Genomic DNA, 56960 nt, shown 5'->3' on the forward strand with positions numbered 1-56960 from the left:
TGCCACGAGCAAGGCCAAGGTGGAGACTGCGAGTGCCCTGTCATCCAAACCGGCCGGCCCCCATGCCGAGCCACCTGCACCATCGACTCCCATGAAAAAAACGGCTGCCGCCTCTTCCTCCGCCACGGCGACACCTGCTGCAACCGCCACGACGACCACGCCTGCACCCGCACGCGGCGGACGCGTGTCGCGGCTGTCGCAGTTGACCGTGCCCTCCATGCCGCAATCGGTGGCTTCCACCGCGGCCAAATCGAGCTTCGTGCAGATCACCTCGAACGCCCTGGTGCCTCCGCCGCCGGTCGCGGTCAAGAAAGACCCGAAGCTCGCCAACAACTGGAAGGCCAAATCGGCCGAAGAGCTCACCGACGCCGAAGTCATCGCGATGCCGGATTCGGAGTACATGAACGACAAGCAGATGGCGTTCTTCCGCCTGAAGCTGCAGGAACTCAAGCGCGGCATCCTCGAGAACGCCGGCGAGACGACCGAGCACCTGCGTGAAGACACCGTGGTCGTGCCGGACCCGGCCGATCGCGCCACCATCGAGGAAGAGCACGCACTCGAACTGCGCACGCGCGACCGCGAACGCAAGCTCTTGAAGAAGATCGAGCAGTCGATCCAGCGCATCGATGCGGGCGACTACGGCTATTGCGACGAAACCGGCGAACCCATCGGCGTCGGCCGCCTTCTGGCCCGCCCGACGGCCACGCTGTCGCTGGAGGCCCAGCAGCGACGCGAACTCAAGCAGAAGATGTTCGGAGATTGATCCTGACATCGACACGGGCCGAACGGAGACACTGAGCATGGCCAAGGAAGAACCCGGGCGCTTGCTGTCCAAAGTGGCGAAGTTCGTGCGCAATCCGCTCAAGGATTGGTCCGAGCTCGACGCCGACGAGTCATCGACGCTCGAAAACGGCTACAGCCGTGAAATGCTCAAGGAGATGATCGAGCGGCGCCAGCGCAACGACTTTGTTCGGCGCCGCGAATTCGACATGCTGCGCAAGTTGCGACAGCGCGAGGCCGCCGGCGGGCGCGATCCCGCCGCGACGCCGTCCTCCTTCAACGTCAGCAGCACCTCCGGCAAGACCGAGGGGCGAGCGCTCACGCTCAAGAAGATCGACGAGATCGAAGAGCAGATGTCGCAGCAGTGGTGGAAGGCCCGCGGTCCCCGCGACGAGTCGGCCGCCGAGGGCGCACCCGCCGAGGGTGGGCAGATGGCCGCGCAGCATGCACGCGCCTATGCCGACACCGTGCCCGGCGTGCCGCAGGCCGGGGCCCAGGTCCAACTGCCGGCCCATGACGGCTGCGTCGAGGAAGCCTCGATCCGTTTCGCCCACGGCGACGACGCCGGCGCCGAGGCCATCCTGCTCCAGGCGCTCGCGCCGGACAGCCCGATCAACGACAACGACGACACGTGGCGCACCCTGCTCGACCTGTACCGCGCGATGGGCGACGCTGAAAAGTTCGTCGCCACCAGCACGCGCTATGCGCAGCGCATGAAGCGGACTGCGCCCGAGTGGATTTCCTTCCGGGCGCTCGCCAACACAGTCCGTACGTCGGCCGCGGCCCATGCCGTGCCCGTCGCGACTCCCGCGGCAGGCGACGCCGACTGGTCGAGCGGCCCACGTCTGACCCGCGAGGGGCTGATCGGCCTCACCCGCGCGCTCGGCGCCGCCGGACCTTCATGGAAGCTCGACTGGAGCGCCCTCCAGTCCATCGAAGGCGATGCCGCGGGCCCGCTGCGTGCCCTGTTCACGCACTGGGCGGATTCGACGGTCCAGTTGCGTTTCTCGGCGGCGGACCAGTTGTTGCTCGTGCTGGCCGAAGCCACGCCGGCCAACGACCGGAGCGTCGATGCCGTCTGGTGGCAACTGCACATGGCGGCCCTGCGCGTGATGCACCGTGCCGACGAGTTCGAACTGCTGGCGCTCAACTACTGCATCACCTACGAGGTCTCGCCGCCCCCATGGGAAGACCCCAAGGGCGACTACGGCGCACTCGACACGCTCAAGGCCACCAAGCCGGCCGCCCCCAGCTTTTCGATCGCGGCTGGCCATGACGACGATCGCGACCCCGAACCCACCGTCGGCCAAGCTGCGCTCGCCGGCGACTTGGTGGGTGAATCGGTCTCGACCTGGCAACGCCTCGACGAGGAACTGGCCGACGCATCGGCACCGATCATCTCCTGCTCGGCCCTCGTCCGCATCGATTTCGCCGCCGCTGGAACGCTCCTGAACTGGGTCTCCGGCCACCACGCACGCGGCCACGGCGTGCAATTCATCGACGCCCACCGCCTGATCGCCGCCTTCTTCAACGTCATCGGCATCGCCGACCACGCGACAGTAAAAACCCGGGGCTAGAGCTCGCCCCCAGGCTCGCGCACTTCGTGTCGCTCTCCACCCCCTGCCGGGGGCAATACCACCGGCCCGGCAAAGCCGGTTCCGGGGTATTTCTGAAATGGGAGCGCCGCTTTCCATTGAACTGCAGCGCGCATGCGCCGCGGTCGGGGGCTGCCGCGGAACCGGCTCTGCCGGGCCGCAGGGCAGCGCCCCCGGTAGGGGGTGGAGAGCGACACGAAGTGCGCGAGCCTGGGGGCGAGATAATGCCCCATGGAACAATTTCACGGAACCACCATCGTCAGCGTACGTCGCAAGACCGCTTCTGGCGCTGACCAAGTGGCCATCGGCGGCGACGGACAGGTCACGCTGGGCAACATCGTCATCAAGGGCACTGCGCGCAAGGTGCGTCGCCTCTACCACGGCAAGGTGCTCGCCGGTTTTGCCGGTGCGACGGCCGATGCTTTCACGCTGTTCGAGCGCTTCGAGGCCAAGCTCGAGAAGCACCAGGGCCATCTGGCGCGCGCCGCCATCGAGCTCACCAAGGACTGGCGAACCGACCGCGTGCTGCGCCGCCTCGAAGCGATGCTGGCCGTGGCCGACGCGACCACTTCGCTGATCATCACCGGCAACGGCGACGTGCTGGAGCCCGAGAACGGCATCATCGCGATCGGCTCCGGCGGTGCGTATGCGCAGGCCGCGGCCAAGGCGCTGATCGACCACACGGAGATGCCCGCCGACCAGATCGTCAAGAAGTCGCTGGAAATCGCAGGTGAGCTCTGCATCTACACCAACATGCACCACACGGTTGAAACCCTCTGAGATGGATCGAGTGACCCCATGTCCATGACCCCCCAGGAAATCGTCTCCGAACTCGACCGCCACATCGTCGGCCAGCCGGACGCCAAGCGTGCCGTCGCCATCGCGCTGCGCAATCGCTGGCGCCGCCAGCAGGTCGAGGAAAAGCTCCGCTCCGAGATCACGCCCAAGAACATCCTCATGATCGGCCCCACGGGCGTGGGCAAGACCGAGATCGCGCGCCGGCTGGCGCGACTGGCCGACGCGCCCTTCATCAAGGTCGAGGCAACCAAGTTCACCGAGGTGGGCTACGTCGGCAAGGACGTCGATTCGATCGTCCGCGACCTGGCCGAGATCGCCGTCAAGCAGACGCGCGAGACCGAAAGCGCCAAGGTCCGCATGCGGGCCGAGGACGGTGCCGAGGAACGCATCCTCGACGTCCTGCTGCCGCCGGCCCGCACCTCGGATGGAACGGCCACCGACAGCAGCAACTCGACCCGGCAGGCTTTCCGCAAGAAGCTGCGCCAGCACGAACTCGACGACAAGGAAATCGAGATCGATCTCGCCGACACCCGCACGCCCCTCGAAATCATGGGCCCGGCCGGCATGGAGGAAATGACCGAGCAACTGCGCGGCATGTTCGGCCAGCTCGGGCAGGGCAAGCGCAAGACGCGCAAGCTCAAGATCGCCGAGGCGATGCGTCTCCTGGTCGACGAGGAGGCCGCCAAGCTGGTCAACGAGGACGAGATCCGCGCGCAGGCGATCCACAACGCCGAGCAGAACGGCATTGTCTTCATCGACGAGATCGACAAGGTCGCCACGCGCAGCGAGACCCAGGGCGCCGACGTGTCGCGCCAGGGCGTCCAGCGGGATTTGCTGCCGCTGGTCGAAGGCACGACTGTGAGCACGAAGTACGGCGTGGTCCGCACGGATCACATCCTCTTCATCGCGAGTGGCGCGTTCCACCTGAGCAAGCCGAGCGACCTGATCCCCGAACTCCAGGGACGCTTCCCGATCCGGGTCGAACTGCAATCGCTGTCGGTGGCGGATTTCGAGAGCATCCTCACCCAGACCCAGGCGTCGCTGGTCAAGCAGTACCAGGCGTTGCTGGCGACCGAGGGCGTCACGCTGGAATTCACCCCCGAAGGCATCACACGACTCGCGAGCATCGCCTTCGACGTGAACGAGCGCACCGAGAACATCGGCGCACGCCGGTTGTCGACGGTCATGGAGCGCCTGCTCGACGAAGTGAGCTTCGGCGCGACCAAGCTGGGCGGGCAGGCCGTGCGCATCGATGCGGCGTATGTCGATTCGCGGCTGGCGGCACTAAGTCACGACGAAGACCTTTCCCGGTTCATCCTCTGAACGGTCTGTCGTTCGCCATTGGTTCACGCAACACATTCATTGCGTGAGCTAAGTGCTTCATTTGCAACGGGATTCGGTATTTCGGCAGTTGCAAAAACACCGCTAAGTCGTTGATTCCATTACAAAAAATTCCCGTAACGCACCGTTGCGCAGTAGGCGTTTCCTGCTACAGTGCAAAAAAGTGCAGTTAAGTGGGAAAAAGTGTCGAGCGATGCCTGATTCGGGTGCGCGACGCCTCCCACCACCGGGGTCTCGTGGTCGTGTTTCAAGGCGCTTCATCGCTCAGTCTGGATGCAAAGGGTCGGCTTTCCGTGCCGACCCGGCATCGTGACGTCCTGAGCGCGACCGCGTCCGGCCAGCTCACGATCACCAAGCATCCCCACGGCTGCCTGATGGTGTTCCCGCGCCCCGAGTGGGAAAAGTTCCGCGAGCGCATCGCGGCGCTCCCGATGTCCGCGCAGTGGTGGAAGCGCGTCTTCCTCGGCAATGCGATGGACGTCGAGATGGACGGCACCGGCCGCGTTCTGGTGTCGCCCGAACTGCGCACCGCTGCCGGCATCAGCCGCGACGCACTGTTGCTCGGCATGGGCAACCACTTCGAGCTCTGGGACAAGGCCACCTACGACGCCAAGGAAGCCGAAGCCACCCAGGGCCAGATGCCTGACGTATTCCAGGACTTCTCGTTCTGAGGCCCGACGTGGAGCAGCCATGGACCCATACGACCGTCTTGTTGAACGAAGCGGTGGACGCCCTCTTTCCGGAAGGATCGGATGTCACCGGCACCTATGTGGACGCGACCTTCGGACGCGGGGGCCACAGCCGCGCGATCCTGGAAAGGCTGGGCCCGTCGGGCCGGCTGATTGCGTTCGACAAGGACGCGGAAGCGGTGGCCGAAGCAGCGCGCATCGAGGATGCGCGTTTTTCCATCCGTCACCAGGGCTTCAGGGACCTCGGGGAGTTACCGCCGGCGAGTGTGTCAGGTCTGTTGATGGACCTCGGTGTCAGCTCTCCCCAGATCGACAACCCCGCACGGGGTTTTTCTTTTCGTTTCGACGGCCCGCTCGACATGCGCATGGACACCACGCGCGGCGAGAGCGTGGCGGAGTGGCTGGCGACGGCCGAAACACAGCAGATTGCGGAGGTGATTCGTGACTATGGCGAGGAACGGTTTGCTGTTCAGATTGCAAAGGCGATTGTTGCTCGCCGACAAGAACGGGGCCCAGTTTCAACCACCACCGAGCTGGCCGAGCTCGTGGCTGGCACGGTCAAAACCCGCGAGCCGGGCCAGAACCCTGCAACGCGCACATTTCAGGCTCTTCGGATTTTCATCAACGCCGAGCTTGAAGAGCTGCAACAGGCGCTAGAAGCGAGTCTTGCCGTGTTGCAACCCCAAGGCCGGCTCGCGGTGATCAGCTTCCACTCGCTGGAAGATCGCATCGTGAAGCAGTTCATCGCCACGCATTCGCGCGAGGTCTACGACCGCCGCGCGCCCTTTGCCGTGCCGAAGGCGATGAAGCTGCGGGCCCAGGGGCGCATCAAGCCATCGCAGGCCGAGGTGAACGGCAACCCGCGCGCGCGCAGCGCGATCCTGCGCGTGGCCGAACGTACGCCCGAGGCCAACTGAAATGGCGCGCCTCAACCTGCTCCTGCTGATCGCCGTGCTCGGCTCGGCGATCTACCTCGTCCATTCGCAGTACATGTCGCGGCAGCTCTATACGGAGTTTCACCGTGTCGAGCTGGAGGCCCGTCGCCTCGAACTGGACCAGGACCGGCTGCAGGTCGAGAAGCGCGCCCAAGCCACGCCCCTGCGCGTCGAGAAGCTGGCCAAGGAGCAGCTCAAGATGCGCACGACCACGCCAGCCATCACGCAGTACGTGCGGCAGGACGGCACCGTCATCCCGGCTGTCGCCGCGCCGGCACCGACTGCGCCGGCTCCGCGCACGGCAGCTTCAACGCGAGGGGCGCACTGATGACCCGTCGCAGCCGCAGCGTGCAATACACGACCAGCCCCTTGCTTGCCAGCAAGACCCCGGTCTGGCGCAGCAAGTTCATCGTCGGCGGCATCGCGCTCGGCTTCGGGGTGCTGGCTGCCCGCGCCGCTTATGTGCAGGTGATCGGCAACGACTTCTTCCAGCGCCAGGGCGAGGTGCGCTTCACCCGCACGCTAGAGCTGCCGGCCAATCGCGGCCGCATCCTCGACCGCAACGGGCTGCTGCTGGCGTCGAGCGTCGTCGCGCCCAGCATCTGGGCGATCCCTGAAGACATCGAGCGCGACGACCCCGAGGTCAAGACCAAGCTCCGGCAGGTCGCCAAGCTGCTGGCGATGCCGCAGAAGGACTTTGACAAGAAGCTCGAAGACGAGGACAAGACCTTCGTCTGGATCAAGCGCCAGGTCGACGAGCCCATCGCCAAGCAGATCGCCGCGCTCAACATCAAGGGCATCTACCAGCGCAAGGAATACAAGCGCCAGTACCCCGAGGGCGAGGCCGCCGCCCACGTGGTGGGCTTCACCAACGTCGAGGACAACGGCCAGGAAGGCATCGAGCTCGCCTTCAACAAGGACTTGGCCGGCAAGGCCGGCTCGCGCCGCGTGATCAAGGACCGCCTCGGCCGCGTCGTCGAAGGGGTGGGCGAGCAGGTGCCGCCGCTCGATGGCAAGGACATCCAGCTCAGCGTGGACAGCAAGGTGCAATTCTTCGCCTACCAGAAGCTGCGCGACGCGGTGACGATGCACAAGGCCAAGGCCGGCAGCGTGGTCGTGCTCGACGCCATCACCGGCGAGATTCTGGCGCTGGCCAACTACCCGAGCTACGTGCCGGACAAGCGCCAGAACCTCACGGGCGAGCAGCTTCGCAACCGCGCGATGACCGACGTCTTCGAGCCCGGCTCGACGATGAAGCCGATCACCATCGGCATGGCGCTCGAAGCCGGCCGGATCAAGCCGCAGACCATCATCGACACCTCGCCTGGCCGCTACAGCCTGGGCGGCTTCACCATCAGCGACACCCACAACTACGGTTCCCTGACGGTCGAGGGCGTGATCCAGAAGTCGAGCAACATCGGCGCGCTGAAGATCGCCCAGAAGATGACGCCGCACGAGATGTGGGACACCTACACGGCCCTGGGCTACGGGCAGAAGCCGCAGATCCAGTTCCCGGGTGCGGTCACGGGGCGCCTGCGTCCCTGGAAGTCGTGGAAGCCGGTCGAGCAAGCAACGATGGCCTACGGCTACGGCCTGTCGGCGTCGCTGTTCCAGATGGCGCATTCGTACACGGCCTTCGCGCACGACGGCGACGTCATCCCGGCGACCATCCTCAAGAGCAGCGAGCCGGCGGTCGGGGTGAAGATTTTCTCCGCGCAGAACGCACTCGCGGTGCGCAAGATGCTGCAGATGGCCGCCGGCCCGGGCGGCACCGGTCCGCTCGCGCAGACCATCGGCTACTCGGTCGGCGGCAAGTCCGGCACGGCCCACAAGCAGGTCGGCAGGGGCTATGCCAGCAAGCAATACCGCTCCTGGTTCACGGGCATGGCGCCCATCGAGAAGCCGCGCATCATCGTCGCGGTCATGATCGACGAACCGAGCAACGGCCAGTATTTCGGCGGCATCGTGGCCGCGCCCGTCTTCAGCGAAGTCGTGCAGCAGACCCTGCGCATGATGAACGTGGCGCCGGATCTCGCGGTCAAACCCCTGGTCGTGACCAAGGGTGTGGAAGAAAGCTTCTGATGACGACGACGCTTCGCAGCCCCGACGAAGCCGCACGCTGGCTCAAGTCCCGCGTGCGCGGCGCGCTGCATGCCGACAGCCGCGCGGTGGGCGCGGGCGATGGCTTCATCGCCTGGCCCGGCGCCGCGACCGACGGGCGACGCTACGTTCCGTCCGCGCTGGCGCAAGGCGCCGTGGCTTGCCTGGTCGAGGAAGAGGGCAGTGGCGCATTCGGGTTCGAAGGCGAGGCGATTGCGACCTATGCCGGGCTGAAGGCCGCGACAGGGCCGATTGCCGCGGCCTACTACGACACGCCGTCGACGCAACTCGACGTGCTCGCCGTCACCGGCACCAATGGCAAGACCTCTACTGCATGGTGGCTGGCGCAGGCGCTGTCGTCGAAGGCGGGGCAGTCGGCCGATTCGCCTTGCGCGGTCGTGGGCACGCTGGGTGTCGGCGTGCCGCCCGAACTCACCTACACAGGCCTGACCACGCCGGACCCGGTGCTGCTGCAGCGCGAACTGCGTGGTTTTGCCGACCGTGGCTTCCGCGCCTGCGCGATCGAGGCATCGTCGATCGGCATCGTGGAGCGCAGGCTCGACGGCACGCGCATCGCCGTCGCGGTGTTCACCAATTTCACGCAGGACCACCTGGACTATCACGTCAGCATGGATGCCTACTGGCAAGCCAAGGCCGAGCTTTTCCGCTGGCCGGGCCTGCGTGCGGCGGTCGTCAACATCGACGACGTGCATGGTGCTTCACTCGTCGGCAACCTGATCGAAACCGGCGTCGGCGCACTCGACATCTGGACTGTCTCGGCCGAAGGCAGCCCGGCGCGGCTTCGTGCCGACGACATCGGCTATGACGCGCAAGGCCTGAACTTCTCAGTGGTGGAGCAGGGCGCGACGACGCAGCACCTGTCGACGCAGCTGATTGGCCAGTACAACGTCGCGAACCTGCTGGGCGTGATCGGCACGCTGCGCGCGCTCGGTCTGTCGCTCGAAGAAGCGGTGCAGGCGTGCACGGGCCTCGACAGTGTCCCCGGTCGCATGGAGCGCCTGAGCGTGCCCGGCCATCCGCTGGCGGTCGTCGACTATGCGCACACGCCGGATGCGCTCGACAAGGCCCTGGCCGGCCTGCGACCACTGGCGCAACAGCGCGGCGGCGCTCTCTGGTGCGTATTCGGCTGCGGCGGCGACCGCGACAACGCCAAGCGCCCGATGATGGCCGCGGTGGCGGAGACGCAGGCCGATCGCGTGGTCGTGACCAGCGACAACCCGCGCAGCGAAAAGCCGCGGGCGATCATCAGCCAGATCCTGTTGGGGCTGGCACGGCCCGAGGCCGCACAGGTCGAGCCCGATCGCGCGAAGGCGATCGCCGAGACGCTGGCGCAGGCGCGACCCGAAGACGTGGTGTTGATCGCGGGACGCGGCCACGAGGCGTGGCAGGAGATCGCGGGCGAGCGCATCGCTTTCTCGGATCGTGCGCACGCCATCGATGCACTGACACGGAGGAGTGAAGCATGACCGATGCGCTCGCACCCGTGCCCATGATGACGCTCGGCCAGGCCCAGGCCTGGATCCCCGGCTCACGCCTGGTCGGCGATGCCGCCACGCCGATTCTTCGCGTGCACACCGACACGCGCACCCTCGCGGCGGGTGACTTTTTCGTCGCGTTGAAGGGCGAGCGTTTCGATGCCAACGACTTCCTCGCCGATGCGCGTTCGCGCGGCGCGGTGGCTGCGATTGCCCATCGAGGACTCGAAGCCGCCGGCCTCGCCGGGCTCGAAGTGCCGGACACCCTGACCGCCCTCGGCGCACTGGCCTCGGGCTGGCGCTCGCAATTCGCATTGCCGCTGATCGCAGTCACCGGCAGCAACGGCAAGACCACCGTGACGCAGATGATCGCCTCGATCCTGCGCACGGCTTGCGGCGACGGTGCGCTGGCGACGGCCGGCAACTTCAACAACGAGATAGGCGTGCCGCTCACGCTGCTGCGCCTGCGTGCGCGGCATCAGCGCTCGGTGGTCGAACTGGGCATGAACCATCCGGGCGAGATCGCGCGACTGGCGGCGATCGCCCTGCCCACCATCGCGCTGGTCAACAACGCGCAGCGCGAGCACCAGGAGTTCATGGCCACGGTCGAAGCCGTCGCGCGCGAGAACGCCTCCGTCTTCACCGCGCTGCCGGCCGACGGGACCGCCGTGTTCCCCTATGGCGATGAATTCACCCCGCTGTGGAACGAGATCGCACACGAAGGCGCCTCGCGCCGCTGTCTGACGTTCGGCGAGCACGTGGATGCGGACATCGCACTGGTTGCCGCCGAATGGCAGAACGGTGCATGGCAGTTCGAAGCACGCACGCCCCTGGGAGACCTGCGCAGCACGCTGCGCATCGCCGGTCGCCACAACGTGGTCAACGCGCTGGCGGCGATCGCCTGCTCGCTCGCGAGCGGTGTCTCGCTCGACAAGATCGCCGAGGGGCTCTCCGCGTTCGAGCCGGTCAAGGGCCGTTCGAAGGCCAGCGAGGTGACATTCGCCGGCCAGCGCACGATCACGCTGGTCGACGACACCTACAACGCGAACCCCGATTCCGTGCGTGCCGCGATCGACGTGCTCGCCAGCCTGCCCGGACCGCGCATGCTCGTGCTCGGCGACATGGGTGAAGTCGGCGACCAGGGCCCGCAGTTCCACGCCGAAGTCGGCGCCTGGGCGCGCGAGCGCGGCATCGAGACCGTCTTTGCGCTCGGCAAGGAATCGGTTCACAGCATTGCCGCCTTCGCGGGCACCACTGGCGTCGACGCCCGGCACTTCGACGACATCGACGCGCTCCATGCGGCCGTGCTCGCGCAATTGCCGAGCGCTGCCAGCGTGCTGGTCAAGGGGTCGCGCTTCATGCAGATGGAGCGCGTGGTCCAGGCCATTGCCGCTGCCTCACAACAACAAGACAAGGGGGCCGGTCATGCCGCATGAGCCGCGCCCGTTCACATCATGCTGATGACCCTCGCCCAATGGCTGCAGACGGTCTCGCCGGAGTTCGGTTTCCTGCGTGTCTTCCAATACCTCACCTTCCGCGCGCTGATGGCGTCGCTGACCGCGCTGCTGCTCGGCCTGGCCGCGGGGCCCTACGTGATCCGTCGGCTCAGCGCGCTCAAGATCGGGCAGCAGGTGCGCAGCTACGGCATGGAGACGCACCTTACCAAGAGCGGAACGCCGACCATGGGCGGCGTGCTGGTGCTGTTCTCCATCGCCTTCTCGACCCTGCTGTGGTTCGACCTGTCGAATCGCTTCGTGTGGATCGTGCTGTGGGTCACACTGGGTTTCGGTGCGATCGGCTGGGTCGATGACTGGCGCAAGGTCGTGCGCAAGGACCCGGAAGGCATGCGCTCGCGCGAGAAGTACTTCTGGCAATCGGTGGTCGGGCTCGTGGCGGGTTTCTACCTGCTCTTCAGCATTTCGGAGAGCTCCAACTGGCGCGTGCTCGAGCTGTTCTTCACCTGGGTTCGCTCGGGCTTCGACCTGGACTTCCCGCCGAAGATCAACCTGCTGGTCCCTTTCTTCAAGGAAGTGAGCTATCCGCTGGGCGGCATCGGCTTCGTGATCCTGACCTACCTGGTGATCGTCGGTGCCAGCAACGCGGTGAACCTCACCGACGGCCTCGACGGCCTGGCGATCATGCCGGTCGTGATGGTCGGTTCCGCGCTGGGCGTGTTCGCATACGTCACGGGCAGCGCGGTGTATTCGCGCTACCTGCTCTTTCCCCACATTCCGGGGTCGGGTGAGCTGCTGGTGTTCTGCTCCGCCATGGCGGGCGCGGGCCTCGCGTTCCTGTGGTTCAACACCCATCCGGCGCAGGTCTTCATGGGCGACGTGGGCGCGCTCGCGCTCGGCGGCGCGCTGGGCACCATCGCCGTCATCGTGCGGCAGGAGATCGTGTTCTTCGTGATGGGCGGCATCTTCGTGGTCGAGGCGATCTCGGTGATGGCGCAGGTCACGTACTTCAAATACACCAAGAAGCGCTTCGGCGAAGGGCGGCGCGTGCTCAAGATGGCACCGCTGCACCATCATTTCGAGAAGAGCGGCTGGCGCGAGACGCAGGTCGTCGTGCGCTTCTGGATCATCACGATGCTACTGTGTCTCGTGGGTCTTTCCACCTTGAAGCTGCGCTGAGACGATGCGGCATCTCAAAGACCTCCACGTACTCGTCCTGGGCCTCGGTGCGTCCGGCCTGGCGATGGCGCGCTGGTGCGCGCGCCACGGCGCCAGCGTGACCGTGGCCGACACGCGCGAAGCGCCACCGCAATTGGCAACGCTGCGCGATGAGCTGCCCGATGCCGTGTTCGTCGGTGGCCCGTTCACGGCAGCATTGGTCGAAGGCACGCCGGTGCGTGCCGTGTACCGATCGCCCGGACTGTCTCCCGAATCCGTGGCCGCCGTGGTCAATGCGGCGCGGGCCACGGGATTGCCCGTGGGAGGCGAACTGGACCTGTTCGCACGGGCGCTGGCGGACTTGCGCACTGTCGAAGTGGCGGCGGCGCCCGAGGCGGACGAAGTTGTCGAAGCACCTGCTACACCGCCGACGCCCGAACCTGTCGAACCTCCGTCCATCGAACCTTCCGAGACCGAAGTCCAGGAAGCCGCCGAAGCCGCTTCGCCCGACGAAGACGACGACTCCTTCGCGCCGGCGCCCGAAGTCATCATCCCGCCCCCGGAGCCCAAGGGCTACACCCCGGCCGTGCTGGCAATCACGGGCACCAACGGCAAGACGACGGTCACCGCACTGACCGGCCAACTGGTGGAACGGGCCGGCAAGACGGTCGCGGTCGCCGGCAACATCGGCCCCACCTTGCTCGACACGCTGTCGGCCCGCATGGACGCCGAGAGCCTGCCGGACGTCTGGGTGCTGGAGCTGTCCAGCTTCCAGCTCGACGGCGTCGAGGGCTTCGAGCCGACGGCCGCCACCGTGCTGAACCTTTCGCAGGACCATCTCGACTGGCACGGCGACATGGCGGCCTATGCGGCAGCCAAGGCCCGCGTCTTCGGCAAGAAGGGCACGATGGTCCTCAATCGCGACGACGAGGCGGTCTTGGCCATGCGGCCGGCACCGGTCAAGCTGCCCAAGGGGCAGGTCGCGCGCACGCTCATCACCTTCGGCGCCGACATGCCGAAGCGTCCGGGCGACTACGGCATCGAGCGGCTCAATGGCATGGCCTGGCTGGTCCGCGCGCTGGAAGCCGACGAGACGCAAAAGCGCAAGCGCGGCGCCGCTGTCGAAGAGGAAGAGATTCACATCCAGCGCCTGATGCCTGCCGATGCGCTGCGCATCCGCGGCCGGCACAACGCGCTCAACGCGCTGGCGGCATTGGCGCTTGCGACGGCGGCTGGCTGCCAGCTCGCGCCGATGCTGTATGGCCTGCGCGAGTACCGCGGCGAGCCACATCGCGTGGAGCCGGTCGCCATCGTGAACGAGGTCGAGTACTTCGACGACAGCAAGGGCACCAACGTCGGCGCGACGGTCGCGGCGCTGATCGGCCTTGGCGAAGAGCGCCGGGTCGTCGTGATTCTCGGCGGCGAGGGCAAGGGGCAGGACTTCGCGCCGCTGGCTGCGCCGGTCGGCCAGTACGCGCGCGCCGTCGTGCTCATCGGGCGGGATGGTCCGCTGATCGAGGCTGCGCTCACGTCGACCGGCGTTTCGATGCAGTCCGCAGCCTCGTTGCCCGAAGCCGTGACGCTTGCCGCCGGTCGCGCGCAGCCCGGCGATGCCGTGCTGCTCTCGCCGGCCTGCGCGAGCTTCGACATGTTCAAGGACTACGCGCACCGCGCAGCCGTGTTCTGCGAGGCCGTGGAGGCGCTCGTCGACGCATCGCCCGGTGATGACGCGGAGAGGGCTGCATGACCGCGACCACCTCCGCCACTCCCAATAGCAAGGGCGGCCGCTTCGGCGGTTTCTTCAGCCGCGCGAAGAGCGGCATCGACGCATTGCCCATGCACTTGCCGGTGCGCCTCGGCAACGCCGGCATGACCCAGACGAAGGCGGCACCGGTCCGCGTGCTCGGTTTCGACCAGGCGCTGGTCTGGGTCACGGTCGCGCTGCTGGCCTGGGGCCTGGTGATGGTGTATTCGGCATCCATCGCCCTGCCCGACAACCCGCGCTTCGCGCGCGCAGGCTACAGCCCGACCTTCTTCCTCACACGTCACGCCGCTTCGCTCGGGGTCGCCTTTGTCGCGGCCCTCCTGGCCTTCCAGGTGCCGATGAAGACGTGGGAACGCGCCGCGCCCTGGCTCTTCATTGTTTCGCTGCTGCTGCTGATGGCGGTGCTCATCCCGCACGTCGGCATCAACGTCAATGGCGCGCGCCGCTGGCTGCCGCTGGGCTTCATGCGCTTCCAGCCGTCGGAGCTGGCCAAGCTAGCGATGATCCTCTATGCCGCCAGCTACATGGTGCGCAAGATGGAGATCAAGGAGCGCTTCTTCCGCGCCGTGCTTCCGATGGGCGTGGCCGTCGTGGTGGTCGGCATGCTGGTCATGGCCGAGCCCGACATGGGTGCGTTCATGGTGATCGCGGTCATCGCGATGGGCATTCTCTTCCTGGGCGGCGTGAACGCCCGCATGTTCTTCGTGATCGCCACGCTGGTCGTGATCGCCTTCGGCACCATCGTGGCGACGAGCCCGTGGCGGCGCGAGCGGATCTTTGCCTACCTCGATCCATGGAGTGAAGAGCATGCGCTCGGCAAGGGCTACCAGCTCTCGCATTCGCTGATCGCGATCGGCCGAGGCGAAGTCTTCGGCGTCGGCCTCGGCGGCAGCGTCGAGAAGCTGCACTGGCTGCCAGAGGCGCACACCGACTTCCTGCTCGCGGTGATCGGCGAGGAGTTCGGCCTCGTCGGCGTGCTGCTCGCCATCACCCTGTTCCTGTGGCTCACGCGGCGCGTCATGCACATCGGACGCCAGGCGATCGCGCTCGATCGGGTGTTCTCCGGCCTGGTGGCACAGGGCGTGGGTATCTGGATCGGTTTCCAGACCTTCATCAACATGGGCGTGAACCTCGGCGCGTTGCCGACCAAGGGGCTGACGCTGCCGCTGATGAGTTTCGGCGGCTCGGCGATTCTCATGAATGTGGTCGCGCTGGCTGTCGTGCTGCGCATCGACTACGAGAACCGCGTACTGATGCGCGGAGGTCGCGTATGACTCTCCCCCAGGCTTCGCACTTCGTGTCTTCGCCAACCCCCTTCCGGGGGCGGGCCGGCCGCTTCGGGCGGCCGTGCGCGGCGGCCCCCGCGAAATCGGGTCGGATCGACGAGGGTGTGGCATGAGTAGGACCGCACTCGTCATGGCTGGCGGCACCGGGGGGCACATCTTCCCGGGCCTCGCTGTGGCCGAGGCCCTGCGCGAGCGCGGATGGCGCGTGCACTGGCTCGGCGCGCCCGGCAGCATGGAGCATCAGCTCGTGCCGCCACGCGGCTTCGCCTTCGAGCCGGTGCAGTTCGGCGGCGTGCGCGGCAAGGGACCGATCACGCTGGCGCTGCTGCCCATGCGCCTGCTGCGCGCCTTCTGGCAGAGCATCGGCGTCGTGCGTCGCGTGCGTCCCGACGTGGTGGTCGGCCTGGGCGGCTACATCACCTTTCCGGGCGGCATGATGAGCGTGCTGCTCGGCAAGCCGCTGGTGCTGCATGAGCAGAACTCGGTGGCGGGTCTCGCGAACAAGGTGCTCGCGAGCGTGGCCGATCGCGTCTTCACGGCCTTCCCCAACGTGCTCAAGAAGGCGCAATGGGTGGGCAATCCGTTGCGCGCGGCCTTCACCTCGCAGCCCGATCCGGCGGCGCGCTTCGCGAATCGCACCGGCCCGCTGCAATTGCTGGTGGTGGGTGGCAGCCTTGGTGCCAAGGCGCTCAACGCGGTGGTGCCCAAGGCGTTGTCGCTCATCGCGCCGGCGCAACGTCCCCGGGTCACGCACCAGAGCGGCGCCAAGCAGATCGACGAGCTTCGCGCCAACTACGCGGCCGCCGGCGTGGAGGGCGAGTTGACGCCCTTCATCGAAGACACCGCACAGGCCTACGCCGAAGCCGACCTGATCGTCGCGCGCGCAGGCGCCAGCACCGTCACCGAAATCGCGGCCGTCGGCGCAGCAGCGCTGTTTGTGCCTTTTCCTTCCGCCGTTGACGACCACCAGACGACCAACGCCCGCTTCCTTGTCGACGCGGGCGGCGGCTGGCTCGTTCAACAAACTGAACTCACACCTGAATTGTTGGCTGACTTGCTACAGAAAACCGGGCGCCCCGCGCTCATGGAACGGGCCTTGAAGGCCAAGACGATGCAAAAGACCGAAGCGGTAGACGCTGTGGTCCGCGCATGCGAAGAACTCAGCCATGGAGGTCGCTCATGAAGCATGCGATCCATCACATCCATTTCGTCGGGATCGGCGGGTCGGGCATGAGCGGCATCGCCGAAGTGCTGCTCAACCTCGGCTACACGATCTCGGGCTCGGACCTGGCCGACAGCGCGACGCTGCGGCGGCTGGCCGGCCTCGGCATCGCGACCTTCGTGGGACACGACGCGGCGAACATTGCCGGCGCGGACGCGGTCGTCACGTCGACTGCCGTGCAGGCCGACAACCCCGAGGTCGTCGCGGCACGCGAGAAGCGCATTCCGGTCGTGCCGCGCGCGTTGATGCTCGCGGAACTGATGCGACTCAAGCAGGGCATCGCCATCGCCGGAACGCACGGCAAGACCACGACGACGAGTCTGGTCGCGAGCGTGCTCGCCGCCGCCGGGCTCGACCCGACCTTCGTGATCGGCGGGCGTCTCAACAGCGCGGGCGCCAATGCGCAACTCGGCAGCGGTGACTACATCGTGGTGGAGGCCGACGAGTCGGACGCCTCGTTCCTGAACCTGCTGCCCGTGATGGCCGTGGTCACGAACATCGACGCCGACCACATGGAGACCTACGGCCACGACTTCGCGCGGCTCAAGAAGGCCTTCGTCGACTTCCTGCATCGCATGCCCTTCTATGGCGTTGCGATCCTGTGCACCGATGACCCGGCCGTGCGCGAGATCGTGACCGAAGTGTCGTGCCCCGTGACCAGCTATGGCTTCGGCGAGGACGCACAGGTGCGTGCGGTCAACGTGCGGGCTATCGGATCGCAGATGCACTTCACCGCGCAGCGCCGCAACGGGGTCACCCTGCCGGATCTCGACATCGTGCTGAACCTGCCCGGCGAGCACAATGTGCGCAACGCGCTGTCGGTGATCGCGGTGGCGGTCGAGCTCGGCGTGCCCGACGAGGCCGTTCAACGCGGCCTTGCGGATTTCAAGGGCGTGGGCCGGCGCTTCCAGGGTTATGGCGAAGTCCGGTCGCAAGGCGCGGGCAGCTTCACGCTGATCGACGACTATGGGCACCACCCGGTCGAGATGGCGGCCACCATCGCGGCCGCGCGTGGCGCCTTCCCGGGCCGGCGTCTGGTGCTTGCGTTCCAGCCGCACCGCTTCACTCGGACGCGGGATTGCTTCGAGGATTTCGTCAAGGTCATCGGGCAGGCCGATGCGGTGCTGCTGGGCGAGGTCTATGCCGCCGGGGAAGCGCCCATCGTGGCGGCGGACGGGCGCTCCCTGGCGCGCGCCCTGCGCGTGGCGGGCAAGGTGGAACCGGTCTTCGTCGACGAGATCACCGCGATGCCGGAGGCGATCCTGGACAACGCGCGCGAAGGCGATGTCGTGATCTGCATGGGGGCAGGCTCGATTGGCGCCGTGCCCGCGAAAGTGGTTGAACTCGGTGGCGCGATGCCGCCGAAATCAGAGCGCCTGACGCGCGAAGGGAGGGCGTTGTGAGCCCCATCGATCCCAAGGCCTTCGGCAAGGTCGCCGTCCTGTTCGGCGGCAGTTCGGCCGAGCGGGAAATCTCCATCATGTCCGGCACGGGCGTGCTCGAGGCTCTGCGTTCGCGCGGTGTCGACGCCCATGCCTTCGACCCGGCCGAGCGCGAGTTGAGCGATCTCAAGCGCGAAGGCTTCGCGCGCTGCTTCGTCGTGCTGCACGGCCGCCACGGCGAGGACGGCACGGTGCAGGGCGCGCTCGAACTGCTCGGCATCCCCTACACCGGCTCGGGCGTGATGGCGTCCAGCGTGGCGATGGACAAGGTCATGACCAAGCGCATCTGGCATGCCGACGGCCTGCCGACGCCGCGCTACGTGCGCCTGGCCTTCGACCAGCAAAGCCGCGAGCAGATCAACGCCGTGCCCGACGTGCTGGGCCTCCCCGTCATCGTCAAGCCGCCGCGCGAGGGCTCGTCCATCGGCGTGACCAAGGTGATGGGGTATTCGCAGATGCAGGACGCCGTCGCGCTCGCGATCCGCTACGACGCCGATGTGCTCTGCGAGGAATTCATCGAGGGCGAGGAAGTCACCTGCGCCGTGCTCGGCAGCGGCCTCGACGCCGTGGCCCTGCCGGTGGTGCGCATCGCCGCACCCGAAGGCGCCTACGACTACCAGAACAAGTATTTCACCGACGACGTGAAGTACCACTGCCCGAGCGGCCTGTCGGCCGAGGAGGAGCAGGAGATCCGCCGCATCACGCTGGCCGCCTACCACCAGCTCGGCTGCCGCGGCTGGGGCCGCGCCGACCTGATGATCCGGGCCAGCGATCGCAAGCCTTTCCTGCTGGAGATGAACACCTCGCCGGGCATGACCTCGCATTCGCTGGTGCCCATGTCGGCGCGGGCCGCGGGCATCGGCTACGAGGACCTCTGCCTGCGCGTGCTCGCCACCGCGACGCTGGATTCCGGTTCGGCACCGAAAGAGGCCAGCCCATGAGCGACAGCATCCCCGTGCCCTTCGACGTCAAGCTGATGAACGTGACCGCGACCCTCGTGTTCGTGCTGTTCACGGCCACGCTGCTGGCGGCGGGTGCATGGTGGGTGCTGCGCCAACCCTTCTTCCCGCTCGCCGGCATCAAGGTCGACGGCGAGGTCACGCACAACAATGCGGTCACGCTGCGCGCCAATGTCGCGCCGCAGCTCGCGGGCAACTTCTTCACGGTCGATCTGGCGCGTGCGCGCACGGCCTTCGAGTCGGTGCCGTGGGTGCGCAAGGCGGTCGTCCGGCGCGAGTTCCCGAACAAGCTGCGCGCCACGCTGACGGAGCACGTGCCCGTCGCGCATTGGGGCGACGAAGCCGGCTCGAAGCTCATCAACGGTTTCGGCGAAGTCTTCGAGGCCAATGTCGCCGAGGTGGACGATCGTCTGCCGCGACTCGACGGGCCGCCCGAACAGGCCAGCCAGGTGCTGGGGATGTACCGGGTGCTGGCACCGATCTTCCAGGGCTATGACCTGCCGATCGAAGAGCTCAGCTTGTCGAGCCGCGGAAGCTGGAGGGTGATCGTCGAAAGCGGTGCCGACATCGAATTGGGGCGTGGGCAGGTCGATGAGGTCACGGCCCGCACGCAGCGTTTCCTGAAGACCGTGACGCCGGTGGCAAGCCAGTACGGGCGCACGGTCGCATCGGTCGAGGGTGCCGACTTGCGGCACAACGAGGGCTACGCGCTGCGGCTGCGCGGCGTCACCACGGTCGTTCCCGACCCCAAGAAGAAATAGCGATTAGAGGAAGCTTCATGTCCAAAGAGTACAAAGATCTCGTTGTCGGCCTCGACATCGGCACCGCCAAGGTGATGGCGGTGGTGGCCGAGGTGCTGCCCAACGGCGAGCTCAAGTTGGCCGGGCTCGGCATCGCGCCCAGCAACGGGCTCAAGCGCGGCGTGGTGGTGAACATCGACGCCACGGTGCAGAGCATCCAGCAGGCCCTCAAGGAGGCCGAGCTGATGGCGGACTGCAAGATCAGCCGCGTCTACACCGGCATCACGGGCAGCCACATCCGCGGCATCAATTCGAGCGGGATGGTGGCGGTGAAGGACAAGGAAGTCACGCCCGCCGATGTCGCCCGCGTGGTCGAAACGGCGCGTGCCATCAACATCTCCAGCGACCAGCGCCTGCTGCTGGTGGAGCCGCAGGAATTCGTGATCGACGGCCAGGACGTGAAGGAGCCGATCGGCATGAGCGGCATGCGCCTCGAAGCGAAGGTGCACATCGTCACCGGCGCGCAGAGTGCGGCGGAGAACATCATCAAGTGCGTGCGGCGCTGCGGGCTCGAGGTCGACCAGCTGATGCTCAATCCGCTGGCATCGAGCCAGGCGGTGCTGACCGAGGACGAGCGAGAACTCGGCGTCGTGCTGGTCGACATCGGCGCGGGCACCACGGACGTGGCGATCTTCACCAATGGCGCCATCCGGCACACGGCAGTGATCCCGATCGCCGGCGACCTGATCACCAGCGACATCGCGATGGCGCTGCGCACGCCGACGAAAGACGCCGAAGACATCAAGGTCGAGAACGGCTATGCGAAGCAGCTGCTGGCCGACCCGGACACGCAAGTCGAAGTGCCGGGACTCGGCGACCGCGGCCCGCGCATGCTGAGCAAGCAGGCGCTGGCCGGCGTGATCGAGCCGCGCATCGAGGAGATCTTCTCGCTCGTTCAGCAGGTGATCCGCGAGTCGGGCTACGAAGAGGTACTGTCTTCGGGCGTGGTGCTCACCGGCGGCAGCGCAGTGATGCCCGGGATGGTCGAGCTTGGCGAGGACATCTTCCTGAAGCCGGTGCGGCGCGGCATTCCGAAGTATTCGAGTGCGTTGTCCGACATGGTCGCGCAGCCGCGTGCTGCGACGGTCATGGGTCTGCTCGAGGAAGCGCGCTACGCACGACTGCGCGGCTTCAAGGTGGCCCAGAAAAACGGTTCCGTGAAGACGGCTTTTGGCCGCTTCAAGGACTTCATTGTGGGGAATTTTTGATGACCCCCAGGCTTGCCCACTGCGTGTGGCCTCCTACCCCCTTGCAGGGGGCAACCCCGGCGGACCGGCGGAGCCGGATCCGCGGCGTTCCTGGTGGGGGGGCGAAGCTGTGAAACCTTTTCCTCTTTGGCTAGCCGGTGCGGGGCCGCCGCGTCATTTCAACGAGCGATGGCGACGGACGGGTCCACCGCCATAAGCACTCTCGGTTCCAACAATAAATTCATTCGCAAATAAGTGGCAACTGCAAATTCAAGGAGTCAGAAAATGGCTATCGAAATGATCGAGATCGAAGAGTTCAACCAAGGCACGCAGATCAAGGTGATCGGTGTCGGCGGTGGCGGCGGCAACGCGGTCGCCCACATGATGGACCGTGGCGTGCAGGGCGTGCAGTTCGTCTGCGCGAACACCGACGCGCAGGCCTTGTCGCGCAGCAATGCGCACAAGACCATCCAGCTCGGCACCAACGGGCTGGGCGCAGGCAGCAAGCCCGAGAAGGGTCGCGACGCGGCAGAGGCGGCGATCGACGACATCCGAGAGGCGATCGCCGGCGCGCACATGCTGTTCATCACGGCGGGCATGGGCGGTGGCACGGGTACCGGTGCTGCGCCGGTGATCGCGCGCGTCGCGAAGGAAATGGGCATCCTCACGGTGGGCGTGGTGACCAAGCCCTTCGACTGGGAAGGCGGTCGCCGCATGACCAACGCCGACGTCGGCCTGGCCGAGCTCGAAGCCAATGTCGACTCGCTGATCGTCGTGCTCAACGAGAAGCTGCTCGACGTGCTCGGCGAGGACGTCACGCAGGACGAAGCCTTCGCGCACGCCAACGACGTACTCAAGAATGCTGTGGGCGGCATCTCGGAAATCATCAACGAGTACGGCGGCGTGAACGTCGACTTCGAAGACGTCCGCACCGTGATGGGCGAACCGGGCAAGGCCATGATGGGCACGGCCGCCGCCAGCGGTCCGGACCGTGCGCGGATCGCCGCCGAGCAGGCCGTGGCCTGCCCGCTGCTCGAAGGCATCGACCTCTCGGGCGCCAAGGGCGTGCTGGTGCTCGTGACGGCGTCGAAGGCATCGCTCAAGCTGAGCGAATCCAAGCTCGCGATGAACACCATCCGTGCCTACGCCTCACCCGACGCGCATGTGATCTACGGCGCCGCCTACGACGACAACCTCGGCGACGAGATGCGCGTGACCGTGGTCGCGACCGGCCTTTCGCGCCAGGACGCACGCCGCCAGGCACCGACGCTCGAAGTGATCCGCACCGGCACCGACAACATCCCCTTCAACGTGCCGACGCTCGGCACCGCGAGCGCACATGGCCACGGCCACTCGATCGGCCAGCCGAACTACGACGGCATGGCGGTGCCCAGCGTGTGGCGCACCAACCGCACCATGGCGGCTGCCAAGGTGGATGCGCTGTCGTCGGGCGGCATGGACGATTTCGAGATCCCCGCCTTCCTGCGCCGCCAGGCCGACTGATCGGGTTGCCGTGGGGGCTATAGCGGAGATAGCGAGGCATACGGTACGCCGGATGCCTCGCGCCTCTAAAATCGCGCCCGTGCTCCGACAACGAACCCTCAAATCCATCACGCGCGCCGTGGGCGTAGGCCTGCACAGCGGCCAGCGCGTGGAACTTACCCTGCGGCCCGCACCCATCGATCACGGGATCGTGTTCCGCCGTGTGGACCTGCCCGAGCCGGTCGAGATCCCGATGACCGCCGAGGCCGTCACCGACACCCGGCTGGCGTCGACGGTGTCGTCGGGCGGTGCCAAGGTGCAGACCGTCGAGCACCTGATGTCGGCCTGCGCCGGTCTGGGCATCGACAACCTGCTGATCGACATCACGGCCGACGAGGTGCCGATCCTCGACGGCTCTGCCTCGTCCTTCGTGTTCCTGCTGCAAAGCGCGGGCATCGAACTCCAGAGCGCGCCGCGCCGCTTCATCCGCGTGACACGTCCGGTCGAGGTGCGCGAAGGCGAAGGCGCCGACGCCAAGTGGGCGAGGCTCGATCCGTTCCACGGCTTCAAGCTCAGCTTCGAGATCGATTTCGATCATCGTGTCGTCAACTCCACCGGCCAGCGCGTCGAGTTCGATCTCGGCAGCGGGTCCTACAGCCGCGACATCGCGCGCGCGCGCACCTTCGGCTTCACCAAGGAGGTCGAATACATGCGATCGAAGGGCCTGGCCCTCGGCGGCGGGCTCGACAACGCCATCGTCATGGACGACACCAAGGTGCTGAATGCGGGCGGGCTTCGCTACGACGACGAGTTCGTCAAGCACAAGATCCTGGACGCGATGGGTGACCTCTACGTCATCGGTCAGCCGCTGCTGGCCGCCTACAGCGCCTTCCGTTCGGGCCATGCACTCAACAACAAGCTGCTGCGCGAACTGCTCGCGCACGACGATGCCCACGAGATCGTGACCTTCGACGACGAGAAGTGCGCGCCGACCGGCTTCGCCGAAGTCGCACGCGCCTGGTAGCCCGGCTCCGCCGATGCTGATCTTCCGGTGGGCCATCCTGTTGCTGCTGCTCGTGGCCGGGGCGTCGTTCGCGTTCTATGCCGGCACCGGACAATTCAAGTACCGTCGTTTCGGCTGGATCGTGCTCAAGTGGACGCTGCTGGCGGCCTTCGGCTTCTTCGCGGTGCTGATCGCCGAGAGGGTGTTCTAGGCCGGCGCTACCCTGAGTGCGTCCGGCGGAGCGAAGACGCGAGTCATCGAGCATGTCGCGCCTTGCCGCTAGACCGGGACGATTTCCGTGCTCACCCGGGACTTGGTGATGTCATTGGATTCGATCAGCACATCCAGCACGTTCTGGAAGCCGGAGATTTCCCTGTGCTCCAGCATCCTCTCGTAGTAGTCCCTGCCGAGATGCGATTTCTCCAGGTGCTGCTGGATGGCCTGGTGCAGGCTGTTCAACGTCAGGGGAATGTCGAAGATCTCGATATGCCCCGCGACATTCGACGAGAGATCGACGTGAAAGTCGTAGGGCCGCATCGTTCCTGCGTCCACCTTGATGGGCTGCCATTTCCGGGAATGGCGCTTGGCCGTGACCTTGTCGTACATGTCGGCCGACAGGTCGTTCGGGATGAGGATCTTGAAGCGGAAGTCCTCGAACGGCAGCGAGCGACCGTCGACCACGATGTGCTTCTGGTCGATCAGCCGCTGGCAGGTCCGCACGACGAAGTTCTCGAAGTAGCCGTGCGCCAGCGACACGGAAGGCAGAAGCCCCAATTCGAAGGTGCGGCCGCGCTTGTCGATCTCCTTCTTGATCCTTGCGCAGATGTCGCGCAGGGCCTTGTCCTGCGCTTCGCCCGGCTCGCCGGGAAACGTTGGCAAGGAGATGCCGAGCAGATCGCTGGGCAACTTGACGCCGTCCTGGCAGACAAGGAATGCCTTTCGCGGTCCGAGGCCACCAAGGAACAGGCCGAACTCGAAGACCACGTTGTCGCGCGGCACATCGAAGACCTCGTCGCGAGACTGAGCAAAGTCGTCGGCAGTCGCCACCAGCACGCCGATGTCGTACAGGTTGATGCCCTTGACGAGCGTATCGAAATAGCTCTTGTTGAATGTGAAGACCTCCTTGTCCCAGATGGTGCAGGTTGCCCATCGGGACAGATGCTTCTTCACCTTCCTGGCGACTTCGATGCCCTCGGATGACGAGCCAATGAAGACTTGCGGCTTCAGAACCACGGTCGTGCCCTCCGGGTTGACTGCCGCTGCCAGGATGCAGCGTCAGCGGAACGGGCCGACTATGCCTTGCCGGACGAGCGTTGAGAAGCGGCGGCGCCCCCTAGCGCGTCCGCCCCTGCCGATACATCCCGGTGGTGGTCCTTCCGAGCGCCGTAGCTTGCCCGAGCCGGGCCATGGAACTCCCGACGTGGGCATGCGTGATCGCGATGCCCAGCGCGTCGGCTGCGTCGCTGCCGGGCACCCCGGGCAGGTGAAGAAGGCGCTTGACCATCTCCTGCACCTGCGCCTTCGCGGCACCGCCATGGCCGGCCACGGCTTGCTTCATCTGCAGCGCCGTGTACTCGGCCACGGAGAGATTGCACGTGACCAGCGCCGTGATGCACGCGCCGCGGGCCTGGCCGAGCAACAGCGTGGATTGCGGATTGACGTTGACGAATACGATCTCCACCGCCGCTGCGTCGGGCTTGTAGCGCTCCGCGATCTCGCCAATGCCGTCGAACAGCACCTTGAGGCGCGCCGGCAGTTCGCCGCGCGCCAGGTGCTTGGTGCTGATGGTGCCGCTGGCGACGTAGCGCAGCGCGTGGCCATCCATGTCGACCACGCCGAAGCCGGTGGTCTGGAGTCCGGGGTCGATGCCGAGGATGCGCATCAGGGGCTCATACGTCGAAGTACCAGCGCACCGCGTGGAAGAACACCGGAGCGGCGAAGCAGAGCGCATCCACGCGGTCCAACAGACCGTTGGCGCCGGTCACGCCCACGCCGCGCCGGCCCCAGTTGGGGATGCCGCGGTCGCGCTTGAGTGCCTTCATCACGAGGTGGCCCATGGAGCCCGCCACGCAGGCGATCAGCGACATGGCGAGCGCCTGCCCGAATTTGAACGGCGTGATGAAGGAGAGCAGTGCGCCGACCACGCTGGCGATCGCCATGCCCAAGGCCCAACTGGTCCAGTTGAAGCTGCGGCTCACGTTCGGCGCGAAGGGTGGCTGCATGAACAGCCGATAGCGCGCCGCAGCGAGCCAGCCTTTCGGCGGCTCCGGCGGCGGCGCACCTTCCACCGGCATCGTCTTCCGGCGCGACACGAGGTGCTGGACGATCATGCAGGTCTGCACCACGAACACGAGATAGAAGACGAGGAATGCGTTCTTGCCTTCGTAGCGCGGAAAGGACAGCAGCAGCAGCGCAGGGACATGGCTCATGCCGTAGACGCAGACCATGATCCCCCATTGCAGCTTGGCGTTGCGCTCGAGGAAGTGGCTCGGATCGTCGGCCAGCGCGCTCACCACCGGAATCGCGAGGAACACATAGACCGGGATGAACACCGTGAACAGGTCGAAGTGCGCCGTCGCAACCAGCCAGAACTGGATCGGCAGCACGAAGAAGAAGGCAAGGATCAGGCTGCGATGGTCTCCGCGCCGGGTCGGCGACATCGAGATGAACTCGCGCAACGCAAGGAAGGAGATGAACGCGAAAAGCAGCGTCGCGACCTTCTCGCCCAGTGCCCAGCCGACCCAGAACACGATCACCATCACCCACGTCGTGCGCAGGAGCGCGCGGAAGTGATGAAGCTCGCGCTGCCAGATCTCGTCATGTACCGGGTTGCGGCGCTCCCTGAAGCTCAGCAGGAAGGCCACGGTGCTCACGATGAACAGCAGCCCGAACACGATGAAGAAGAGGGCAGCGACCTGGTGGGTCGATGAAAGATTGCGGAGGTACTGGTACATCTAGACGTCCCGCAGCGCGACCACGGCCTCGCGGGCCCGATCGAGAAAGGGGCGTCGCTCTTCACCCGCTTCAAGCTGGATGGGTTCGCCGAAGGTGACCGAGCAGAGGATCGGCACCGGCACTACCTCGCCCTTGGGCATCACCCGCTGCACGTTGTCGATCCAGGCCGGTACGAGCACCGCTTCCGGGAACATCTGCGCGAGCGTAAACAGGCCCGACTTGAACTTCTGCGGCTCGCCCGTGTGGCCGCGCGTGCCCTCCGGGAAGATGATGATCGAGTCACCGCTCTGCAGCGCTTCGATCAGGGGCTGGAGCGGAGCGAGCGCCTCGACGCTGCCGGGCGTCGCAAGCGGCACCGGTTCTGGACCGGGCTGCGACAGCGGTAGTTCGACCTGGGAAGTCCATGGCTCGACGGGCGCCGGATCCGGCGGCGGGACGTCGTCGAACGACGGCTCGATGCGCTCGGCCGGTGGTGGTGGCGCGGGCGGCTCGGGTGGCACCACCGGTGCGCCACCGCCGCGCTCCACGTAGATCGCATGGAACACCTCGGTCGTGATCCAGCGCTTGAAGGTCGAGTTGGCCCAGTAGTCGCGCGCGGCGATCGGCCGCGTGATGCTGCGCAGCTCTTCGGGAAGAGCGGCCCAGATCATCACGAGATCGAGATGGCTTTGGTGATTGGCGAAGTAGATGCGCTGCTCGGCCTTGGGCGGGCATCCCCACCAACGCGCCTGCGCGCCGGTGAGCAACCGGATCAAGGCCAGCAATCCCCACCCCGTGAACTTGGCAAGCATGAAGTCGATGATAGGTTGAGCTAGGGCAGTTCCGCGGCCGGCATTCGCGCCACGATCGTGCCGGTGCGGCTGGCGAGGTAGCCCGAGCCTTGGCGGCGCTCGAAGTACTTGGGGCTGGGCAGCATCACGGCGAGCCGTGCGGCCTCGCTGGCGCTGAGCCGTGACGCGGGCTTCCTGAAGTAGTGCTGGGCCGCGGCTTCGGCGCCGAAGATGCCTTCGCCCCATTCGACATTGTTGAGGTAGATCTCGAGAATGCGCTGCTTGCTCAGCATCACTTCGAGCGCGGTGGCGAGCACCAGCTCCTGCCCTTTGCGCAGCAGCGTGCGCTCGCCGGACAACAGCAGGTTCTTGGCCAGTTGCTGGGTGATGGTCGAGCCGCCGCGCAACTGTGGCGCGCGCGGCTCCTTGCCCCGCGCGCGCATCTGCGCGGCGCGGCGGGCGGCGAGTTCCTCGGCCTTGGCATTGCGCTGGCGGGCCCGCTCGATGGCCTCCCACTCCACGCCCTGGTGATAGACGAACTCGCTGTCCTCGCTCGCGATCACCGCGCGCTTGAGCGAGTCGGAGATCTGCGTATAGGGAACCCAGCGCTGCTGCCAGTCGCGTTCGCCGTTGCTGCGTCCGTGGGTCGCGAGCTGCCACGCCTCGGAGCGCTGGAAGGCCGTGGATTCGGGGTCGATGGCCGCCATCGCGGCGATCCGCAGGATGAAGAAGAGCTGGAGCGCAAAGGCGGCGATCAGCAGGCAGCCGAGCCAGCGAAGAAAGGGCTTCACTTCGCGTCGACGATGGCGCGCAGTTCGGCCAGCACCGTGGCCGTCGGCGGCCGGATGCCGCGCCAGGTCTCGAAGGCTTCGGCCGCCTGTTCGACCAGCATGCCGAGTCCGTCGCGCGGCACGGCGCCGTGCGCGCGGCGGCCGTCGACTGGGACTTCGCCGCCCGCCAGGCTCGAAGCCGTGGCGTTGATCACCACGTCGAAGGTGCCGGGCACTTCGTGCAGTGCCTGCGCCTCCAGCGCGACGTGGTGCTGCAGTGCGAGTGGCGCGTGGCGCTGGACCAGCGCAATGGCCTTCGCGAGCGTGCGGTTGGCAACGACGACGCGTCGCGGACGGGCTTCGAGCAACGGACCCAGCACGCCCGCAGCCGCGCCGCCCGCGCCGAGCAGCAGCAATTCGCTGCTTGAGATCGCAACGCCCGCGTGCAGCGTGATGTCGTTGACCAGCCCGATGCCGTCACTGTTGTCGCCGTGGACGCCATCCTCACGAAAGCTCAGCAAGTTGACGGCGTGCGCCAGCGTTGCGCGCGGCGTCAGGTGCTGCGCCGCGAGCGCGGCAGCATCGAACTTGAAGGGCACCGTGACGTTGCAGCCGCGTGCCGTGCCCGCGGCGTCGGCGCGAAAGGCCGCGACGGCATCGGCAAATCCACCGATCGGTACAAGGCGTCGGCCGTAGTCGAGCGTCTGGCCGGTGAGTTCGGCGAAGCGCGCATGAATCCAGGGCGAGCGGCTGTGCTCGACCGGATTGCCCATCACGCAGTACAGGTCCATGGCGTCGCCTCGCTCATTGTCTGGACGAAAGCTGCGTCTCGAGCGTCTCGTCGTGGGTGAACTTGAAGCGCGACGGCAGCACGATCTGGTCGGACTGGCGCCGCATCGCATCGGTGAACTTGCCGAAGCTGCCGATGCTGCGCACGATCGCCTGAGCGCGCCGGTCCAGCAGGCGGTTGCCCGAGCTCTCGACGATGTCGGTCGCGAGGATCGAGCCGTCGTGATTGACGGTCACCATCATCGTGAGCTCGCCGTACATCTTCTTGCCCGCGGCCTCGGGGAAGTTCTCGGTGCCGCGCACCTCGATCTTGCGACGGAGGGCATCGACGTAGGCGGCATAGGCGGCCTCGCGCGTGGCGGGGCTGATGTAGCGCTTCTTGGGCCGTGCGTTCTCTTCGTTGACGCGGCGTTCGATTTCCGCGAGCAGGTCGACCAGTTGGCGGCGCTTTTCCTCGCGGGCGTCGTTTTCGGTCGGATTGCCCTGGCTGCGGGGATCGGGCACCGGCATCGATGCGAGCTGCTGCTTGATCTGGGCGAGCAGCAGCATCTGCTGCTGCTGCATCGATTCGAGTTGGCGCTGCTGCTCTTCCATCGCGTCGCCCGTGGTCGTGAAGGCGGAGGGCGGCAGCGGGCTGGTGGCGCGTCCCTTGTCGAGATCGCCGCCGCCGGCCAGCGAGGCCTGGGCGATCGCCTTCGCCTTGTCGGGTCGCTCATTGGTCCGGGCATTGACCAGGATGACCTCCAGCGGCGTCTCCTTGAAGACGCGGTTGAAGGACTCCGGATCGACGAATCGGACGGTCAGCAGGGCCGCATGGGCGACCACGGACAGGCCGAGCGCAATCTGCAGCGTGCTGAGGTCGCGCAGGTTCATCGGTTGATTTCCTCTTCCAGGCTCATGCCGGAGCGTTCTCCGGTGCGGCCTCGCTGTCCGCGAGGTCGACCGCGATCGCGATCGGGCCGGCGACCTCTTCCTCGTCCTCGCCGGCTTCGTCCTCTGGCGTGGCTTCGGACGGCGCTGCATCGAGACGCTCGATGACGGAGCCGTGCACGTCGAGCGCGATCTCGTCGATCTCGCCGAGCTTGACGCGCACGTGCGCGCCGCGAAGCAGTCCCTGCGTCCCAGTCACCTGGAACACCAGCGGCAGTGTGTCGGCACGCACCAGCGCACCGTTGGGCACGTCCTTGACCAGGGTCGCGTCGAGTTCGGTGATGCCCTGCTGTTGCAGGTACTTGAGCGTCCAGAAGCGCTCCATGCCGCCCTGGTGCGCGTTGTAAGTGCTGTAGGCCGCGTCGAATCCCGAGAGGATGGAGAACAGGTCGGCATCCTTCGGCTTGAACGGCGCGGCCAGCGCAGCGGTCTTGCCGTGGCGCGCGGCCGCGATGATCTGCCACTGGTTCACGAGGTCGGTGTAGCGGCGCAGCGGCGAGGTGCTCCAGGCGTAGCTCTTCACACCGAGACCGGCATGCGGCAGGGCGCGTGTGCCCATGCGCACCTTGATGCCGGGCGCGAGGCTGGCCTGGCTGCGGTAGAGGCCCGGCACGCCCAGTTCGCCGAGCCAGCCGCCCCAGCTGCTGTTGGCGAGGATCATGGCCTCGGACACGATCAGGTCGAGCGGCGCGCCGCGCTGGCGCGTGGTGATCTGCACCTGCTCGCTGCCGGTGGGCTCGCCGTCGTTGCCGACGAGGCGGAAGTTGTAGTCGGGCCGGTTGAAGCTCTCTGGCTTGCCGCGCACCACTTCGCGCTGCGCCTTCAGCTGCTTTGCCAGGCGGAACAGGAAGGACAGCGGCTCGCGCACGCCTTGGGCCACCGCGGGCGTGCTGTCGGCGTTCACCGATGCATCCTCCAGCCACGCCTGCGTGACGACGGCGTCGAGCTGGTCGTGCCGCAGGTTGGCGACGATCGGCACGCGCTCGAGGCGGGTCTGGGTGCCCTTCAGTTCGAGCGTCGATTCGTCGAAGGTCGCATAGAGCGAGACGGCCGGGCAGTCGCGGCCTTCCTGCAGGGTGTAGGCCTCGACCACGTGGTCGGGCAGCATCGTGATCTTGTGGCCCGGCATGTAGACAGTCGACATGCGCGCACGCGCCACCTGATCGATCGGGCTGCCCGGCACGAGTGCCAGGCCCGGCGCCGCGATGTGGATGCCGACGATCACCGTGCCGGTGCCGAGGCCCCGTACCGACAGCGCGTCGTCGATCTCGGTGGTCTGCGAATCGTCGATCGAGAAGGCCTGCACATCCGCCAGCGGCAACTCGTCGGCAATGACGGGCGCGGTGAGCGCCGGGAAGGCGGTGCCCTTCGGAAAGTTCTCGAACAGGAAGCGGTGCCAGTGGAACTGGTAGGACGAGTCGATGGCGCCTGCCCGCTTCAGCAAATCGAGCGGCGCCCGCTGCGTGGCGCGCGAAGCCTCGACGACAGCCTTGTATTCCGGCGCGTTCTTGTCGGGCCGGAACAGGATCTTGAAGAGTTGCTCGCGCACCGGCGCCGGGCACTCGCCGGCCGCCAGTTGGGCGGACCAATCGGCGATCTGTGCCTGGACGGCTTTCTTCTTCTCGATGGCCGCCAGCGCCTGCTGGATGATCTCGGCCGGTGCCTTCTTGAAACGGCCCTTGCCGGCTCGGCGGAAATAGTGCGGTGCCTCGAACAGCGCCAGCAGGGCCGCGGCTTGCTGGACGAGGGGCGGATTGGCCTGGAAATACTCGGCGGCGAGCTCGGCGAAGCTGAACTCGCCCTCGGGCGCGAATTCCCACGCCAGGTCGAGATCGACCGCGGCGGCCATCGCTCGCGCCTCGGCCAGCAGCTCGGGCGGCGCCGGCTTCTCGAACCGCAGCACGATGTTGGCGCCCTTGACCTTGACGCGCTTGCCGGTCTCGAGCTCGACCTGCGCAGAGGACTCCGCCTCCGACAGGACGCGGCCACCCAGGTACTTGCCGGCTTCTTCGAACAATACAAACATGGCGCGGATTGTCCCATGGGCTGCGGCGTGTTCCGCCGCTCGCAGACCCTCGGAAAGCCTCAGACAGGGTCGATGAAGGCCAGCACCTCGTCGAGGTGGCGCTCCTCGAAGTCCGAGAGCGCGTGGTCGCCGCCTTCGAGCAGCTCGATGCGGCTGCCGGGGTAGCGGTCGGTCATTTCGCGCCAGTCGAGCACTTCGTCGCCCTTGGCGATGATGGCGAAGACCTGGTCGGGCCGCGCCAGCGGTCCGGCATCGAGCACGCGCAGCTCGCCGATGTACTCCGGCCGGAAGTGGAAATGCTCGGCCGGGTCGTGCCAGAGCGTCTGGTCGCCGATCTGGCGCACCAGGTCGCGGGCAGGGTGGACGGCCGGATTCAGGAGCACGGCCCGGCAATGGGTGGTGCTGGTGACATAGGTGGCATAGAAGCCGCCCAGGGAAGAGCCGACGACCGCCATGGAGCTTCGCGGCCAGTCGGCGATGCCCCGCATCACGAGGTCGATCGCCTCGCGCGGCGAAGGCGGCAGCTGGGGGCACCACCACCGCAGGTGCGGGTGCTCCCGGGCAACACGCTGCGCCATGAGCGTGGCCTTGGTCGAGCGGGGTGACGAGCGAAAACCGTGCAGGTAGAGCAGGTGGGTGGTTCGCGGCATGGGGCGACATTATCAGGACTGCGACCGAAAAAGCCTTCGGAGCCTCTCCCGAGTGCGCGAGGGCGCGATAATCCGCACCCGAAACATCCACCCGGACCCCATGTCAGCCGTCTTCCACCAACCCTCGCTCGCGCGACGCCTGTTGCCCGTGTTCCAGGGTTTCGACGGTTTCCTCGCCTTTGCCGTGCTGCTCCTGGCCTGCGCCGGCATGCTGACGATGTATTCGTCGGGCTACGACCACGGCACCCGTTTCTCCGACCATGGCCGCAACATGCTGCTGGCCGGCTTCATCATGTTCGTTGTCGCCCAGGTGCCCCCACAGCGCCTGATGTTCTTTGCCGTGCCGCTCTATACCGTGGGCGTGGGCCTGTTGGTGGCCGTGGCGCTCTTCGGCATCACCAAGAAGGGCGCGCAGCGCTGGATCAACGTGGGTGTGGTGATCCAGCCCAGCGAAATCCTCAAGATCGCGATGCCGCTGATGCTGTCCTGGTGGTTCCAGCGGCGCGAAGGGCAGTTGCGGGCGCTGGATTTCGTGGTCGCGACGCTCCTGCTGGTCGTGCCCATCGGCCTGATCATGAAGCAGCCCGATCTCGGCACGGCGCTGCTGGTGCTGGCCACCGGGCTGTCGGTGATCTTCTTCGCGGGGCTGTCGTGGAAGCTGATCGTGCCGCCGGTGGTGATCGGCCTGATCGCGGTGGCGCTCATCGTGGGCTTTGAATCGCAACTGTGCGCGGACGGATTCGACTGGCGGATCCTGCACGACTACCAGAAGCAGCGCATCTGCACGCTGCTCGACCCCACCAAGGACCCGCTCGGCAAGGGATTCCACATCATCCAGGGGATGATCGCCATCGGTTCGGGCGGCGTCGGCGGCAAGGGCTTCATGCAGGGCACGCAGACGCACCTGGAATTCATCCCTGAGCGCACCACCGACTTCATCTTCGCCGCCTATTCCGAGGAGTTCGGCCTGATCGGCAACCTGGCGCTGATCGCCGGCTTCATCTTCCTGATCTTCCGCGGACTCGCGATCGCGCTGGACGCGCCGACGCTGTTCTCCCGCCTCCTGGCCGGCGCGGTGACGATGATCTTCTTCACGTACGCCTTCGTGAACATGGGGATGGTGAGCGGCATCCTGCCGGTGGTGGGCGTCCCGTTGCCATTCATCAGCTACGGCGGCACCGCGATGGTGACGCTGGGTCTGGGTCTTGGAATCCTGATGTCCATATCCCGCGCCAAGCGACTAATGCAATCCTGACCTTTCGAGGAACACCGCGGAACCGGCTCTGCCGGGCCGCCGGTGTTGCCCCCGGTAGGGGGTGGCGGCTACACGAAGTGAGCAAGCCTGGGGGCGAGCAGATGCCCACGAGCCTAGAATGTTTTCATGATTTCTCGCGAACCCACCATCGAGCGCCTCGCCACGGCGCAGGAACTCCTGCTCACGCCCTTCGGTCTCGACGAATCGCACCTCTCCCGTGCGCTTGCCGAGATCACTGCGCACAAGGTGGACGACGCCGACCTCTACTTCCAGTACACCCGCAGCGAGGGCTGGAGCCTGGAAGAGGGCATCGTCAAGACCGGCAGTTTCAGCATCGACCAGGGTGTCGGTGTTCGCGCCGTCAGCGGCGAGAAGACGGCTTTCGCCTATTCGGACGACATCTCCGAAGCCTCGTTGCTCGACGCGGCGCGCACGGTTCGCTCGATCTCCGCCGCCGGGCGCACGGCGCGGGTGAAGGCGCCGACGCGAAAGATCGCGTCCAGCCGATCGCTCTACGGCGCGGTCGATCCGATCTCCACGCTCGACAGCACCGCGAAGGTCCAGCTTCTCGAGCGGGTCGAGAAACTCGCTCGCTCCCGCGATCCGCGTGTCGCGCAAGTGATGGCCGGCCTCGCGAGCGAGTACGACGTGGTGCTGGTGGCGCGCGCCGATGGCACGCTGGCCGCCGATGTGCGACCGCTGGTGCGCCTGTCCGTCACCGTGATCGCCGAGCAGAACGGCCGCCGCGAGGTCGGTTCGGGCGGCGGCGGCGGGCGCTTCGGACTGGCCTACTTCGATGACGAGCACATCGCGCAATACGTGGACCAGGCCGTCAAGTCGGCGCTCGTCAACCTCGATTCGCGTCCGGCCCCCGCTGGCGAAATGACCGTGGTGCTTGGTCCGGGCTGGCCTGGCATCCTGTTGCACGAGGCCATCGGCCACGGCCTGGAAGGCGACTTCAACCGCAAGGGATCGAGCGCGTTCTCGGGCCGCATCGGCGAACGCGTTGCCGCGAAGGGCGTGACGGTGCTCGACGACGGCACCATTGCCGACCGCCGCGGCTCGCTCAATGTCGATGACGAGGGCAACGCCACGCAGCGCAACGTGCTGATCGAGGACGGCATCCTCAAGGGCTACATCCAGGATTCGATGAATGCTCGGCTGATGAAGACGAAGGCGACCGGCAACGGCCGGCGCGAGAGCTATGCGCACGCGCCGATGCCGCGCATGACCAATACCTACATGCTGAGCGGCGACCGCGTGCCGGAAGAAATCGTGGCCAGCATCAAGAAGGGCCTCTATGCCACCAACTTCGGTGGCGGACAGGTCGACATCACGAGCGGCAAGTTCGTGTTCTCGGCGAGCGAGGCCTACTGGGTCGAGAACGGCAAGATCCAGTACCCGGTGAAGGGTGCCACGCTCGTGGGCAACGGGCCGGATGCGCTCACGCGCGTCACGATGATCGGCAATGACATGGCGCTCGATTCAGGCGTAGGCACCTGCGGCAAAGAAGGCCAGAGCGTGCCGGTCGGCGTCGGCCAGCCCACCCTGCGCATCGACGGCCTGACCGTCGGCGGGACTGCATGAGCTCGCCCCCAGGATGCGCGCACTTCGTGTCGCTTCTCCAACCCCCGGCCGGGGGCGACGTCGGCGGCCCGGCGGTGCCGGTTCCGCGACGTCCCCTGGCGTTCGTTCCCCAGTGCGTAGTGGGTATGTGTTAAATTCGCGACTTATGTCCGCTGCACGCGCTTATTACTTTGCCTACTTTTGGTTCCCGGTTTCCGGCGGACGAGAGGCGCGCGCGTAAAAGCAGCTGACAAGCAGAACCTCCCAAAACCGCCGGTGCCACAAGCCCGGCGGTTTTTTTTATTGCCCTCACGAAATCAAGACACCCGAAAAGGACCGACTCATGAGCACGAAAGCCGCCCCGGCCAGCGACACCTGGTATGCGAACGTCGAAAAGACCAGCCAGACCGACGACGAACGCATCAAGGACATCAACGTGTTGCCTCCTCCAGAGCATCTGATTCGCTTTTTCCCGATCCGGGGCACGCCCGTGGAATCACTGATCACCGGCACCCGTCGGGCGATCCACAACATCATGGCCGGCAAGGACGACCGGCTGCTGGTCGTGATGGGCCCGTGCTCCATCCACGACCCGGCCGCGGCACTCGAATACGCCCGGCGCCTGAAGGCCGAGCGCGAGAAATACGCCGACACGCTGGAGATCGTGATGCGCGTGTACTTCGAGAAACCGCGTACCACGGTGGGATGGAAGGGGCTGATCAACGACCCGTACCTCGACGAAAGCTTCCGCATCGACGAAGGTCTGCGCATCGCGCGACAGTTGCTGATCGACATCAATCGGCTGGGCCTGCCGGCGGGCAGCGAGTTCCTCGACGTGATCTCTCCGCAGTACATCGGCGACCTGATCTCCTGGGGCGCGATCGGCGCGCGCACCACCGAAAGCCAGGTGCACCGCGAACTGGCCTCCGGCCTGTCGGCACCGATCGGCTTCAAGAACGGCACGGACGGCAACATCCGCATCGCGACCGATGCGATCCAGGCCGCTGCGCGCGGACACCACTTCCTCTCGGTGCACAAGAACGGCCAGGTCGCGATCGTGCAGACCAACGGCAACAGGGACTGCCACGTGATCCTGCGCGGCGGCAAGGCGCCCAACTACGACGCGGCCAGCGTCGCGGCCGCCTGCAAGGACCTCGAAGCCGCCAAGCTGCCGCCGAAGCTCATGGTCGATTGCAGCCACGCGAACAGCAGCAAGCAGCACCAGAAGCAGATCGACGTGGCCAAGGACATTGCCGCGCAGATCGCGGGCGGCAGCCGCAGCGTGTTCGGATTGATGGTCGAGAGCCACCTGACCGCCGGCGCGCAGAAGTTCACGCCGGGCAAGGACGACATCGCCGGCCTCGAATACGGCAAGAGCATCACCGACGCCTGCCTCGGCTGGGACGATTCGACACAGGTGCTGGACGTGCTGTCGCAAGCCGTCAAGCAGCGCCGCGGGTGATCCCGCTCGCGGCCTCGATCAGATCAGCGCCGCGAGGTCGGGCCAGTGGTGGCGCACGAGGGCGGCCTCGTCGCCATCGGGCTGCATGAACGAGAAATCGTCGAAGTCGAAGCCGGGGCCGACGGTGCAACTCACGAGCGTGTAGTCGTCGGCGCCCTCGGAGATGATGGGCCGGGCTGCCTGCCAACGGCCGGCAGGCACCGTGTGTTGCGGTCGGGTGCCGTGGACGTCGACAGGTCCCAGCCGCACGTGGGCCGGCGCGGTGCGCAGCGCGGCATCGCTGATCCAGAGCGCGAGCGGTGCGCCTTCGAGATGGATCCATACCTCGTCGGACTGCACCCTGTGCCAGCGCGAATGCTGGTCGGCCTCCAGCAGGAAATAGATGGTGGTGAGCGCGTCGCGCGCGGGGCGGCCGTCGGCGGGCATCACCTGCGTGGACGAGCGAAACATCTCACGGAACCATCCGCCTTCAGGATGCGGCTGCAGTTGCAGCGTCTCGATGAGTTGCTTCGCGCGCATGGGGCTCATTCTGGACCGTTCAGCGCGGTCAGGAGTTTCTCGTGCACGCCGCCGAAGCCGCCGTTGCTCATGCAGACGATGTGATCGCCGGGCCGTGCGGCCGCGACCACCTGCGTGACAAGCGCTGCAATGTTGCCTGCGACCTGCGCGCGTGCGCCCATCGGCGCGAGGGCAAGGGCCGCGTCCCAGTCCAGTCCGCCGCTATGGCAGAACGAGAGATCGGCTGCTTCCAGGCTCCAGGGCAATTGGGCCGTCATCGTGCCCAGCTTCATCGTGTTGCTGCGTGGCTCGAAGACGGCGAAGATGCGTTCGCCCTGCCTGCCTTCGGCGTTCAGCTTCTGGCGCAGGCCGTCGAGCGTCGTGCGGATCGCGGTCGGATGGTGCGCGAAATCGTCGTAGACGGTGATGGCGCCCTGCCGGCGATCCACCGTGCCGCGCAGTTCCATGCGCCGGCGCACATTGCGGAAGCTGCCGAGCGCGTCGGCTGCAGCGGCGGGGTCGACGCCGACATGCTCCGCCGCGGCGATGGCGGCGAGTGCATTCATCTGGTTGTGCAGGCCGGAGAGCGGCCATTCGACGCGACCGACGCGCTCGCCCTGGCGAAGCACGTCGAAGGCATCGTGCGATCCGCGCGCCTGCCATTCGCCGCCAGCGCCGAAACGCGCGAGCTCGCTCCAGCAGCCCTGTGCCAGCACGCGCTGCAGGCTCTCCTCGGTGGCATTGACGACCACGCGCCCGGTACCAGGGATGGTGCGGACGAGGTGATGGAACTGCCGCTCGATCGCCGCCAGGTCATCGAAGATGTCGGCGTGGTCGAACTCCAGGTTGTTCAGGATCGCCGTGCGCGGGCGGTAGTGGACGAACTTGCTGCGCTTGTCGAAAAACGCCGTGTCATATTCATCGGCTTCGATCACGAAAGTGGACGCCGGGCTGCCCTGACCGAGGCGGGCGGAGACGCCGAAGTCGAGCGGCACACCCCCGACGAGGAACCCTGGCGCCAGCCCGGCGCGCTCCAGGATCCATGCCAGCATCGACGTCGTGGTGGTCTTGCCATGCGTGCCGGCAACGGCCAGCACGTGCCGACCCTGCAGCACGTGTTCGGCGAGCCACTGCGGACCGCTGGTGTAGGTCGCGCCGGCGTCGAGGATCGCTTCCATCAACGGAAACTTGGGCGTTCCGTCGGCGAGGCGGACGCGCGACACCACGTTGCCGACCACGAAGACATCCGGCTTCAGGGCCAACTGGTCGGCGCCGAAGCCTTCGATCAGGTCGATGCCGAGCGCTCTCAACTGGTCGCTCATCGGCGGATAGACGCCGGCGTCGCAGCCGGTCACCCGGTGGCCGGCTTCGCGCGCCAGTGCCGCGACACCGCCCATGAAGGTACCGCAGATGCCGAGAATGTGAATGTGCATCCGTCGATTCTAGGGACGCACGTGCATCAGTCTTCTACGTCGGACGTACTGCGGGCAAAATGAACCGATGGACATGTCCAAGCAGGAAATCGCCGCCGCTGCGGCCCGCCTCGTTGTCGAGGAAGGGCTGGAGTACGGGCCCGCCAAGCGCCGCGCGCTCCGCGACCTGGGCTTGCCTGCCCGCACGGCGCTACCGAACAACGACGAAGTGGAGGCAGAGGTCCGTGACTACATCCAGCTCTATTGCGCCGACACCCAGCCTCAGGAACTGCATGCGCTCCGCGTCCTCGCGCTCGAGTGGATGGAACGGATGGCGCAGTTCCGCCCGCATGTGGGCGGCGCGGTGTGGCACGGCACCGCAACGCGGCTTTCGGACATCTATATCCAACTCTTCTGCGACGACTCGAAATCGGCCGAGATCGCGCTGATCGACCATCACGTCGACTACGAACCGCGCATGGTGACGGGCTTCCACGGCGAGCAGGTGGAGGCGCTGAGCGTCCACGCCGCCAGCCGCGTGCTGGGCGAGGAAATCGGCGTGCACCTGCTCGTGTATGACCTCGACGACCTGAGGGGAGCGCTCAAGCCCGACACTCAGGGACGTGTGCCGCGCGGCAACCTGGCCGCGCTCAGGCGGTTGATTGAAAAGGATGGTGGATGACTTTCAGCGTGAAGCGCCGCGGTTTGCTTTTCGGTGGCGTCGCCGCAGTGGCTGCCGTCGCCGGGGCGGGCGGCGCATTCTGGCGAAGCCAGTCCGCGCAGCGTGCTGGTGATCGGCTCGACGACAGCTTCTGGTCGCAGCGCTTCGAGCGGCCGGAGGGCGGTGAAGTGGCCCTCGACGCCCTGCGCGGCAAACCCGTCCTGATCAACTTCTGGGCCACCTGGTGTCCGCCATGCGTGGAGGAGATGCCGATGATTGACGCCTTCTTTCGCGAAAACGCCGCCAACGGCTGGCAAGTTGTCGGATTGGCGATCGATCAGCCAAGTGCCGTCCGTAAATTCCTGGCCAAGACGCCGGTCAGCTACCCGATCGGAATGGCGGGGCTGAACGGGACCGAACTGGTCAAGCAATTGGGCAACACGGCGGGTGGCTTGCCTTTCACCCTGTTCATCGACGGGGGCGGTTCGGTTGCGGCACGTAAAATGGGAAAGCTCGAAGCCGGTGACCTCCAATCATGGCGACGGGCATAGTTCACGGCTAGAATCCAGCCCCACGAATCGTGCAGTTGGCGTTGAAACGCTGAAATAAGCCGATCTTCAGGCGAGTTACATTCTAATAACCGGCAAAGCCGGGGCTGGAGTCCCATGGATCTACGCAAACTCAAGACACTGATCGACCTGGTGTCTGAATCGAACATTTCCGAACTGGAAATCACTGAAGCCGAAGGCAAGGTCCGGATCGTCAAGGGGGGCGTGGCCGCACCGGTTCAGTATGTGCAAACCGTGGCCGCGCCAGCCGCCGCTCCCGCGATCGGGGCGGCTGCGGCGCCTGCTCCTGCCGGCGCCCCGGCAGCCGCACCGGCCGAAGCCGCTGCCACCGGCCACGCCATCAAGTCGCCCATGGTGGGCACTTTCTATCGCTCGTCCAGCCCCGGTGCCCCGGCATTCGTCGAGATCGGCAGCCAGGTCAAGGAAGGCGACACCGTCTGCATCATCGAGGCGATGAAGATCCTGAACGAGATCGAGGCCGACAAGTCCGGCACCGTCACCCAGATCCTCGGCGAGAACGGCCAGGCGGTCGAATATGGCCAGCCGCTGTTCATCATTGAGTGACCATGTTCAAGAAGATACTGGTCGCCAATCGTGGTGAGATTGCGTTAAGAATCCAGCGCGCCTGCAGCGAACTCGGCATCAAGGCCGTGATGGTCTATTCCGAGGCCGACCGCGAGGCGAAATACGTCAAGCTGGCGGAAGAGGCCGTGTGCATCGGCCCCGCGCCTTCGTCGCAGAGCTACCTCAACATGCCGGCGATCATCTCCGCGGCCGAGGTGACGGACTCCGAGGCCATCCATCCCGGCTACGGCTTCCTGAGCGAGAACGCGAACTTTGCCGAACGCGTGGAGCAGAGCGGCTTCCAGTTCATCGGCCCCTCGCCCGAGTCGATCCGCATCATGGGCGACAAGGTGTCGGCCAAGCAGTCCATGATCAAGGCCGGCGTGCCTTGCGTGCCCGGCTCCGAAGGCGAACTGTCGGACGACGCGGCCACCAACAAGCGTATCGCGCGGGCGATCGGCTATCCCGTCATCATCAAGGCGGCGGGCGGTGGCGGCGGACGTGGCATGCGCGTGGTCCACACCGAGGCGGCACTGGTCAACGCGATCCAGATGACCAAGGCCGAGGCCGGCGCGGCTTTCAACAATCCGGCCGTCTACATGGAGAAGTTTCTCCAGGACCCGCGCCACATCGAGATCCAGATCCTCGCGGACAAGCACAAGAACGCGGTCTACCTGGGCGAGCGCGATTGCTCGATGCAGCGTCGCCACCAGAAGGTGATCGAGGAATCGCCCGCGCCGGGTATTCCGCGCAAGCTCATCGAGAAGATCGGCGAGCGCTGCGCAGCGGCTTGCAAGAAGCTCGGCTACCGGGGCGCCGGCACCTTCGAGTTCCTCTACGAGAACGGCGAGTTCTATTTCATCGAGATGAACACGCGGGTGCAGGTGGAGCATCCGGTCACGGAGTTCACGACCGGCATCGACATCGTGAAGACGCAGATCATGGTGGCGGCCGGCGAGAAGCTGCCCTTCACGCAGCGCCAGATCGAGATGCGGGGCCATGCGATCGAGTGCCGGATCAATGCCGAGGATCCCTACAAGTTCACGCCTTCGCCGGGTCGCATCACGATGTGGCATCCGCCGGGCGGACCGGGGGTGCGGGTGGATTCGCACGTCTACACCAACTACTTCGTGCCGCCGAACTACGACTCCATGATCGGCAAGATCATCGTGCACGGCGACACCCGCGAGCAGGCGCTGGCGCGCATGCGCACGGCACTGAACGAGACGGTGATCGAGGGCATCCAGACCAACATCCCGCTGCACCGCGAGTTGATGGTCGATGCGAAGTTCATGAGTGGTGGTACCAACATCCACTACCTGGAAGAGTGGCTGGCCGCGCATAAGCGTTGAGCTCCCCCAGGCTGCGCGCACTTCGTGTCGCTTCGCCTACCCCCTCGCCGGGGGCAACACCAGCGAGCCGGCCGAGCCGGCTCGCGGTGTTTTGCGAACACGCCTTGCTTCGCTTGGCGGGGCCTTGCGTTGACTGTTGAGAGGGACTTTTATGTTCGAACTTCGTTTGATGGCGCCGGAGGAACTCGTCGAGACGGTCAGTGATGCGCTCGATGCGCTCGACGCGTTGAGTGTCTCGGTCGAGGATGCGGATGCGCAGACCGATGCCGAGCAGGCGCTGTTCGGTGAGCCGGGCATGCCGCCGCCGAAGGAAGGGTGGCAGCGGTCGCGCGTGATCGCGCTGTTCGCGACCGAGGAGCTCGCGCAGGAAGCGGCGACGGTGCTGGCGGCGCAGGACTTCTTCGGGGAGTGCCAGGTGCTCGGGATGGCCGAAGTGCCGGAGCAGGACTGGGTGCGGTTGACGCAGTCGCAGTTTGCGCCAGTGGAGGTCACGCCGGAGTTCTGGATCGTGCCGACCTGGCACGAGCCGCCCGCGCAGGCGCGGCAGATCATCCGGCTGGACCCGGGGCTCGCGTTCGGCACGGGCACGCATCCGACCACGCGCATGTGCCTGCGATGGATCGCCCGACGCGGCGAGCTCGGGGGTCTTCGAGTGCTGGACTATGGCTGCGGCTCCGGCATCCTGGCGATCGGTGCTGCGAAGTTCGGTGCGCGCGAGATCGATGCGGTCGATATCGATGACGCCGCAGTGGAGTCGACACGGCTCAATGCCGAGGCGAACGGCGTGACGTTGAACGCCGGGTTGCCCGAGGCAGCAGCGGGGCGCTACGACATCGTGCTCGCGAACATCCTCGCGACGCCGCTCAAGGTGCTGGCGCCCTTGCTCTGCGACCATGTCGCACCCGGCGGCGCACTGGTATTGGCCGGTATCCTTGAGCGCCAAGCGGATGAACTGAAGCTCGCCTATGCGCCGTATGCCGCCCTTGAAGTGAGCGACAGCGAAGACGGCTGGATCCTGATGACTTCAAAGCTCTAGCCAACGCGCTGACGGCGTGCGACCCCCTTTTACAATCTGCGGCTCATGAGCCTGGTCACGCGCTGCCCCGCCTGCGAAACCACTTTCAAAGTGGTGAAGGACCAGCTTCGCATCTCGGATGGTTGGGTGCGTTGTGGCCGCTGCAGTCAGGTGTTCGATGCAACCGTCGACCTCCGGGAAGCGCCCGAGACGACGCCCGCGCCGGCGCCTTCGATTCCGACTCCCGCATCGACGTCCAACGAAGGTGGTGGACGGCGTGAGCACCCTGTCGAAGAGCAGCAAGCGCCCGCTCCGGAAGCAGCATCCGCGTCAGAGGTCGAGAATCGTACGCACGAAGACGCGGAGGTTGACTTCCTCGACGACGAGCACGCAACAGCGACGACAGGCAGGGACGAACTCCCAGCCGATGCCGAATCCCTCGAGCCCTCGAAACCCGGAGCCGATTCGTCGCCTTTGGCCGGTCTCGCTGCGGACGATCTGTGGAAGGACCCGGGCTTGCTCGATCTGGGGGATGAAGGCCGCACCGCAGTGAGACCGCCGCTGCCGCCGCCAATTTCCTTTCCGGACATCGACCTGTCGCTGCCGGCCCCTGCCCCGGCGGCGCCAGCATCGGGCAGTCCCGAGACTGCGCCCTCCGCCGAGGATGTCGCCAATGCGCAGTTGCAAAAAGCCTTGCGGCGCGCGCGTGTCAAATCCGCCAAGATCGCGAAGGCCAAGGCCCGCGAAGAAAGCGCCGCTTCGATCGAAGCCGCGCCGTTGGTGCTTGCCGCCAGCGAGCCGGAACAGCCGGTGGAAATCGTCCGCGGCACGCCATCTTTCATGGGAATGTCCGGCGGGAACGGCTTCTGGCAGCGCCCCGCGATTCGCCGATCAATGGGCGCGCTCGCCGTACTTGCCGTATTGCTGCTGATCGGGCAGGTGGTCTACCAGGAGCGCGATCTCATCGTTGCGCGCCAGCCGGGATTGCGTCCGGCCATTTCATCCATGTGCGGCGTGCTCGGCTGCGAGATCTCGGCGCTTCGCCAGATCAACGACATCAAGGTCGATGGTGCTTCATTCTCGCGCGAGAAGAGCGACGAAGGATTCCGCCTCAGCTTCACCTTGCGCAATACCGCCGATGTGCCGCTGGCGATGCCGGCGGTCGAGCTATCGCTGCTCGACACGCAGGAGCGGGCCGTGGTGCGGCGTGTGCTTGCACCTTCGGAGTTTGGTGCGCCTTCAGTCCTGCCGGCCCGCACCGAACGCGCGGCGTCGCTGTCGCTCAAGCTCACCGGTCCCGAGGCGGCAGCGATGCCGCCCGTCGCGGGCTTTCGTGTCGAGACGCTCTACCCCTGAGCGTTTGCGGCCTTCCTCCCTTTCAATCCAACCAACGGTTCACCCGGTTCATTCATGGCAGCAGTCATTTGCGGTTCCCTGGCGTTCGACACGATCATGACCTTCGAGGGCCGGTTTGCCGACCAGATCCTCCCCGACCAGTTGCACATCCTCAACGTGTCGTTCCTGGTCCCCGGCCTGCGCCGCGACTTCGGTGGGTGCGCGGGCAACATCGCCTACAGCCTCAACGCGCTGGGCGGAACAGCGCTGCCGATGGCAACGGTCGGCAGCGATGGCGGCGACTACCTGGAGCGCCTGCGTTCGCTGGGCATCAGCATCGAGTTCGTGCGACAGGTGGGCGACACCTTCACGGCGCAGGCGATGATCATGAACGACCGGGACAACAACCAGATCACGGCCTTCCATCCCGGCGCGATGCAGCAGGCCCACATCACGCGCGTCGCCGCGCGCGAGGACATCAAGCTCGGCATCGTGGCACCGGATGGCCGCGATGCGATGCTGCAGCACGCGGAGCAGTTCAAGGCGGCCGACATCCCCTTCGTGTTCGATCCGGGCCAGGGCCTGCCGATGTTCGATGGCAAGGAGCTCGCGCACTTCGTCGACCTGGCGAGCTGGGTGGTCGTGAACGACTACGAAGGAAAGATGCTCTCGCAGCGCACGGGCTGGAGTCTTGCCGAGATCTCGGAGCGCGTGCGCGGACTGGTGGTGACGCTCGGCGCCGACGGCTGCGAGGTGTGGATCCATGGCGAGCGCGAACACGTCCCGGCGGTGAAGCCGACGGCCGTGCTCGAGCCGACCGGATGCGGCGACGCATGGCGCGGCGCGCTGTTGTTCGGACTGGAGCAGGGCTGGCCGCTGGCGCGTTGTGCCGCGCTCGGCAATCAACTGGGGGCGCTCAAGATCGCGCAACGCGGGCCGCAGAACTACAAGGTCGACCTGCACGCGTTGGGGCTTTGAGGCGCAGCCCATGAAAAAAGCCCGGTGCCTTTCGGTACCGGGCTTCAGCCTTCAAGGCCGCTGAACGACTCAGGGCTTGCTGGCCGTCGGGAACGGCCAGGCTGCCTGCGGGTTCAACGTCGTCTGCGCTGCGGGAGCAGGGGCAGGGGCGACGGCGGCTTTCGCGGGAGCCTTCGCAGCCTTTTTCGCAGCGGGCTTCTTCGCTGCTTTCTTGGCAGCGGGCTTCTTGGCCGCAGCCTTTTTCGCAGGAGCCTTCTTCGCGGCGGCCTTCTTCGCAGGGGCCTTCTTGGCGGCTACCTTCTTGGCAGGAGCCTTCTTTGCCGGCGCCTTCTTGGCTGCTGCCTTCTTGGCGGGAGCCTTCTTCGCCGGGGCCTTCTTCGCCGCTACCTTCTTGGCGGGAGCCTTCTTTGCCGGGGCCTTCTTCGCCGCTACCTTCTTGGCCGGGGCCTTCTTGGCTGCGACCTTTTTCGCCGGAGCCTTCTTCGCCGGGGCCTTCTTTGCAGCGGCCTTCTTGGCCGGCGCTTTCTTTGCAGTTGCCATTTCTATTTTCTCCTTGATCAAGTTGAAAAAATCAACCTTTTGAAGCACTCCACGCATGTTGGTCAGCGTGAAGCGATTCATGGCGTTGGAGCAGGCTCCAGCACCATGAACACCTGTGCCCTCACCGATGCCGCACTCTTTGGTGCTGGTCGTCGGCAAGAACGATTCTTGAATTCACTTCTTGTTCTAGTCGGAAAGATTCAATCCCAGGAGAGCGCACCACCCGACTGATACTCGATCACGCGGGTTTCGAAGAAGTTGCGCTCCTTCTTCAGGTCAATCATTTCGCTCATCCAGGGGAACGGGTTTTCCTCGTTCGGGAAGAGCGTTTCGAGGCCGATCTGCTGCGCGCGCCGGTTGGCGATGTAGCGCAGGTAGCCCTTGAACATGGAGGCGTTCATGCCGAGCACGCCACGTGGCATGGTGTCTTCGGCGTACTTGTATTCGAGCTCGACAGCCTTCATGAAGAGGGCCTTGATCTCGGCCTTGAACTCCGCGGTCCAGAGGTGCGGGTTCTCGAGCTTGAGCTGGTTGATCAGGTCGATGCCGAAATTGCAGTGCATCGACTCGTCGCGCAGGATGTACTGGTATTGCTCGGCGGCGCCGGTCATCTTGTTCTGCCGGCCCAGCGCGAGGATCTGCGTGAAGCCGACGTAGAAGAAGAGGCCTTCCATCAGGCAGGCGAAGACGATCAGCGACTTGAGCAGCGTCTGGTCGTTCTCGTGCGTGCCGGTGCGGAAGTTCGGGTCGCTGATGGCGTCGATGAACGGGATCAGGAACTGGTCCTTCTCGCGGATCGACGGCACTTCGTTGTAGGCGTTGAAGATCTCGCTCTCGTCCAGGCCGAGCGACTCGACGATGTACTGGTACGCGTGCGTGTGGATCGCTTCCTCGAAGGCCTGGCGCAGCAGGAACTGGCGGCACTCGGGGGCCGTGATGTGGCGGTAGGTGCCCAGCACGATGTTGTTGGCGGCCAGCGAGTCGGCGGTCACGAAGAAGCCGAGGTTGCGCTTGACGATGCGACGCTCGTCTTCCGTCAGGCCGTTGGGATCTTTCCAGAGCGCGATGTCGCGCGTCATGTTCACTTCCTGCGGCATCCAGTGGTTGGCGCAGGTGGCGAGGTATTTTTCCCAGGCCCACTTGTACTTGAACGGCACCAGCTGGTTGACGTCGGTCTGGCCGTTGATGATGCGCTTGTCGGCGGCCTTGACGCGATGCGCCACCGGTGCCGCGCCTGTCACTGTCGCGGACGCTGCGGCTTGAACGGGGCGGACCATCGCGCCGTCATCGAGCGTTCGTGCAGCAGGCGAAACCGGAGAGAGCTGAGGAGCAATTTGCGAAGTCGGGAACTCCGACGAGCGGCCGACTTGCGCGCCGCTGTTCGATGTGTGCCGCAATCCTTGTTGCAGATCCTTTGGCAAGGAGGGCTTGACTTCTTCGTCCCAGGTCAACATAGAAAAATCCAATGCTCAAATTATGTGAGCAACGATGTGAGTTGCAAAGTGCTCCATCACATCGCGCTCCAATTATGTTGTCGTTATGTTGTTCGCATGCATCGCAATTTGTCAGGCAATGCCGCGAACGACCTCCACTTCATGCCGACATCATTGGCATGCTTCGCATGTCGGATCGTCGACGCCGCAGAACGCGATGTCGGTCGCAGGCATCGCATTCAACTGCGCTTGCGCTGCGAGTGCTGCGGCTTCGAGTGCGCTCATGCCTTGCGATGCATCGCCGCTGCCCGACGACACGGCATTGAGCCGACCCGACTGAACAGTGGACTTCTCCGCATGCGTCGCGCTCTGCGTGCGCAGGTAGTAGGTGGTCTTCAAGCCGCGCAGCCATGCGAGCTTGTAGGTGTCGTCGAGCTTCTTGCCCGACGCACCGGCCATGTAGATGTTGAGCGACTGCGCCTGGTCGATCCACTTCTGGCGACGCGCGGCGGCCTCGACGAGCCACGTGGTCTCGACCTCGAACGCGGTCGCGTAGAGCGCCTTCACATCCTGCGGCACGCGGTCGATGGGGCGCAGCGAACCGTCGAAGTGCTTCAGGTCCATCACCATCACGTCGTCCCACAGGCCCAGGCGCTTGAGGTCGCGCACCAGGTAGTGGTTGATGACGGTGAACTCGCCGGAGAGGTTCGACTTGACCGAGAGGTTGCCGAAGCAGGGCTCGATAGAGGCGTCCACGCCGATGATGTTCGAGATGGTCGCGGTCGGTGCGATGGCAACGCAGTTCGAATTGCGCATGCCGTCGGCCTTGATCTTCTGGCGCAGCGCGTCCCAGTCGAGGGTGGACGAGCGGTCCACTTCGACGTAGCCGCCACGTGCCTTCTCGAGCAGGTCGAGCGTGTCGGACGGCAGCACACCCTTGTCCCACAGCGAGCCCTTGTAGCTCGAGTACTTGCCGCGTTCGCGCGCCAGATCGGTCGAGGCCCAGTAGGCGTGGTAGCAGATCGCTTCCATCGATTCGTCGGCGAACTGCACGGCTTCCTGCGAGGCGTAGGGGATGCGCAGTTCGTACAGCGCGTCCTGGAAGCCCATCACGCCGAGGCCCACCGGGCGATGGCGCAGGTTCGAGTCGCGCGCCTTCTTGACCGCGTAGTAGTTGATGTCGATCACGTTGTCGAGCATGCGCATCGCGGTCGAGATGGTCCGCTTGAGCTTTTCCTGGTCGACCTTGCCGTCCTTCAGATGCTGCAGCAGGTTGACCGAGCCGAGGTTGCACACGGCGGTTTCGGTGTCGCTGGTGTTCAGCGTGATCTCGGTGCAGAGGTTCGACGAGTGAACCACGCCGGCGTGCTGCTGCGGCGAGCGCACGTTGCAGGCGTCCTTGAAGGTAATCCACGGATGCCCGGTCTCGAACAGCATCGTGAGCATCTTGCGCCAGAGGTCGGTGGCCTGGACCGTGCGGCTCGGCTTGATGTCGCCGCGCGCGGCCTTTTCCTCGTAGGCCACGTAGGCGGTCTCGAAATCGGCGCCGAACTTGTCGTGCAGGTCGGGCACGTTGGAGGGCGAGAACAGCGTCCAGGTGCCCTTTTCCATCACGCGGCGCATGAACAGGTCGGGAATCCAGTTCGCCGTGTTCATGTCGTGCGTACGGCGGCGGTCGTCGCCGGTGTTCTTGCGCAGTTCGAGGAATTCCTCGATGTCGAGGTGCCAGCTTTCGAGGTAGGTGCAGACGGCGCCCTTGCGCTTGCCGCCCTGGTTGACCGCGACAGCGGTGTCGTTCACCACCTTGAGGAAGGGCACGACGCCTTGCGATTCGCCGTTGGTGCCCTTGATGTGGCTGCCGAGGGCGCGCACGCGCGTCCAGTCGTTGCCCAGGCCGCCGGCGAACTTGGAGAGCAGCGCGTTTTCCTTGATCGATTCGTAGATGCCGTCCAGGTCGTCGGGCACGGTCGTCAGGTAGCAGCTCGACAGCTGCGAGCGCAGCGTGCCGCTGTTGAACAGCGTCGGCGTGCTGGACATGAAGTCGAAGGAGGACAGCACTTCATAGAACTCGATCGCGCGGGCTTCGCGGTCGATCTCATTCAGGGCGAGGCCCATCGAGACACGCATGAAGAAAGCTTGCGGCAGCTCGATGCGCGTCTTGCGCACGTGCAGGAAGTAGCGGTCGTAGAGCGTCTGCAGACCGAGGTAGTCGAACTGCATGTCGCGCTCGGGCTTGAGCGCGGCGCCGAGGCGGGCCAGGTCGAACTGCAGCAGCTTCTCGTCGAGCAACTCGTTGTCGACGCCCTTCTTGATGAACTGCGGGAAGTAGTCGGCATAGGCCTGGGCACGGTCGGCCGGCGGCACTTCGCGGCCGATCACTTCCTTGAAGATCGTGTGCAGCAGCAGGCGGGCGGTGGCGAAGGTGTAGTCGGGGTCCTTCTCGATCAGCGTGCGCGCGGCGAGGATCGAGGCCTTGTAGACCTCGTCGAGCGGAACGCCGTCGTACAGGTTGCGCATCGTCTCGGCCACGATCGGGGCGGAGGTGATGCTGTCGCCCAGGCCGGTGCAGGCGGATTCGATCAGGTCCTTGAGTTCGTTCAGGTCGAGCGCCACGCGCTCGCCGCGGTCCAGCACGTGCAGCGTGGAGACGGCGACTTGCGAATCCGTATCGCCCTGCTTCGTGCGCTCTTGCGAACGGCGTTCGCGGTACAGCACGTAGGCGCGCGCAATCTCGTGGTGGCCGCCGCGCATCAGGCCGAGTTCGACCTGGTCCTGCACGTCCTCGATGTGGAAGGTGCCGCCGCCCGGACGCGAGCGGACCATGGCGCGCACCACGGCCTGGGTCAGGCTGTCGACTGTTTCGCGCACGCTGGCGGAAGCCGCGCCCTGGGTGCCGTGCACCGCGAGGAAGGCCTTCATCATCGCGATCGCGATCTTGTTCGGCTCGAACGGCACGACCGCGCCGTTGCGGCGAATGATCTGGTAGTGGGCGAGCGCGTTGCCGGCGGGCGAGCCTGCGACGTCGCGGTTCTGCGGCGTCGAGGGTACGGCGCGAGGGGTGGAGGGGGTGTTCAGGGCTGTTTGCATTCGATCCTCGTTTGGCGATTCTTGTTGGGGCGGCAGTGCCGTGTTGGCATTTGTTACTGACGGTAAACGCCGGGCCAGGGCACACTATATCTAGGGTCTGGAGGGTCCACAACCCACTAGATATAGTGTTTTCGACAATCTACAACGCCTGCAAAAATGATTCTTGCGCGCCAAGGAAGCATTCATGCCGCACCATCAGTGGACAACGGTAGCCCAGCCCGCGATCCATGGGCGTTTCCGCAGGATTTGGGCTTGGAAAGCGCATGGTTGCTGCCCTTGGCGCGTGGCGGGCGACATCGGCGCCGTCGCGTCGGTGGCGCATCGCCGGACGCTTCGCGATTGAAAAATTTCAGCGCGTTACGACACTGGCGGGAAACATCGCGCGGTCCCAGCCCAATTCTTCCTGCAGCAGGCCCCAGTCGAAGCCCGCACCCGGGTCTTCCTTGCGACCCGGCGCGACGTGTTCGTGGCCGGCGATGAACGCGATGTCGTAATGCTGCGCGATGGCGGGGCACAGGCTCGCAAGGGCTTCGTACTGGGCGCTTTCGAAAGAGTCGCCTTCGAGCCCTTCGAGTTCGATGCCGACGGAGTCATCGTTGCAGTTCGCGCGGCCGCGCCATGAAGACGCACCGGCATGCCAGGCACGGTCGTCGCAGCTCACGAACTGCCAGAGTTCGCCGTTGCGCCTTATATAGAAGTGGGCCGAGACTTCCAGTCCGCGGATGGTGCCGAAGTAGGGATGCGCATCCCAGTCGAGGCGGTTCGTGAAGAGCTGCTGCACTTCGTCGCCGCCGTAGCCGCCGGGCGGCAGGCTGATCGAATGCAGCACGATGAGATCGATCTGCGCGCCGGTCGGCCGTGGCCCGAAGTTGGGAGAGTGCAGGTGTCGGGCGAAGCGGTACCAGCCGGCTTGCCAGAGCCCCGCGTGGGCCTCACTCATCGGCGCCGAGTCCATTGCCGTCGTCGCCGTTCGGTGTGGCGATGCCGAGGCGGGCGATCCGGTAGCGGATCTGCCGCAGGCTCAGGCCGAGTCTCGCCGCGGCGGCCGTGCGGTTGAAGCCGCTCTCCTGAAGGGCGCGCACGAGGATCCGTCGTTCCTGCTGATCGAGATAGCCTTGAAGGTCGTTCGGCATCGCCGATGTCTGGCGTGAGGCGAACGCGGGCGCGGATTCGGGCTGGGGCTCGCGGGCAAGGACGGGTTCCGGCGCAGCCGCTTCCGTGGGCATCACCGAGCTGTCGACGAAGTCGAGATGCAGCATGTCGCCGTCGCTCAAGGCAACGGCGCGATGCAGGAGGTTTTCCAGTTCGCGGACGTTGCCGCGCAGCGGGTGCTCGGACAGGAGCTGCAGCACATCGGCCGACAGCTTGGGAACAGGCATGCCGGCGTCGCGTGCAATGCGCTCGAGCAGCGCGCTGCACAGCGCCGGCAGATCGCCACGACGTTCGCGCAATGCAGGCACCGCGATCTCGATCACATTGAGGCGGTAGAAGAGATCCTGCCGGAACCGGCTGGCCTGCACCTCCGCATGCAGGTCCTTGTGCGTGGCGCTCACGATGCGGACATCGACCGCATCCTCCTGCGTCGAACCGATGGGACGCACGCTGCGTTCCTGGATGGCGCGCAGCAGCTTGGACTGCATCGCCAGCGGCAGGTCGCCGATCTCGTCGAGGAACAAGGTGCCGCCGCGTGCCGCCTGGAAGTAGCCGTCGCGGTCCTGCGACGAGCCCGTGTAGGAGCCCTTGCGTGCCCCGAAGAACTCGGCTTCGAGGAGGTTCTCGGGGATGGCGCCGCAGTTGACCGCGACGAAGGGGCCGTCGCTGCGCTGGCTGCACGCATGCACGGCGCGCGCCACCAGTTCCTTGCCGGTGCCGGATTCGCCGCGCACCAGGACAGGCGCCATGCCGCGCGCCACCTTGGCGATGCGGGCCTTGACGAGGCGCATCGGTTCGGATTCGCCCACCAGCCGCTCGAGCGCGGCGACACCGCTGCTTCCGATCGCGGGTGCTGCCTTGCCGCCATCGTCGGTCGTGCGGACCGACTTGGCCGTGGCTGTCTGGACCGTGGCCTGGACGGCCGACGCCACGACCGCGCGAAACTGCTTCAGGTCGACCGGCTTGGTGAGGTAGTCGAATGCGCCGGCCTTGAGCGCCTCGACGGCGTTTTCCGCGGAGCCGTAGGCCGTCATCACGACACAGCGTTCGCCGCGCTGGTCCTGCTGGATGCGCTGGAGGATCTCCATGCCGAGCCCGTCGGGCAGGCGCATGTCGGTGATCACGGCATCGAAGCGGCCGGCCTCCAGGTGCTGCCAGGCCTCGGACACACTGCCCGCGGCCTCGACGCGATAGCCTTCGCGAAGCAGCGTGAGTTCATAGAGCGTGCGCAGGTCGGGCTCGTCGTCGACGACCAGGATCTGGGCGGGGCGCGTCGTTGGCGGGTTGAGGGTGCTCACGGCGCTATTGTGTCAGTCGGCTTTCGGCCGCGGCAAATGCCACGTAAAACTCGTTGCCCTCCGGCCCCGCCGGCGAGAGCGCGCGTCGTTCGTAGCCGATCGTCGCGCCATGGCGCTCGCACAACTCGCGGCACAGGAAAAGGCCCAGGCCGCTCGAGCGGCTTTCGGAAGAGAAGAAGGGTTCGAACAGATGGCGCTGCACCGCGGGCTCGAGCGGCGCACCGTCGCTCCAGATCTGGAGGCAGGGACGGCCGGCCGCGTTCATGCGCGTGCTCACCTGGATCGAACCGTCGCGGTCCCCGGCATAGCGGGCTGCGTTGTCGAGCAGGTTCACGAGGATGCGGCGCAGGTGCTCGACGTCGAAGCGCACATCGTTGCCCGTCGCGTCGAGCGCAAGCAGCACGCCCTGCCGCTGCGCGTGTCGCACCCATTCCTCCGCGAGCGATCGCACCGTGGGATCGAGCGCGACCTGTTCGCCGAGCGGCAGCACGCGCTGTTGCCGGGCCCGCGCGACGTCGAGCACGTCGTCGACGATGCGCGACAGCCGCAGTGCGTTTTGCTGGACCATCGTCGTCAGCTGACGGTGCGCAGGATCGACGAGGTCTTCACCGAGCAGCGCGCTGGCCTGCGTGATGGCGGCGAGCGGGTTGCGGATCTCGTGCGCGACCGCCGCCGACATGCGCCCCATGGCCGCCAGCTTCTCGGTGCGGATGCGGGCCTCGAGTTCGCGCAGGTCCTGGAGGAACATCACACACAGGCTTTCCGTATGGCGGTCCCTCGATTGCGTGAGGCGCGTGCGGACCCGGACTTCGCGTGGCGCGCCCTGGGCCTGCGCGACCGGGATTTCCCGGGATTGGGGCGTGCGTCGCGCGAAGGTCTGTCGCGCGAGGGCCGCCAGCGGAACCCACGCCGGATGCGCGCTCAGCGCGAACGGCAGCGAAAGCTCCCCGAGGCCCTGGCCGAGGATCGCGTCGGCGGCAGGGTTGGCAGCATGCACCTGGCCTTCGGCGTCGATCACCAGAACGCCTTCGCTCAGCGTCTCGATCACGAGGTCGTTCACCAGCTGATGCATCTCCGCGGCGCTGCGGTTGCGTTGCGCCATCGCCTCTTCGCGCGTCAGTCGGCGCGCCAGTTCGTGTGCGAGCAGCGCGACCACGAAGAGGCCCGTGCCGGTCAGCGCCGCCTGGACGAAGCGGGGTGAAGTGTCCGTGGGCTGCTCGATCCAGTACCAGGTCGCGTGCGCCAGCAGCAGCAAGGTGGCAGCCGCCGTCGTGCCGAGGCCCACGGCACTCGTCCCCAGCACCGCGGCCATCAACGCAGGCAGTGCGAACAGCGGCGTGTAGTTGATGCTGCCGACTTGCAACACCTGCAGCGCCGTAAAGGTGACGAGATCGACACCGATGGTCGACAGCCATGCCGCGCCGATGCCGCGTATGGGCTGGAACGGCGCAAAGCGCGCAGCCAGCAAGGCTGCGACCACATAGCCCGCGGACAGCGCGATCGCCGCCGTCTGCGTCGGCTGCCCCAGCGCCATCGTGACGGCCTGCAGCAGCAGGAGCACCGCCGCGACGAAGCACCGCGCCGCCATGAAGCCGCGCCACAGCCTGAGCAAGGCCGTGCTGTCGCCGCTGAAATGTTCCAGCGAACTCCAGTCCGTGGCGGGATCGCCCCGCGACCAGAGTGAAGCGGTCATGGTCGTTTCATCTCAGTGCTGGTCGGCCTGGCGGTGCGCGGCGCTGCAGTACACGCCGGAGGGGCCGGTGATGGCGTCGGCCGCTGGCAGGTGAAGGCCACAGTACGCGCAGCGGACCATGGCTTGCGGCGCGCCGACGGCCGGCGGCTTGGCGGCCGGCGGCGGGCGCGACTGCATTTCCTCGCGCCGGTTCTTGCGCCAGATCCAGATCGCCACGAAGACCACGGCAAGGACGAGAAGGTATTTCATGCGGGTGTGCGCGACAGGACGACTTCCAGCACGAAGCGCGATCCCACGTACGCCAGCAACAGCAGCACGGAACCTGCATAGAGCACGCGCCGCGCCGTACGCCCGCGCCAGCCGAAGCGCGCGCGGCCGGTGAGCAGGACAGCGAAGGTGATCCAGGCCAGCACGGAGAACACGGTCTTGTGATCCCACTTCCATCCGCGCACGGCCGTGCCGTAGAGGGTTTCGCTGAACAGCAGTCCGGCCAGCAGCGTGGCAGACAGCAGCACGAAGCCTGCGGCCACGAAGCGGAAGGTCAGCCGTTCCATCGTGAGCAGCGGCACGCCGCCCTGCGGCTCGGCAGCGAGGCGGATCTGCTTCTCGGCGCGGGTCATGAGCCAGGCATGGATCACCGCCGCGCCGAAGAGGCCGTAGGAAGCAATGCCCAGCGCCAGATGCAACGGCAGCCACGGCGATGCCGAGACGTGCAGCGGCGTTCCCGGAAACACCACGGCGAGCAACACCGCACCCGCCCCGAGCGCTGCGAGTGCGCGGCGCACCTGCAGTTGGGGATACATCCGGCTCTCGATGGCATAGACCGTGAGCACCAGCCAGGCGGTGACCGAAATCGCAGGTGCGAAGCCGAAGCGCGGGGTGCCGCCGACCAGCCCGCAGCCCAGCGCGAACGCATGCAGCAGCCAGGCCAGCGCCAACAACGACTGCGTGGACGAGCGGCTGAGCCGGGAGGATGCTGCCGCTGTAGTGCCATAGGCAGCGGCGGTGGCGATGCCCAGTGCCACGCCGAGCGGGGAAGGGATCGCTAAAATCATCGGCCGGAGTGTACTGGCTCGCCCCCAGGCTTCGCGCACTTCGTGTCGCTTCGCCTACCCCCTGACCGGGGGCAACACCAGCGGCCCGGCGGAGCCGGTTCCGCGGCGTTTCGCGCATTTCTTTCGTCCGTGCTCGCGGACATCAAAGGTATTCCTTCATGGCCACCGCCCTCACTGAAAAGTTCTCCCGCCTCGTCAAGACGATGAGCGGCCAGGCCCGCATCACCGAAAGCAATGTGCAGGACATGCTGCGCGAGGTGCGCATGGCGCTGCTCGAAGCGGATGTGGCGCTGCCGGTCGTCCGCGATTTCGTCGCGCGGGTCAAGGAAAAGGCGCTGGGGCAGGAAGTGCTGGGCTCGTTGAAGCCCGGTCAGGCCCTGGTCGGCATCGTGAACCGCGAACTCGCCGCGACCATGGGCGAGGGCGTGGCCGACATCAACCTCGCCGCCCAGCCGCCGGCGGTGATCCTGATGGCGGGCCTCCAGGGTGCCGGCAAGACCACCACGACCGCGAAGCTGGCCAAGCACCTGATCGAAAAGCGCAAGAAGAAGGTGCTGACCGTGTCGGGCGACGTCTATCGGCCCGCCGCGATCGAGCAGCTCAAGACGGTCACGAAGCAGGCCGGTGCCGAATGGTTCCCGAGCACGCCGGACCAGAAGCCGCTCGACATCGCGAGGGCTGCGCTCGATCACGCCAAGCGCCACTTCTTCGACGTGCTGCTGGTCGACACGGCCGGCCGTCTCGCGATCGACGAAGTGCTCATGACCGAGATCCAGCAACTGCACGCTGCGCTCAATCCGGTCGAGACCCTTTTCGTGGTCGATGCCATGCAGGGGCAGGATGCAATCAACACCGCCAAGGCCTTCAAGGAAGCCTTGCCGCTGACCGGGATCATCCTGACCAAGACCGACGGCGATTCTCGCGGCGGCGCGGCGTTGTCGGTGCGGCAGGTCACGGGCGTGCCGATCAAGTTCGCCGGTGTCAGCGAGAAAATCGACGGCCTCGAAGTGTTCGACGCCGAACGGCATGCCGGGCGCATCCTGGGCATGGGCGACATCGTCGCACTGGTCGAGCAGGTCACGGCCGGCGTCGACGTCGCGGCGGCGCAGAAGCTGGCGGCCAAGGTCAAGAGCGGCGCAGGCTTCGACCTCAACGACTTTCTCGGCCAGTTGCAGCAGATGAAGCAGATGGGCGGACTCTCCAGCATCATGGACAAGCTGCCCGCCCAGATGGCGGCGAAGGCCACCGAAGCCGACATGACCCGTGCCGAGCGCGACATCCGCCGCAAGGAAGGGATCATCAACAGCATGACGCCGCTGGAGCGCCGCAAGCCCGAACTGCTCAAGGCGACGCGCAAGCGCCGCATTGCCGCCGGCGCTGGCGTGCAGGTTCAGGAAGTGAACCGGCTGCTCAACGAGTTCGAGCAGATGCAGGGCATGATGAAGAAGATGAAGGGCGGCGGCCTCATGAAGATGATGAAGCGCATGGGCGGCATGAAAGGCATGCCGGGTATGCCGAAGTTTTAGCTCGCCCCCAGGCTCGCGCACTTCGTGTCGCTCTCCACCCCCTGCCGGGGGCAATACCGGCGGACCGGCGGAGCCGGTTCCGCGGTATTCCTGGAAAAGAAAAAAGCCCGCTGATGCGGGCTTTTTG

The 56960-nt window shown here is 66.2% G+C and carries 51 protein-coding genes; 32 read left to right on the forward strand and 19 right to left on the reverse strand.

Going from position 1 to position 56960, the window contains the following annotated elements:
• Positions 1-91: 91 nt before the first annotated feature.
• The 21 genes from dksA (at position 92) to AC1D3B_RS27590 (ending at position 23703) form a co-directional block, all read left to right on the forward strand.
• Positions 92-763 (forward strand): RNA polymerase-binding protein DksA, encoded by a 672-nt coding sequence (gene dksA, locus AC1D3B_RS27490; protein WP_478193838.1) that lies wholly within the window; start codon positions 92-94, stop codon positions 761-763.
• 37 nt (positions 764-800) lie between these two features.
• Positions 801-2357, forward strand: a complete 1557-nt coding sequence (locus AC1D3B_RS27495) for an STAS domain-containing protein (RefSeq protein ID WP_478193839.1) — start codon at positions 801-803, stop codon at positions 2355-2357.
• Positions 2358-2606: 249 nt separating this feature from the next.
• Positions 2607-3155: an ATP-dependent protease subunit HslV gene (gene hslV / locus AC1D3B_RS27500; RefSeq protein WP_478193840.1), complete on the forward strand. Its 549-nt coding sequence runs from the start codon at positions 2607-2609 to the stop codon at positions 3153-3155.
• A gap of 18 nt (positions 3156-3173) precedes the next feature.
• Positions 3174-4496 (forward strand): ATP-dependent protease ATPase subunit HslU, encoded by a 1323-nt coding sequence (gene hslU / locus AC1D3B_RS27505; protein ID WP_478193841.1) that lies wholly within the window; start codon positions 3174-3176, stop codon positions 4494-4496.
• A gap of 260 nt (positions 4497-4756) precedes the next feature.
• A complete protein-coding gene (gene mraZ, locus AC1D3B_RS27510) occupies positions 4757-5185 on the forward strand; it encodes a division/cell wall cluster transcriptional repressor MraZ (RefSeq protein ID WP_478193932.1) in 429 nt (142 codons plus the stop codon).
• An 8-nt stretch (positions 5186-5193) separates the two neighbouring features.
• Entirely contained in the window at positions 5194-6120 is a 927-nt protein-coding gene (gene rsmH / locus AC1D3B_RS27515; RefSeq protein WP_478193842.1) for a 16S rRNA (cytosine(1402)-N(4))-methyltransferase RsmH, read from the forward strand.
• Position 6121: 1 nt separating this feature from the next.
• Positions 6122-6466, forward strand: a complete 345-nt coding sequence (gene ftsL, locus AC1D3B_RS27520) for a cell division protein FtsL (RefSeq protein WP_478193843.1) — start codon at positions 6122-6124, stop codon at positions 6464-6466.
• Positions 6466-8220 carry a peptidoglycan D,D-transpeptidase FtsI family protein gene (locus tag AC1D3B_RS27525; RefSeq protein ID WP_478193844.1) on the forward strand — a complete coding sequence of 585 codons (1755 nt, stop codon included), beginning with the start codon at positions 6466-6468 and terminating at the stop codon, positions 8218-8220. Before ftsL ends, AC1D3B_RS27525 begins: the two co-directional genes overlap by 1 nt.
• Complete coding sequence (locus AC1D3B_RS27530; protein ID WP_478193845.1) at positions 8220-9725, forward strand: UDP-N-acetylmuramoyl-L-alanyl-D-glutamate--2,6-diaminopimelate ligase; 1506 nt, start codon at positions 8220-8222, stop codon at positions 9723-9725. Before AC1D3B_RS27525 ends, AC1D3B_RS27530 begins: the two co-directional genes overlap by 1 nt.
• Complete coding sequence (locus AC1D3B_RS27535; RefSeq protein WP_478193846.1) at positions 9722-11170, forward strand: UDP-N-acetylmuramoyl-tripeptide--D-alanyl-D-alanine ligase; 1449 nt, start codon at positions 9722-9724, stop codon at positions 11168-11170. Before AC1D3B_RS27530 ends, AC1D3B_RS27535 begins: the two co-directional genes overlap by 4 nt.
• Positions 11171-11188: 18 nt before the next feature.
• Entirely contained in the window at positions 11189-12367 is a 1179-nt protein-coding gene (mraY, locus tag AC1D3B_RS27540) for a phospho-N-acetylmuramoyl-pentapeptide-transferase (RefSeq protein ID WP_478193847.1), read from the forward strand.
• Positions 12368-12371: 4 nt separating this feature from the next.
• Positions 12372-14093 (forward strand): UDP-N-acetylmuramoyl-L-alanine--D-glutamate ligase, encoded by a 1722-nt coding sequence (gene murD, locus AC1D3B_RS27545; RefSeq protein WP_478193848.1) that lies wholly within the window; start codon positions 12372-12374, stop codon positions 14091-14093.
• Complete coding sequence (gene ftsW, locus AC1D3B_RS27550; protein ID WP_478193849.1) at positions 14090-15385, forward strand: putative lipid II flippase FtsW; 1296 nt, start codon at positions 14090-14092, stop codon at positions 15383-15385. Before murD ends, ftsW begins: the two co-directional genes overlap by 4 nt.
• Before the next feature lie 121 nt (positions 15386-15506).
• Positions 15507-16580, forward strand: coding sequence for an undecaprenyldiphospho-muramoylpentapeptide beta-N-acetylglucosaminyltransferase (gene murG / locus AC1D3B_RS27555; RefSeq protein WP_478193850.1), 1074 nt, complete (start codon positions 15507-15509; stop codon positions 16578-16580).
• A complete protein-coding gene (murC, locus tag AC1D3B_RS27560; RefSeq protein ID WP_478193851.1) occupies positions 16577-18022 on the forward strand; it encodes a UDP-N-acetylmuramate--L-alanine ligase in 1446 nt (481 codons plus the stop codon). Before murG ends, murC begins: the two co-directional genes overlap by 4 nt.
• Positions 18019-19002, forward strand: coding sequence for a D-alanine--D-alanine ligase (locus tag AC1D3B_RS27565; RefSeq protein ID WP_478193852.1), 984 nt, complete (start codon positions 18019-18021; stop codon positions 19000-19002). Before murC ends, AC1D3B_RS27565 begins: the two co-directional genes overlap by 4 nt.
• Positions 18999-19781, forward strand: a complete 783-nt coding sequence (locus AC1D3B_RS27570; RefSeq protein WP_478193853.1) for a cell division protein FtsQ/DivIB — start codon at positions 18999-19001, stop codon at positions 19779-19781. Before AC1D3B_RS27565 ends, AC1D3B_RS27570 begins: the two co-directional genes overlap by 4 nt.
• 17 nt (positions 19782-19798) lie before the next feature.
• Positions 19799-21028: a cell division protein FtsA gene (gene ftsA / locus AC1D3B_RS27575; protein WP_478193854.1), complete on the forward strand. Its 1230-nt coding sequence runs from the start codon at positions 19799-19801 to the stop codon at positions 21026-21028.
• Between the two features lie 264 nt (positions 21029-21292).
• Positions 21293-22510 (forward strand): cell division protein FtsZ, encoded by a 1218-nt coding sequence (ftsZ, locus tag AC1D3B_RS27580; RefSeq protein WP_478193855.1) that lies wholly within the window; start codon positions 21293-21295, stop codon positions 22508-22510.
• A 79-nt stretch (positions 22511-22589) separates the two neighbouring features.
• Positions 22590-23513 carry a UDP-3-O-acyl-N-acetylglucosamine deacetylase gene (gene lpxC, locus AC1D3B_RS27585; protein WP_478193856.1) on the forward strand — a complete coding sequence of 308 codons (924 nt, stop codon included), beginning with the start codon at positions 22590-22592 and terminating at the stop codon, positions 23511-23513.
• Positions 23514-23526: 13 nt separating this feature from the next.
• Positions 23527-23703, forward strand: a complete 177-nt coding sequence (locus AC1D3B_RS27590) for a hypothetical protein (protein ID WP_478193857.1) — start codon at positions 23527-23529, stop codon at positions 23701-23703.
• A 68-nt stretch (positions 23704-23771) separates the two neighbouring features.
• Here AC1D3B_RS27590 and AC1D3B_RS27595 read toward each other — a convergent pair whose 3' ends face one another.
• The 9 genes from AC1D3B_RS27595 to AC1D3B_RS27635 all read right to left on the reverse strand — a co-directional run bounded on the left by AC1D3B_RS27595 (position 23772) and on the right by AC1D3B_RS27635 (position 32382).
• The gene (locus AC1D3B_RS27595; protein WP_478193858.1) at positions 23772-24725 is read right to left on the reverse strand and encodes an STING domain-containing protein; all 954 of its coding nucleotides are present in this window, start codon (positions 24723-24725) and stop codon (positions 23772-23774) included.
• Positions 24726-24825: 100 nt separating this feature from the next.
• Positions 24826-25374 carry a crossover junction endodeoxyribonuclease RuvC gene (gene ruvC / locus AC1D3B_RS27600; protein WP_478193859.1) on the reverse strand — a complete coding sequence of 183 codons (549 nt, stop codon included), beginning with the start codon at positions 25372-25374 and terminating at the stop codon, positions 24826-24828.
• 7 nt (positions 25375-25381) lie between these two features.
• Positions 25382-26446 (reverse strand): phosphatidate cytidylyltransferase, encoded by a 1065-nt coding sequence (locus AC1D3B_RS27605; protein ID WP_478193860.1) that lies wholly within the window; start codon positions 26444-26446, stop codon positions 25382-25384.
• Positions 26447-27238, reverse strand: coding sequence for a lysophospholipid acyltransferase family protein (locus AC1D3B_RS27610; protein ID WP_478193861.1), 792 nt, complete (start codon positions 27236-27238; stop codon positions 26447-26449).
• Between the two features lie 20 nt (positions 27239-27258).
• Entirely contained in the window at positions 27259-28008 is a 750-nt protein-coding gene (mtgA, locus tag AC1D3B_RS27615) for a monofunctional biosynthetic peptidoglycan transglycosylase (RefSeq protein WP_478193862.1), read from the reverse strand.
• A complete protein-coding gene (gene aroE, locus AC1D3B_RS27620; RefSeq protein ID WP_478193863.1) occupies positions 28005-28778 on the reverse strand; it encodes a shikimate dehydrogenase in 774 nt (257 codons plus the stop codon). Before aroE ends, mtgA begins: the two co-directional genes overlap by 4 nt.
• Positions 28779-28791: 13 nt before the next feature.
• A complete protein-coding gene (locus tag AC1D3B_RS27625; protein WP_478193864.1) occupies positions 28792-29649 on the reverse strand; it encodes an energy transducer TonB in 858 nt (285 codons plus the stop codon).
• Between the two features lie 22 nt (positions 29650-29671).
• On the reverse strand, positions 29672-31732 hold the full coding sequence (locus tag AC1D3B_RS27630; RefSeq protein WP_478193865.1) for a ribonuclease catalytic domain-containing protein: 2061 nt from the start codon (positions 31730-31732) through the stop codon (positions 29672-29674).
• A 59-nt stretch (positions 31733-31791) separates the two neighbouring features.
• Positions 31792-32382, reverse strand: a complete 591-nt coding sequence (locus AC1D3B_RS27635; RefSeq protein ID WP_478193866.1) for a YqiA/YcfP family alpha/beta fold hydrolase — start codon at positions 32380-32382, stop codon at positions 31792-31794.
• A 100-nt stretch (positions 32383-32482) separates the two neighbouring features.
• On the opposite strand from AC1D3B_RS27635, the gene rodA reads away from it, so the two are divergent.
• The 3 genes from rodA to AC1D3B_RS27650 all read left to right on the forward strand — a co-directional run bounded on the left by rodA (position 32483) and on the right by AC1D3B_RS27650 (position 36665).
• On the forward strand, positions 32483-33637 hold the full coding sequence (gene rodA / locus AC1D3B_RS27640; protein WP_478193867.1) for a rod shape-determining protein RodA: 1155 nt from the start codon (positions 32483-32485) through the stop codon (positions 33635-33637).
• Between the two features lie 126 nt (positions 33638-33763).
• Positions 33764-35224, forward strand: coding sequence for a metalloprotease TldD (gene tldD / locus AC1D3B_RS27645; RefSeq protein WP_478193868.1), 1461 nt, complete (start codon positions 33764-33766; stop codon positions 35222-35224).
• 322 nt (positions 35225-35546) lie between these two features.
• The gene (locus tag AC1D3B_RS27650) at positions 35547-36665 is read left to right on the forward strand and encodes a 3-deoxy-7-phosphoheptulonate synthase (RefSeq protein WP_478193869.1); all 1119 of its coding nucleotides are present in this window, start codon (positions 35547-35549) and stop codon (positions 36663-36665) included.
• Positions 36666-36683: 18 nt separating this feature from the next.
• Here AC1D3B_RS27650 and AC1D3B_RS27655 read toward each other — a convergent pair whose 3' ends face one another.
• Positions 36684-37184 (reverse strand): cupin domain-containing protein, encoded by a 501-nt coding sequence (locus AC1D3B_RS27655; protein ID WP_478193870.1) that lies wholly within the window; start codon positions 37182-37184, stop codon positions 36684-36686.
• 5 nt (positions 37185-37189) lie between these two features.
• Positions 37190-38596 (reverse strand): UDP-N-acetylmuramate:L-alanyl-gamma-D-glutamyl-meso-diaminopimelate ligase, encoded by a 1407-nt coding sequence (gene mpl / locus AC1D3B_RS27660; protein ID WP_478193871.1) that lies wholly within the window; start codon positions 38594-38596, stop codon positions 37190-37192.
• 67 nt (positions 38597-38663) lie between these two features.
• On the opposite strand from mpl, the gene AC1D3B_RS27665 reads away from it, so the two are divergent.
• The 7 genes from AC1D3B_RS27665 (at position 38664) to AC1D3B_RS27695 (ending at position 45049) form a co-directional block, all read left to right on the forward strand.
• Positions 38664-39257, forward strand: coding sequence for a hypothetical protein (locus AC1D3B_RS27665; protein WP_478193872.1), 594 nt, complete (start codon positions 38664-38666; stop codon positions 39255-39257).
• Positions 39254-39787 (forward strand): TlpA family protein disulfide reductase, encoded by a 534-nt coding sequence (locus AC1D3B_RS27670; RefSeq protein WP_478193873.1) that lies wholly within the window; start codon positions 39254-39256, stop codon positions 39785-39787. The genes AC1D3B_RS27665 and AC1D3B_RS27670 overlap by 4 nt, the downstream gene beginning before the upstream one ends.
• 114 nt (positions 39788-39901) lie before the next feature.
• Positions 39902-40369, forward strand: a complete 468-nt coding sequence (gene accB, locus AC1D3B_RS27675) for an acetyl-CoA carboxylase biotin carboxyl carrier protein (protein WP_478193874.1) — start codon at positions 39902-39904, stop codon at positions 40367-40369.
• 2 nt (positions 40370-40371) lie between these two features.
• Entirely contained in the window at positions 40372-41721 is a 1350-nt protein-coding gene (accC, locus tag AC1D3B_RS27680) for an acetyl-CoA carboxylase biotin carboxylase subunit (RefSeq protein WP_478193875.1), read from the forward strand.
• Positions 41722-41872: 151 nt separating this feature from the next.
• Positions 41873-42757, forward strand: coding sequence for a 50S ribosomal protein L11 methyltransferase (gene prmA / locus AC1D3B_RS27685; RefSeq protein ID WP_478193876.1), 885 nt, complete (start codon positions 41873-41875; stop codon positions 42755-42757).
• Between the two features lie 45 nt (positions 42758-42802).
• Positions 42803-44092: a zinc-ribbon and DUF3426 domain-containing protein gene (locus AC1D3B_RS27690; RefSeq protein ID WP_478193877.1), complete on the forward strand. Its 1290-nt coding sequence runs from the start codon at positions 42803-42805 to the stop codon at positions 44090-44092.
• Positions 44093-44146: 54 nt separating this feature from the next.
• Positions 44147-45049, forward strand: coding sequence for a carbohydrate kinase family protein (locus AC1D3B_RS27695; protein WP_478193878.1), 903 nt, complete (start codon positions 44147-44149; stop codon positions 45047-45049).
• Between the two features lie 69 nt (positions 45050-45118).
• On the opposite strand, the gene AC1D3B_RS27700 is transcribed toward AC1D3B_RS27695, so the two are convergent.
• The 8 genes from AC1D3B_RS27700 to AC1D3B_RS27735 all read right to left on the reverse strand — a co-directional run bounded on the left by AC1D3B_RS27700 (position 45119) and on the right by AC1D3B_RS27735 (position 55307).
• The gene (locus AC1D3B_RS27700; protein ID WP_478193933.1) at positions 45119-45589 is read right to left on the reverse strand and encodes a histone H1-like DNA-binding protein; all 471 of its coding nucleotides are present in this window, start codon (positions 45587-45589) and stop codon (positions 45119-45121) included.
• Positions 45590-45789: 200 nt separating this feature from the next.
• Positions 45790-47043: a ribonucleotide-diphosphate reductase subunit beta gene (locus AC1D3B_RS27705; RefSeq protein ID WP_478193879.1), complete on the reverse strand. Its 1254-nt coding sequence runs from the start codon at positions 47041-47043 to the stop codon at positions 45790-45792.
• Between the two features lie 150 nt (positions 47044-47193).
• On the reverse strand, positions 47194-50109 hold the full coding sequence (locus AC1D3B_RS27710; RefSeq protein WP_478193880.1) for a ribonucleoside-diphosphate reductase subunit alpha: 2916 nt from the start codon (positions 50107-50109) through the stop codon (positions 47194-47196).
• Between the two features lie 349 nt (positions 50110-50458).
• Positions 50459-51049, reverse strand: coding sequence for a 1,6-anhydro-N-acetylmuramyl-L-alanine amidase AmpD (ampD, locus tag AC1D3B_RS27715; protein ID WP_478193881.1), 591 nt, complete (start codon positions 51047-51049; stop codon positions 50459-50461).
• Positions 51042-52559 (reverse strand): sigma-54-dependent transcriptional regulator, encoded by a 1518-nt coding sequence (locus AC1D3B_RS27720; protein ID WP_478193882.1) that lies wholly within the window; start codon positions 52557-52559, stop codon positions 51042-51044. Before AC1D3B_RS27720 ends, ampD begins: the two co-directional genes overlap by 8 nt.
• A 4-nt stretch (positions 52560-52563) precedes the next feature.
• Positions 52564-54252, reverse strand: a complete 1689-nt coding sequence (locus AC1D3B_RS27725) for a two-component system sensor histidine kinase NtrB (protein WP_478193883.1) — start codon at positions 54250-54252, stop codon at positions 52564-52566.
• A 12-nt stretch (positions 54253-54264) separates the two neighbouring features.
• Complete coding sequence (locus tag AC1D3B_RS27730; protein WP_478193884.1) at positions 54265-54501, reverse strand: PP0621 family protein; 237 nt, start codon at positions 54499-54501, stop codon at positions 54265-54267.
• The gene (locus tag AC1D3B_RS27735) at positions 54498-55307 is read right to left on the reverse strand and encodes a cytochrome C assembly family protein (protein ID WP_478193885.1); all 810 of its coding nucleotides are present in this window, start codon (positions 55305-55307) and stop codon (positions 54498-54500) included. Before AC1D3B_RS27735 ends, AC1D3B_RS27730 begins: the two co-directional genes overlap by 4 nt.
• Positions 55308-55465: 158 nt before the next feature.
• On the opposite strand from AC1D3B_RS27735, the gene ffh reads away from it, so the two are divergent.
• Positions 55466-56833, forward strand: a complete 1368-nt coding sequence (gene ffh / locus AC1D3B_RS27740; protein WP_478193886.1) for a signal recognition particle protein — start codon at positions 55466-55468, stop codon at positions 56831-56833.
• Positions 56834-56960 lie beyond the last annotated feature (127 nt).

The organism is Variovorax sp. P5_A3, from assembly GCF_056400665.1.

Coding starts and splice junctions, on each gene's coding strand:
- AC1D3B_RS27710 (WP_478193880.1), bottom strand. CDS start 50,109: ATGCAAACAGCCCTGAACACCCCCTCCACCCCTCGCGCCGTACCCTCG.
- AC1D3B_RS27610 (WP_478193861.1), bottom strand. CDS start 27,238: ATGCTTGCCAAGTTCACGGGGTGGGGATTGCTGGCCTTGATCCGGTTG.
- rodA (WP_478193867.1), top strand. CDS start 32,483: ATGTCAGCCGTCTTCCACCAACCCTCGCTCGCGCGACGCCTGTTGCCC.
- AC1D3B_RS27495 (WP_478193839.1), top strand. CDS start 801: ATGGCCAAGGAAGAACCCGGGCGCTTGCTGTCCAAAGTGGCGAAGTTC.
- AC1D3B_RS27695 (WP_478193878.1), top strand. CDS start 44,147: ATGGCAGCAGTCATTTGCGGTTCCCTGGCGTTCGACACGATCATGACC.
- AC1D3B_RS27690 (WP_478193877.1), top strand. CDS start 42,803: ATGAGCCTGGTCACGCGCTGCCCCGCCTGCGAAACCACTTTCAAAGTG.
- AC1D3B_RS27605 (WP_478193860.1), bottom strand. CDS start 26,446: ATGTACCAGTACCTCCGCAATCTTTCATCGACCCACCAGGTCGCTGCC.
- ftsZ (WP_478193855.1), top strand. CDS start 21,293: ATGGCTATCGAAATGATCGAGATCGAAGAGTTCAACCAAGGCACGCAG.
- AC1D3B_RS27730 (WP_478193884.1), bottom strand. CDS start 54,501: ATGAAATACCTTCTCGTCCTTGCCGTGGTCTTCGTGGCGATCTGGATC.
- murG (WP_478193850.1), top strand. CDS start 15,507: ATGAGTAGGACCGCACTCGTCATGGCTGGCGGCACCGGGGGGCACATC.
- AC1D3B_RS27570 (WP_478193853.1), top strand. CDS start 18,999: ATGAGCGACAGCATCCCCGTGCCCTTCGACGTCAAGCTGATGAACGTG.
- AC1D3B_RS27590 (WP_478193857.1), top strand. CDS start 23,527: ATGCTGATCTTCCGGTGGGCCATCCTGTTGCTGCTGCTCGTGGCCGGG.
- ampD (WP_478193881.1), bottom strand. CDS start 51,049: ATGAGTGAGGCCCACGCGGGGCTCTGGCAAGCCGGCTGGTACCGCTTC.
- AC1D3B_RS27625 (WP_478193864.1), bottom strand. CDS start 29,649: ATGAACCTGCGCGACCTCAGCACGCTGCAGATTGCGCTCGGCCTGTCC.
- dksA (WP_478193838.1), top strand. CDS start 92: ATGAAAAAAACGGCTGCCGCCTCTTCCTCCGCCACGGCGACACCTGCT.
- AC1D3B_RS27655 (WP_478193870.1), bottom strand. CDS start 37,184: ATGCGCGCGAAGCAACTCATCGAGACGCTGCAACTGCAGCCGCATCCT.
- murD (WP_478193848.1), top strand. CDS start 12,372: ATGCGGCATCTCAAAGACCTCCACGTACTCGTCCTGGGCCTCGGTGCG.
- AC1D3B_RS27725 (WP_478193883.1), bottom strand. CDS start 54,252: ATGACCGCTTCACTCTGGTCGCGGGGCGATCCCGCCACGGACTGGAGT.
- hslU (WP_478193841.1), top strand. CDS start 3,174: ATGTCCATGACCCCCCAGGAAATCGTCTCCGAACTCGACCGCCACATC.
- ftsW (WP_478193849.1), top strand. CDS start 14,090: ATGACCGCGACCACCTCCGCCACTCCCAATAGCAAGGGCGGCCGCTTC.
- ftsL (WP_478193843.1), top strand. CDS start 6,122: ATGGCGCGCCTCAACCTGCTCCTGCTGATCGCCGTGCTCGGCTCGGCG.
- AC1D3B_RS27530 (WP_478193845.1), top strand. CDS start 8,220: ATGACGACGACGCTTCGCAGCCCCGACGAAGCCGCACGCTGGCTCAAG.
- hslV (WP_478193840.1), top strand. CDS start 2,607: ATGGAACAATTTCACGGAACCACCATCGTCAGCGTACGTCGCAAGACC.
- AC1D3B_RS27665 (WP_478193872.1), top strand. CDS start 38,664: ATGGACATGTCCAAGCAGGAAATCGCCGCCGCTGCGGCCCGCCTCGTT.
- accC (WP_478193875.1), top strand. CDS start 40,372: ATGTTCAAGAAGATACTGGTCGCCAATCGTGGTGAGATTGCGTTAAGA.
- aroE (WP_478193863.1), bottom strand. CDS start 28,778: ATGGACCTGTACTGCGTGATGGGCAATCCGGTCGAGCACAGCCGCTCG.
- ftsA (WP_478193854.1), top strand. CDS start 19,799: ATGTCCAAAGAGTACAAAGATCTCGTTGTCGGCCTCGACATCGGCACC.
- mpl (WP_478193871.1), bottom strand. CDS start 38,596: ATGCACATTCACATTCTCGGCATCTGCGGTACCTTCATGGGCGGTGTC.
- AC1D3B_RS27535 (WP_478193846.1), top strand. CDS start 9,722: ATGACCGATGCGCTCGCACCCGTGCCCATGATGACGCTCGGCCAGGCC.
- AC1D3B_RS27650 (WP_478193869.1), top strand. CDS start 35,547: ATGAGCACGAAAGCCGCCCCGGCCAGCGACACCTGGTATGCGAACGTC.
- AC1D3B_RS27635 (WP_478193866.1), bottom strand. CDS start 32,382: ATGCCGCGAACCACCCACCTGCTCTACCTGCACGGTTTTCGCTCGTCA.
- tldD (WP_478193868.1), top strand. CDS start 33,764: ATGATTTCTCGCGAACCCACCATCGAGCGCCTCGCCACGGCGCAGGAA.
- AC1D3B_RS27630 (WP_478193865.1), bottom strand. CDS start 31,732: ATGTTTGTATTGTTCGAAGAAGCCGGCAAGTACCTGGGTGGCCGCGTC.
- AC1D3B_RS27705 (WP_478193879.1), bottom strand. CDS start 47,043: ATGTTGACCTGGGACGAAGAAGTCAAGCCCTCCTTGCCAAAGGATCTG.
- AC1D3B_RS27525 (WP_478193844.1), top strand. CDS start 6,466: ATGACCCGTCGCAGCCGCAGCGTGCAATACACGACCAGCCCCTTGCTT.
- murC (WP_478193851.1), top strand. CDS start 16,577: ATGAAGCATGCGATCCATCACATCCATTTCGTCGGGATCGGCGGGTCG.
- AC1D3B_RS27735 (WP_478193885.1), bottom strand. CDS start 55,307: ATGATTTTAGCGATCCCTTCCCCGCTCGGCGTGGCACTGGGCATCGCC.
- AC1D3B_RS27670 (WP_478193873.1), top strand. CDS start 39,254: ATGACTTTCAGCGTGAAGCGCCGCGGTTTGCTTTTCGGTGGCGTCGCC.
- prmA (WP_478193876.1), top strand. CDS start 41,873: ATGTTCGAACTTCGTTTGATGGCGCCGGAGGAACTCGTCGAGACGGTC.
- mraY (WP_478193847.1), top strand. CDS start 11,189: ATGCTGATGACCCTCGCCCAATGGCTGCAGACGGTCTCGCCGGAGTTC.
- accB (WP_478193874.1), top strand. CDS start 39,902: ATGGATCTACGCAAACTCAAGACACTGATCGACCTGGTGTCTGAATCG.
- ruvC (WP_478193859.1), bottom strand. CDS start 25,374: ATGCGCATCCTCGGCATCGACCCCGGACTCCAGACCACCGGCTTCGGC.
- AC1D3B_RS27700 (WP_478193933.1), bottom strand. CDS start 45,589: ATGGCAACTGCAAAGAAAGCGCCGGCCAAGAAGGCCGCTGCAAAGAAG.
- ffh (WP_478193886.1), top strand. CDS start 55,466: ATGGCCACCGCCCTCACTGAAAAGTTCTCCCGCCTCGTCAAGACGATG.